The organism is Luteimonas panaciterrae (genome assembly GCF_020511115.1).
In the GTDB taxonomy this organism is placed as follows: Bacteria; Pseudomonadota; Gammaproteobacteria; order Xanthomonadales; family Xanthomonadaceae; genus Luteimonas; species Luteimonas panaciterrae.
Map to the genome: position 1 here is coordinate 1 of NZ_JAJAVH010000001.1, position 56342 is coordinate 56342.

Sequence of the window (56342 nt, forward strand, 5' to 3'; positions counted from 1 at the left end):
GTTCGTTTCTTTTGACGCTTATCAAAAGAAATGAACTCGGCCGCGAAGCGGACGAAACGCCTTTGCTCTCCACAACAGCAAAAGCAGAGGCAAAAGCCAAATGGATCCCAGCCTCCGCTGGGACGACGAGCAAAAGCAACGACAAAAACCTGCCCCTCGTCATTTTCACGCAACGTACACCCCCCAAAGTACGCCCGCCGATCCCCCGGAGCCCTGTTCATGCGCCTTTTCCAGTCCCCCGCTGGCACAGCCCTGTGCTGCGCCCTCACCACCGCACTCATCGCCACACCCCTGCTGGCCGCAGGCCCGCAAAAAACCACTGTCCGCAAGGAAACCCCGCAACGCTGGTACGACGAAGGCGCGCAAGCCGCCCGCGACGGTGCCGCGCAGCGTCCTAGCCCGTTCAAGGCCAAGAACGTGATCCTGTTCGTCGGCGATGGCATGGGCTTGTCCACCATCGCCGCCGCGCGCATCCGCGAAGGCCAGCTCAAGGGCGCCAACGGTGAAGAGAACGCGTTGTCGTTCGAACGCCTGCCCTACGTCAGCCTGTCGAAGACCTATTCCGTCGACGGCCAAACGCCCGACTCCGCGCCGACCATGACCGCGATGGTCACCGGCATCAAGACCAATCAGGGCGTGCTCAGCGTCACCCAGCGCGCGCAATACAACAATTGCGCTTCGGCGCGTGGCCAGAACGTGGCGACGATGTTGGAACTGTCGGAAGCGCTCGGCCTGGCCACCGGCATCGTCAGCACGGCGCGCATCACCCACGCCACGCCGGCCGCGACTTACGCGCACACGCCCAACCGCGATTGGGAAAGCGACGCCGAACTCACCGACGAAGCCAAGACCAACGGCTGCAAGGACATCGCCCGTCAGCTGATCGAATTCCCCTACGGCGACGGCCTGGAAGTCGCCCTCGGCGGCGGCCGTAGCTACTTCCTGCCCAACACCGTCGCCGACCCGGAAGACGCCGGCAGCAAGGGCCGCCGCAAGGATGGCCGCAACCTGCCGCAGGAATGGACCGGGCGCCGCGGCGCCGCTTATGTCTGGAACAAGGCGCAGTTCGACGCGATCAATCCGCGCAGCACGCGGCATCTGCTCGGCCTGTTCGAACGCTCGCACATGGAATATGAAGCCGATCGCGCCAAGGACGCCGGCAAGGAGCCGAGCCTGGCGGAGATGACGGCCAAGGCCATCGACGTGCTGGAAGCCAACAACCACAAGGGCTACTTCCTCATGGTGGAAGGCGGCCGCATCGATCACGCCCATCACGCGGGTAACGCCAGCCGCGCGCTCACCGACACCATCGCGCTGTCCGATGCGGTGCGAACCGCGCTGCGCAAGACCGATCCGCGCGACACGCTGATCATCACCACCGCCGATCACAGCCACACCTTCACCGTCGCCGGTTATCCCGATCGCGGCAACGACATCCTCGGCAAGGTGATCACCGACGGCCAACTGGCGCTCGACAGCAATGGCAAACCCTACACCACGCTCGGCTACATCAACGGCCCCGGCTATCGCGGCCCGGTCGCGCGACCGGATCTCACCGGCGTGAACACCGCGCAGGTGGATTTCCTGCAGGAATCCGCGGTGCCGCTGGAGTCGGAAACCCATGCCGCCGAGGACGTCGGCATCTACGCGCGCGGTCCCGGCGCGCATGCGTTCCAGGGCGTGGTCGAGCAGAACACGATCTTCCACGTGATGGCACAATCGCAGAAGGACGTCAGCAGCTTCCTCTGCCAGCTGTTCGGCGGCTGCGGCCCGCGCAACAACGCGCGTGCGCCGTTGCTCGGACCGCTGCTGGAAGACGATCTGCGCGCCGGCATGGCACGCAATCGCAGCAACGCGACCAAGCAATGACCGGCAGCGGCTTGCTCCGCGGCCTTGTGTTGTCGCTCCTGGCGCTCGCCGGCCCGCTTCGGGCCGGTGACGCGTCCGTCGAGGCCAAAGCCCTCGAATCCAACCCGCCGCAAGCACTCGTGGCCGAATACACGGTACGGGACGCACGCGGCGAACGCACGCTGGTGCTGGTGCGCGATGCCGAACGTGTCGAATACCGCATCCAGGACGAGCCGATCCAGCTGTGGCGGCAAACCGCCGACGGCATCGCGCATCTGGAACTGTTCCCGCAGGAGCGACGCAGCATCGCCTATGCCCCGGGCGATCTGCGCACGCTCGACCGGGTGCCGCAGTGGACGCGGCTGACCGGCCTGATCGATCCCGCGCTGCTTATGCGCCTGCGGCGCACCGGCAGCGGGCATGCCTTCGACGAAGTCGTCGCGCACCATCGCGGCGACGATGCCAAGGGCGACAAGGTGGCGCTGGACTGGCTCGAAACCGACGCCCTGCCGGCGTACTTCCGCAGCGGCGCGGGCGACACGGCGTATGTGCTGCGCCTGCATAAACTGCAACGCATCCGCGCCGATGCGGCGTTCACGTCCACAGCCGACTATCGCGAACTGGACTACGCCGACCTCGGCGACATGGAACTCGATCCGTTCGTCGCTGGCTACCTGCGGCGGCACGGGCACGCGGAGCACTGATTCCACCGGTGTCATCCGCATCTTCGGCAAGCCGCAACCGACTGAAATCAAAAAAGATTCAGCGAAAATGTTCGTGATCAAGCCGCGCGAAACCGTTTCAGCAGGTCGGATTCAATGGGTCAGAAAATTCTGACGCGACAAAGCGGGATAGGACGATGCCGTATTTACGACCGCCCGCATCCGGCGTCTGTTAGGCTATTTCCGTCACACGTTCTTCACGCGTGTTTGGGGAGTTCATTATGGCGTCCGTCACATCCATGCCATCGCGCCGCCTGTTGTCGGCCGCGCTCATCACCTTGCTGTCCGCCAATGCGGCGATCGCCGCCGAGCCGATGATCAACACCGGCGGCCTGCACGCGAAAGGAAGCTACGACCGCTTCATCGTGAAGTACCGCGACGGCAGCACTGAACGCCGCAACCTCGCCGCCGCCCAGCGCACGCTGTCCGGCGTGTCCAAGCGCTCGGCCGCCTCGGCGAAGTCGCCCGGACTGGCCGTTTCGGTCCAGCACCAGCGCCGCCTCGCCATTGGCGCCGACGTCGTGCGCGCCTCGCGCAAGCTCAACCGCAGCGAAGCGCTGGCGCTGATGGATCAGATCGCCGCGAACCCCGACGTGGAATACGTCGAGGTCGACAGCCGCCGCCGGGCGTATTTCGTCCCCAACGACGAGTTCTACAACCTGCAGTGGCATTACTCCGAAGCCACCGGCGGCATCGGATTGCCATCGGCCTGGGACATCTCGAAGGGCGCCGGCACGGTCGTGGCCGTCGTCGATTCCGGCATCACCACGCACAGCGATCTGGGCGCGAACGTCCTCACGGGCTACGACTTCATCTCCGACCCCGAGATCTCGCGCGACGGCAACGGACGCGACAGCAACCCGAAGGACGAGGGCGACTGGACGGCGACCGCCGGTGAATGCTACGAGGGCTCCGAGGCTTCCGATTCGAGCTGGCACGGTACGCACGTCGCCGGCACCATCGCCGCGGTCACCAATAACGGCGTCGGCGTGGCCGGCGTCGCCTACCAGGCCAAGATCGTGCCGGCGCGCGTGCTCGGCAAATGCGGCGGCTACACCTCCGACATCGCCGACGCCATCGTGTGGGCATCCGGCGGCACCGTCTCCGGCGTGCCCGCCAACGCCAATCCCGCCGAAGTGATCAACGTCAGCCTCGGCGGCCTGGACGAACCTTGCAGCGCCACCGAGCAATCGGCAATCAACGGCGCCGTCTCGCGCGGCTCGATCGTGGTCGTCGCCGCCGGCAACGACGGCGTCAGCGTGCATCGCTCCGCGCCGGCCAGCTGCAACAACGTGATCGCCGTGGGCGCCAGCGGCCGCACCGGCGCGCGTTCCAGCTATTCCAACTACGGCGTGCGCGTGGACATCACCGCGCCCGGTGGCGACGGCGAAGACGGCATCGCCTCCACGCTCAACGAAGGCACCACCACGCAAGGCGCCGAAGCGTATGCCTACTACCAGGGCACCTCGATGGCGACGCCGCACGTCGCCGGCGTGATCGCGCTGGTGCAGGCCGTCGCCACGAGGCCGCTCACCAGCGCGCAGATGGAACGCCTGCTCAAGAACACCGCCCGGCCCATGCCCGTGGCCTGCGGCATCGGCTGCGGCGCGGGAATCCTCAACGCCTATCAGGCCGTCCGCGAGGCCAATACGTTCCAGACCAACGAATATTCGGTCTACGCGATCGGCAAGCAGACCGACACCGGCAGGACGCAGGTGCATGTGCTCAACGGGCATGACAGCTTCCAGACCTATCTCGCCAGCTTGAACACCGCCACCGGCAACACCGGCGTCGACAACACCTGGGAATTCAAGGTCGCCGACTTCAACCGCGACGGCACGCCGGACCTGTGGGGCATCAACAAGATGGCCGGCTCCGGCAAGACCGAAGTGCACATCCTCGACGGCGCGACGAACTACTCCACCTACCTGCTGCACAAGGCAACGCCGCTCGGCAGGACCGGCAGCAACAGCGCCTGGGTGTTCCTGGTCGGCGACTACAACCGCGACGGCAGGAACGACCTGTACGCCATCGCCAAGACGCCCAGTTCCGGCAAGACCGAAGTGCATATCCTCAACGGCGCCGACAACTTCTCGACGTTCCTGCTGCACAAGGCAACGCCGCTGGGCGTCACCGGCAACCACGACGGCTGGGTGTTCGGTCTTGGCGACTACAACGCCGATGGCATCGCCGACCTGTACGGCATCTACAAGACGGCCAGCAGCGGCCGCACCGAAGCGCACATCCTCAATGGCGCGAACGCGTTCTCCACCTTCCTGGTTCACGTGGCGACCGCGCAGGGCGTGACCGGAATCGACAACGCCTGGGTGTTCCAGATCGCCGACTACAACGGCGACGGTCGCGCCGACATCTACGGATTCAAGAAGAATGCGTCGGGCGCAACCGAAGTGCACATCCTGAATGCCAAGAGCAACTTCCAGGATTACCTGCTGCACAAGCGGATGAATCTCGCCGCGCTCGGCACCAATCTGTCGTGGAATCTGGGGCTCAGCGTGTTCTGAGTGTCGTGCCGCGAGCCGATCATCGTCATCGGCTCACGGCGAGCTTGCCCATTGCGGTACTCGCCGGCATCCGCATGAGTGCGCCGACGCGCTCATGCCATTGCGGCCGCTATCGAATCAGTTCCGGCAAACTGCACGCAGCGTAATAGACACGACAGTCGTCATCCACTTCGCGACATCGCCGCAAGCCGATGTCGGTGGCTTCCTCGACCGTGGCCGCGCCTTGCGACAGATGCGTCTTCCCTCCGACCACGGTGACGGCGCACTGGTTCGAATACGTCAAGTCGACCTTGCAGCTTTGACCACCGGTTTGCTTGCATGAAGCAAACGCGGCCTTTTTCGCCTTTCGCTTACTACTCATGCCTTCGGCGGCGCCGAATGCGCCAGCCGGCCCATCGGTCGCGATCGCGCCCCATCGTGTGGCCCAATAGGGTTGCACTGGCTCCGGCGCCTGTTCTCGTATTGGGCCACACACGGCAACACCAGAACCATCGTTATCGCTGCCCGTACGATAAGGCTTCATTCCTCGGGGACAGTTCGTCTGAGCCTGCGATACAAGCGGCATCGCCAACAATCCCGCCAACAGAAAGATGGTGGCGACCAGCGGCGCTTTTCCAAGCCTCAGTATCATCTCCTCGCCCTTTTGATCGTGTCGGATTGGCGCGCCGACGATGCAGCCGCAAGTCCACTCCCCAGAACGCTCGCTTCGACTGGAGCCTGAGGCTGATTCGTGTGGACAGGGATAGCGGGCAGACGCTGAGGTTCCGCCATCGTGCCGGGCGTGCCTGGCATCGAGCCACCACCAAACGCGGAGTCGTACAAGATGCCTCCCATCGTGCCTTGGAAGAACATCGCTGCCATCGGTGGAGTCGTGAGAATCAGCATCGTTAGAATCAGCCCGATGCCACCCTGCTGCATCGCCTGCGCCGACAGCCCCTCCACGTCATTGCCCAGAATGCCGTTCACCGCCTTCGTGACCCACAACGCGATGGCGACCTTCGCCTCGAACTTCATCGCCATTGCCGTGACGACGCTGAGCATCGCCATCGAGAACAGCGTGCCGATGCCGTAGAGCAGCCACTTCCGGAACAATTCCTTCGTCTGTTCGAAGATCAGGCACAGGATGAACAACGGGCCGAGGCCAATGAACATCGCCAGCGTGAACTGATACAGCAGCAACATCGTGCCCGCCGTCATCGGCGGACTCGCGGTGCCGAACCCGGCCAGCAACAACGCCCGCGCCTTGCGCTCGCGTGCCTCATCGTCGCCCTCCACCACCTGCACCGCGTCGATGGCGCCGAGTGCCAGCTGCATGTAGGCGAGGTTCTCGTCGATGCTGTCCGCGGCCGTCCGGTTCTCGTGGCCCGTGAACAGTGCATGGATTTCCTTGCCGAGATCCCGCGTCAGGAATGTGTGCAGATCGCTGCCCAGGAACGACATCGTCGTGGCCAGCCCCACGATCAAGGCGATGCGCGCGCCATGCTCGACCGTCGCCGTCATCGACTCGCGCATCCGTCCGGTCACCATGCGATAACCGACCACGAGCACCCAGAGCGTGACCATCGCCAGGGCGATGCCGGTCGCCCAGGCCATCATGCGTTCCATCAGGGCAAGTGCGAATTCGTCGATCTCGCGTGAGAAATAATCGTAGATCAGCCGGAAGAAGACGAAATCGCCGATGCCCGTCGCGCCACGCGGGCCAATCCCATCACCTAGCGCCTGCAGCACGCCCTCCACCCCCGTCATTGCCTTCATGTCGTTCCTTGTCGACAGCGGGGCGGTACACCCCGCGCTTCCTATGTGCCGTCAGCGCGACAACGCCGTCTTCAGCGCCGCCGCCTGTACCAGCTGCCCCACGATCGGATTGGCCGTGTCGCGGTTTCCGCCCAATGCGCGCCGGGACAGCCGCGCACGATCCTTTTCGAGCGAGGCGATATAGGCCTCGTAGGCCTGCATGCGCGTCCGCCAGTAGTCGATCTCCATGTCGGTGCGCGCGGCGAAACGCTCGACCTCGTTGTCGTTGGCCGCCAGCGCGCCCTGACTCGATCCGACCGCGGCGCGCTGCGCTTCGACGCCGGCCAGGAAATCCTGCTGATGCCGGATCATCCGCTTCAACATGCGCACGGTTTCGTTGTAGCGATGGTTTTCCGCGGCGACGATCCGCTGGCACAGCTTGCGCTGCTCGTCGATGACGTTGCCCGACATCGCCGGCGGCGTCTGCCCGAACGCTTCGCCGATCTCCGACAGCACGCCGCCACGTCCGGGGCAGGAATCCTCCATGCCGTAGGTCACCGCGCGCTCGGGGAAGCTGTCGACGAATGACGTGTTGGGGAACTGCAGGCGCTGCAACGGAATCCGCTCCTGCAGATAGTGCTCCCACTGCGCTTTCCAGCGCTTCGCGGTTTCGGTGTACTCGTGCGCCATCGTCATGATGGCGGCCGGATCCTTGACGATCCATTGCGCCGACGCATCGCCGGCCAGCAAGCTGCTTGCAAGCAAAAGCCCCAGGGCGATACCACGCCCACGCGTGAGAGAAGAACAAAAACGTCGAAACATGACCGGCCCCTGTTGAACGATCGACTGACTGCTTGCACTTTTCGACACGGCGGAACGGTCACCCGTCCGCCATACCGGTTACGAAAGCACCGTGTATTCCTTACCGCGGCGAAGCCTGTCCTCGCGCTCCCGCGAGCCGTCGCCCTGCGTCGACTCCAGCAACAGCGCGTTGATGCAGGCCAGGTGATCGCTGGCCACCTCGCGGCACAGCCGCGCCCAGGCACGCTGTCGCGACGAGGGCTGCCGCATGCCGGCCAGATCGGCGGCGTGTGCCTCGATCTCATCGGCGAGCAGCAACAGGGCGTGGCCGTTCTGGTCCTCGCGCGCGGCCAGACGCATGCGGATGCGCGCCTGCAGCGCGCGGCGCACGCGCGCGACCACGAACAGTGTCGACAAGGCCGACAGGCATCCGATGGCCAGCGCGATCACCGGGGCGAGTCCTTCCGTGGCGTAGACGGTGTTCATCCCGGCCACCCTCGGCGCAAAGAACCCCGACCCGCCCGGCCCAAGGGGAAGTCGGCGGGCACGGACGGGCGGGGAGTGGAGGCGATACGACATGGAATCCTTTTCACATGGCTTCTCCGTGATCATGCGAATCGCAAATTGCCATCACAAATTGGCATTGTCAACAACTTGAAGTTGCATTTACCGGTTAGGGCTTACGCAACAATGGGTTGCGTTTGCAACGCGGTCGTTTTCCGCAGTGTTTTCAGCGGCGGAATTTCGCGGCGCAGCGCATTCATCCAGAACCGCCCCGACCCGATGCCGCAACCGCCCCACGCCGAATTCGCCCGCCGGCTGCACCGCGCCCTGGATGCCAGCGGCTTCGCGGCCGGCCGCCGGCGCACGGGCGCGTTGTCCGAGTACTACGGCGTGAGCCGCGAGACCGCGCGCAAATGGCTCGGCGGCCTGGCCTTGCCCGAATTGGACCGGATGATCGAGATCGCCATCCACCACCACGTCAGCTTCGAATGGCTCGCGACCGGACGCGGCGTGCTCAAGGACAGCAAACTGGCCGTGCGCGACACGCCCGGCAAATACGGCGACCCGGTGGAAGCACGCCTGCTCGGCGTGCTGCGCAAGCTCTCGCGCAAACAGCAGCGTGCGTTGATCGATTTGCTCGATACGCCCTGACAACCGGCTTTCTGACCGGAAATTCTCGACACTGGCTCGTCATTCCCGCGAAGGCGGGAATCCATGGACTTTCGTCAAAACCAAGATGATCGGGCCGAACGTCCTTGGATTCCCGCCTTCGCGGGAATGACGAGCAGAAGCGATCAGGCGCGCTACTCGGCCTCTTCCGGCGGCAGCGCCACCGAACTCGGATCGAGCGCCAGCCGCCCCGCGATGAGCACCGCCTGCGTGCGATTGCTAGCACCGAGCTTGCGCAGGATCGCCGTCATGTGCGCCTTCACCGTCGCCTCGGATACCCCGAGTTCGTAACCGATCTGCTTGTTGAGCAGCCCGGCGCTGAGCATCTGCAGCACCCGGAACTGCTGCGGCGTGAGATCGCGCAACCGCTGCGCCGCATCGTGCTCTTCCGATCCCGCCGCTGGCGCGGCCTGCGCACTGGCCGGCGCCCAGCGATCACCGTCGAGCACGCGGGTGATCGCCTCCCCGAGCGTGGCCGCATCGGCGGACTTTGGGATGAACCCCATCGCGCCATGATCGAGCGCACGCCGCATCACCGCAGGCTCCTCGCGCGCGGAAACCATCACGATGGGAAGTTGGGGATAGAGCGCGCGCAGATGCACGAGGGCGCTAAAGCCCTGTGCGCCCGGCATGTTGAGATCGAGCAACAACAAATCCGCATCGGGCTCGGCCTCGACCATCGCATAAAGCGACTCGGCATCATCGGCTTCGCGCAAGAGCGCCTGCGGCAACACGCGTTGCACCGCGCCACGCAGTGCTTCGCGAAACAGCGGATGATCGTCGGCGATGAGAAGAGTAGGCATGCTTGGTTTTTCTTTTCGCTTCTAAAAATCTCGACGTAACACAATCAACAGGAGACCCGGAGGTGTCGAGGACCATTGGTCTGAGGGCACAGGGATGTGCGCCGTTTTTCGACCGAGCCAGGAGGGCGAGTCGAAAAATCCCGATAGCAACGGAACACTGGGGCTGCTTCGTCGGGAAAAGCGTTTTTCTTCGGTTCGTTTCTTTGATTCGCGCCATCCATGGCGCTCACCCCTTCGGGGCCGGCTTCGCCGTTCGCACGCGCTCCTGCGCGTGCAGTGACGCTTATCAAAAGAAATGAACTCGGCCGCGTAGCGGACGAAACGCCTTTGATTTTGCTCTCGCAAGCAAGGTCAAAATGGATCCCCACTTCCATTGGGATGGCGAGCAGAGGCAACGTCCATGGATTCCCGCCTACGCGGGAATGACGACATAAGGAATTTAGCGTCTCAACCAGCACAATCATTCGTTCGGCACACGCCGATTCTTGACCAGCGCATCCACAACCGCAGGATCCGCCAACGTCGTGGTATCACCAAGCTGATCCGGCGCATTCTCCGCAATCTTCCGCAAGATCCGCCGCATGATCTTCCCCGACCGCGTCTTCGGGAGCCCCGGCGCCCACTGCAGATGATCGGGCGAGGCAATCGGCCCGATCTCCTTGCGCACATGCGCGATCAATTCCTTCACCAGCGCATCGCCGCCTTCCTCGCCCGCCACCAGCGTGACGTAGGCATAGATGCCCTGACCCTTGATGTCGTGCGGGAAACCGACCACGGCCGCCTCGGCCACTTTCGGATGCGAGACCAGCGCGCTTTCCACTTCCGCGGTGCCGATGCGATGGCCGCTGACGTTGATCACGTCATCCACGCGCCCGGTGATCCAGTAATAGCCATCGGCATCGCGCCGGCAGCCGTCACCGGTGAAGTAGGTGCCGGGATAGGTCTTGAAATAAGTGTCGATGAAACGCTGATGATCGCCGTAGACGGTGCGCATCTGCCCCGGCCACGAATCCAGCAGCACCAGATTGCCCTCGGCCTCGCCTTCCAGCTGCTTGCCGTTGGCATCGACGATGGCCGGGCGGATGCCAAAGAACGGCTTGGTCGCCGAACCCGGCTTGGCGTCGATCGCGCCCGCCAGCGGCGTGATCAGGATCCCGCCGGTCTCGGTCTGCCACCAGGTGTCGACGATCGGGCAGCGGCCGTCGCCGACCACGTCGTAATACCAGCGCCAGGCTTCGGGATTGATCGGCTCGCCCACCGTGCCGAGCAGGCGCAGCGATTTGCGCGAGGTCTTCTTCACCGGCGCTTCGCCCTCGCGCATCAGCGCGCGGATCGCGGTCGGCGCGGTGTAGAACAAGGTGACCTGGTGCTTGTCGATCACCTGCCAGAAGCGCGAGGCATCCGGATAGTTCGGCACGCCCTCGAACATCAGCGCGGTGGCGCCGTTGGCGAGCGGGCCGTAGACGATGTAGCTGTGGCCGGTGACCCAGCCGACGTCGGCCGTGCACCAGTAGATGTCGTCTTCCTTCAGATCGAACACGCTGGCATGCGTGTAGCTGGCGTAGACGAGATAGCCGCCGCTGGTGTGCAGCACGCCCTTCGGCTTGCCGGTGCTGCCGGAGGTGTAGAGGATGAAGAGCGGGTCCTCGGCGTTCATGCGCTCGGGCGGGCATTCGGCCGGCTGCGGATCGACCACGGCATCGAACCAGCGGTCGCGCGGCATCTGCATGTCGACGGCGCCACCGGTGTGGCGCACGACCAGCACGGTTTCGACGGAGTTGGTGCCGGGCAGCTTGAGCGCGGCGTCGACGTTGGCCTTCAGCGGAATCTTCTTGCCGCCGCGCACGCCTTCGTCGGCGGTGATGATCAGCTTGGACTGGCAGTCGGCGACGCGATCGGCGATGGAATTCGGCGAGAACCCGCCGAACACGACCGAGTGGACGGCGCCGATGCGCGCGCAGGCCAGCATGGCGACCGCGGCGTCGACGATCATCGGCAGATAGATGGTGATGCGATCACCTTTCTGGACGCCGAGATTGCGCAGCGCGTTGCCGAGCCGACACACGCGCGCATGCAGTTCGCGGTAGGTAATGTGCTGCGAGGGCGCGTTGGGATCGTCCGACTCCCACAGCAGCGCGGTCTTGTCGCCACGCTGGTCGAGATGGCGGTCGAGGCAGTTGACGCTGACGTTGAGCTCGCCGTCGGCGTACCAGCGGATGTGGAAGTCGGCCAGGTCGTAGCTGACGTCGCGGATCTGCGTGGGCTTGCGTTCCCACTGCAGGCGTTCGGCGATCTTGCCCCAGAACGCGTTGGGATCCTTGACGGATTCGGCGTAGTCGCGCTCGTAGTCGGCGCGCTTGATGCCGGCCTGGGCGGCGAAGTCATCGGGAACAGGGTAGACGGCGGGGATGTCGGTCATCGGTGGCGGCGGGTGAGGACGGTGCTGGCGTCAGTGTGCCGCAAGCTTGGGTAGGAAGGGTTAGACCTTCGTCTAGTGCTCCGCTTTTTGGGCGGCCACGATTCGACCAATGGCGAATCGACGCCATCTTCACACGCGCGCAACCTTCGGTACGACGGGCCCGACGCGAGGCCCACCGGAGGGAATTCCATGACGATGCCGACTGCTGTTGGCAGGCGCCTGCCTGTCGTCGTACCGACTCGCCGCGTCCCCGCGGCATCTGTGCTCGCCCTATCCATGTCGATCGCATTGCTGGCGCCGGGGATGGCGCTGGCGCAAACCGCCAAGGAGCGCGAACTCGAAGCACGCGTAGCGCAGCTGGAAAAGATGGTGCAGCAATTGATGTCACAACAGCAGCAGACACAAGCCACCGTGGCCGACACGCAGACGCAGCTGACCGAGGTGAAAACCGCGCAAGCGCAGGCACCCGCGGCCGCACCCGCGACACCGGCCGGCAAGCAGCCGATCCAGGGCGAGCCTATTCAAAGCCGCACGATCATGGCCAGCGCCAATCCGGGCACCACCTTCAGCTACGGCGGCTTCATCAAGCTCGACGCGTCGGTGACCAGTACCAACGACGGCGACATCGCCGACGGCACCGTCGGCCGCCTGTTCTACGTGCCCAAGGCAATTCCGGTCGGCGGCGGACACACCAAGGAAGGCGGCGCCGACACCGACATGGGCGCCTACTTCTCGCGCTTCTGGTTCGGTGCCGATACCCAGCTCGACAGCGGCGACAAGCTGAAGGCCTATCTCGAATTCGATCTGTTCGGCGGCGGCACCACCAGCTTCACCGGCAACGAAGTCGCCACCAACACCTACGCGCTCACGCTGCGCCACGCCTACGTGACCTGGAACAAGTGGCTGGCCGGTCAAACCTGGTCCAACTTCCAGGACACCAACGCACTGCCCGACACCGTCGACTTCCTCGGCCCGACGGAAGGCACGGTGTTCGTGCGCCAGGCACAGCTGCGCTACACCAGCGGGCCGTGGTCGTTCTCGATCGAGAATCCCGAAACCGTGTACACGCCCTATCAGGGCAACATGGCGCAGATCCAGGGCGACGACGGCGCGATGCCCGACGTGACCGCGCGTTACACGATGAAGGGCGACTGGGGACATTTCAGCGTCGGCGCGTTGGCGCGACAGCTGAAATATCAGACACCCGGTGTCCCGGGCGCACATGACAGCACCACCGGTTATGGCCTGAGCCTGTCGGGCAAGTGGAACGTCGGCGCCAGCGACGACATCCGCTACATGATCACCGGCGGCACCGGCATCGGCCGCTACATCGGCCTGGCGTTGAACAACGATGCCGTGCTCGATGCCGACGGCGATCTGGAGAACATCGACGTCATCGCCGGCTTCGTCGGCTGGCGCCACGTCTTCAGTCCGAAGCTGCGCGGCAACATCTTCTATTCGCGCGCCGAGTACGACAACGAAACCTCGCTCACCGGTGTCGGCATCACCAAGGCGGCGCAATCGGCGCACATCAACCTGATCTACACGCCACTGCCGAAGCTCGATGTCGGCGCCGAGCTGATCTGGGGCCAGCGCGAAATCGAAAGCGGCGACCGCGGCGATCTGAATCGCCTGCAGACGCACGTCAAATACAACTTCTAAGGGTGAGGGAACGCGCTTAGCGGACGCCATCAAGGCGTCTGCTGCGTTCCCGAACGCCCGGCCAAGGATGGCCGGGCCGGCGCTTTCGAAAGCCGATCCCCTTGCGCCATGGATGGCAAACGATACCCATCCCAGTGGGTGGCCCAAGCGATATCACCAAAGATTCAAGCTCTTCACTCATGGAGCCTCATCTATGTCCACCATCACCGCAAACGCACCGGGCACGCCGCTGACCAAGGGCCACAAGAAGGTCATCTTCGCCTCCAGCCTCGGCACCGTGTTCGAGTGGTACGACTTCTATCTGTATGGATCGCTGGCCGCGATCATCGGCAAGCAGTTCTTCGGCGGCCTCAACGAGACCAGTCAGTTCATCTTCGCCCTGCTCGCCTTCGCTGTCGGCTTCGCAGTGCGGCCGTTCGGCGCGCTGGTGTTCGGGCGCCTGGGCGATCTGGTCGGGCGCAAGTACACCTTCCTCGTCACCATCGTGATCATGGGCCTGTCGACCTTCCTCGTCGGCATCCTGCCCAGCTACGCCACGCTCGGCTTCGCCGCGCCCGTCATCCTGATCTTGCTGCGTCTGCTGCAGGGTCTCGCACTCGGCGGCGAATACGGCGGCGCGGCTACCTACGTCGCCGAGCATGCGCCCCACGGCAAGCGCGGCTTCTACACCAGTTTCATCCAGACCACGGCCACGCTCGGCCTGTTCCTGTCGCTGCTGGTGATCTGGGCCTGCCGCAACTACTTCGGCAAGGAAACCTTCGAGGCGTGGGCGTGGCGGCTTCCGTTCATCGTCTCCGTGGTCCTGCTCGGCATCTCGGTGTGGATCCGTCTGCAGCTGTCCGAATCGCCGCTGTTCCAGCAGATGAAGGCCGAGGGCAAGGGCTCGAAGGCGCCGATCACCGAAAGCTTCTTCAGCAGCAACGGCAAGCTGGTGCTGCTGGCCCTGCTCGGCGCCACCGCGGGCCAGGGCGTGGTCTGGTACGGCGGACAGTTCTATTCGCTGTTCTTCCTCACCAAGACGCTGGGCGTGGAGGCCAACACCGCCGACATCCTGATCGCCATCGCGCTGGCGATCGCCACCGGCGGCTTCATCTTCTTCGGCTGGCTGTCGGACAAGATCGGCCGCAAGAAGATCATCATGGCCGGCTGCCTGCTGGCGGCGATCACTTACATCCCGACGTTCAAGGCGCTCACGCACAGCGTCAACCCGGCGCTGGAAGCGGCGGTGGCGGCCTCGCCGGTGGCGGTGAATGCCGATCCCGAACGCTGCGCGTTCCAGTTCGATCCGGTCGGCAAGAAGACCTTCAAGCAGTCCTGCGACATCATCAAGGCGGCACTGGCGAAGAAGGGCATTCCCTACACCAACACCGCCGCGCCGGCCGGCAGCCTCGCCACCGTCTCCATCGGCGGCACCACGCTGACGAGCTTCGAGGGCGAAACGCTCGACAGCGCCGCGTTCAAGACGCAGTCCGAGGCCTTCGGCAAGCAGCTCGGCGACGCGCTGAAGGCCGCCGGCTATCCGGAGAAGGCCGATCCGGCGCAGATCAACAAGCCGGTGGTGGTCGCGCTGCTGACCTATCTCGTGCTGCTGGTGACGATGGTGTACGGCCCGATCGCGGCCTGGCTGGTGGAGCTGTTCCCCACCCGCATCCGCTACACCTCGATGAGCCTGCCCTATCACATCGGCAACGGCTGGTTCGGCGGCTTCCTGCCCGTCACCGCGTTCGCGATCGTGGCGGCCACCGGCAACATCTACTCCGGTCTGTGGTATCCGATCGTGTTCGCGCTGATGACCTTCGTGATCGGCTCGCTGTTCCTGCGCGAGACGAAGGACGTCGACATCACCAAGTAATCCCGTTTTTCAGACGCAGCCTCTCCCACGGCCCCCTCTCCCGCAAACGGGAGAGGGGGCTTTTTTTGGGCTCAGTACGAGTAGGTCAGCTTCAGCCAGCCGGTGCGTCCCGGCTCATGGATGCGCACCGGGTCGGCCGGATAGCCGAAATCGGCGCTGCCGGAAAGATTCAGATGCTCGCTGTAATCGCGGTCGAACAGGTTGTCGATGCCGGCGGTCAGCAGCAGGCGTTCGTCGAAGCGATAACCGCCGTTGATCGCCATCGTGACGAAACCCGCGCTCTTGCCGAGATCACGGCCGACCACGTTGCCTTGGCCGATCGAAACCCGATCCTGTTCGGTGACGCCGCGCAGCAAGGCGCCGAACGACCAGGTGCGGGTGTCGTAGGCCACCGACAGGCGCGCGTCCAATGGCGGCATTTGCGGTAGCGGCGTATCCGCATCCCGGTTTTCACCCCAGGCGTAGGCGAGCGTGCCTTCGAGTTTCCAGTTCGCCGCCGGCCTGAATTCAATGCCGGCCTCACCGCCGCGAATGGCCGCATCGACGTTGGCGACACTGCTCATTGCCCCCATCATGCCGCCTTCGTGATAGGTGAACAGGATGTAGTCGCGAATGCGGCCGGCATAGGCCGAGACCCACGCCGACACGCGCGTGCCGCGATACTGCAGACCGAGATCGAGCTGCGTGGTTTTTTCCGGCGCGACGCCGGCGAACGCGTTGACCGCATCGGCCGGCCCCATGTTGGGCGAGAACAGTTCCCAGTAATCCGGCATGCGTTCGGCATGACCGATACCGGCGTACCAGGTCAGCGACGGATCGGAGAGCGTCTGTTCGAAACGCAGGAACCCGCTGTGCAATGTGTCGCGCCGCGTTTCGCCCGTGGTCGGATTCGGCATTCCCATCATCCCGACGCTCTCACGCTCGTCGCGCACGCGCGCACGGTCCACGCGCGCGCCCGCGACCAGACGCTGCTGCGAGGTGATGCGCCAGGTCGCCTCCGAGAACATACCGAAGTTGGAGAAATTGGCATCCGTCTGCCACGGTAGCTTGCGCACGCTGTCGCGGCCCATTGCATTGCGTTCGCGATGGCGGCTGCGCTGCGTGTCCAGGCCGGTCACGATGTCCCATTGCCCCAGCTTCCACGTGGCGGCCGCGCGGCCACCTGTGGTGTGGCGATCGACGTTGGAGGCCATCGCCATCGGCATCGGTCCCATCGGGTTGGGATCGCGCAGGGTGTAGTTGTCCATCACGTGATCGGCGTTGTTGGAATACGCATTGGCCTCGATCGCATCGAGCACGCCGCCGAGGTTCTTCTTCTCGAACCGCAACGCGTAGCTGCTGCGCCGGAACTGCACGCCGTCCATGCCGCGACCGGCATAACGCGCTTCGCCGTCGCCCGCGCCGACGCTGGCTTCCAGTAGCGTGTCGCGATCCGGCGTCCAGCCGAAGCTCGCGTCCGCGCTCCATTTCTTCCAAAGAGACGGGACGATGTCACCATTGCCGTCGCGGTAGTCGTCGGCCTGCGAACGGTTGGCGCCGATCCGCGCATAGACAGTGGGTGTGCCGGCGGTGGCGTCGAGAGTCTGATCGTTGCGCCCGTTCGCGCCCGCGAGCAGGCTGCCGCGTAGGCGCATGCCCGGCGCGTCGAACACCTCGGGTTCACGCGTGAAGCGCACCGTGCCCGCGGAAGCGCCCGGGCCCCACTGCACCGTCTGCGGCCCCTTGATCACGATCAGACGATCGTAGGTTTCCGGCGCCACGTAGGACATCGGATTGTCCATGCGCGCCGGACACGCGCCGGGCATCGCGCCGTCGTTGCTGAGCAGGTTCAAGCGCGAACCGAACATGCCGCGCAGCACCGGATCGCCGTTGCTGCCGCCGTTGCGGATCGCGGTGAAGCCGGGAATGGTTTTCAGATAATCGGCACCGTCGCTGGCCGGAACGGGCTGTCGCGGCAGGCGTGGATCGGTTTCGAATACCAGCGGCGCCGTTGGCGCGGCGGCCGTCACCACGACGGCATCGAGCATGCGCGGATCGCGGGTATTCGAGTTGGACGTGTTTGAGTCTGGCGTATTTGAATCGGACAAGGTCTCTTGCGCCAGCACCGGCATCGAAAGCATGCAGGCGATCGCACCGGCAAGCGCAAGACGACCGGCGATATGCGCCGGCAGCGGCGAACGCGTCGCCGCATCGAAGGAAGTCGACATGGAATCTCCAAAATCACAAGACGCACGGCATGCGATGCCGCGCGGAGTCAGAAACGGGCTTGTGTTTCAGAGAACGAGCGGCGGGCCTCGTGAACCGAGGCCGTAAGGCAGAAACCATTGCGGCACGCATGCGCGCCACTGCGACGGCAACGCTCGCGTGGCCGCGAGCAATCCCACCAGCGCCAACCACAGCACCGCCACGACCAGCGAGGCCAGCAGCGGGCAGTAGTCGCAGTCGAAGCCGTCGTGCCCATGCGCCGACCGGTCGTGCGCATCACCATGCTGCGGGTTTGTCGCGCCAAACAGCGCCAGATCGACGTACTTCAATCCCGCCGTTGTGCAGATCGCGCCCAAGCCGCTTGGCATGTCTTGCGCCACCGGCTGCAACAACCGGCCCGCCGTCGGCAACAATGCCAACAGCAGCATGGCCAACAAGGCCAGGCGTTGCATGGGGGCGTGGAGGGCGCGGGATCGAAGCACCCGCGCATTCTAGAGGGGAATGCGACGTCATGCGCTGGAGGCGCATGAGATATTTCGTCATGTCGTCTTGATGGGGCCGCGAGGATTTATCGAACTTCGTAACCCGCGTTCTTCCAACTTTTGAAACCACCTTCCAGATTGACCGCCTGCGGATAGCCGGCCTTGTTCAAAAGATCCGTGCCTTTGGGACCGATGGTGACGCCGTCTCCGCAATACACGACCACGGCCTTGGTCTTGGCATCCGCCAGCGATCGCGGAATCGCGGTTTCCAATGCGGAAAGCGGAACGGAAATCGCACCCGGGATGTGGCTTTCGCCATAGGTCTTTGGACCACGCACGTCCACGACCACGGCGCCCTGGTCGATCAGCTGTTTCGCGCGCGCCGCCGGAATCGATGTGACGTCGAAGGTTTCCGAAACACCCGCGCGCAACACGAAGAAGGCGATGATCAGAAGCGCAACCAGAGTCATCCAGAGCTGATGGTCTTTGCGTACTGCCACAGGTCTGTTCATGCCGCCTCCTGGCGTGAGACCCATCCCCTGATACAGCCCGTGAGACAAGGCCGCTGTCGATTCGATGATCCGCTCGATTCCCCGCACTGAAATAGTAGACGATCCCCGCGCACCCGCAAAGACTGCCGCGAATGCCCGAAATTCGCTAAAAACACCAGCCATTCTCGAGGTGATGACCATGCGTCCAGCCGAAGCGCTTCCCGTGTTCAAGAGCGATGAGACCCGGCAGCGGTACTTGGCGGCCTACGATGCGGTGCTCCAGGATTGGCCGGTTCCCTACGAGGAATTCGATGTTCCGACACGATGGGGATCCACACACGTCATCGTCAGCGGTTCGCCAGGTGCGCCGCCGCTTGTGCTGCTGCCGAGTTTCGCCGCCACGGCGACTGTGTGGCGTCTGAATATCGAGGAGCTGAGCCGTCGCTATCGCACGTATGCGGTCGATGTGATCGGTCAACCCGGCAAAGGATGGGCCAATCGCCGCCTGCGCAATCGACATGAATACGCGCAATGGCTCAACGAATTGTTTGACGGCCTCGACATCCGGCGCGCGTCGATCGTGGGTTGTTCCTTCGGCGGCTTCCTGGCATTGAATCAGGCCTCGCTGACGCCGGAGCGCATCGATCGCGTGGTGCTCATCAGTCCGGTCGGCACGTTCGCCTCGCAGTTCTGGAAGCTGATCTATTCGGCGCGGATCAAGCGTCCGCTCGTGAATCTGCTGCGTCGCCTGACGCGCAGCAAGAAGACGGCGAGCATGGCGGACCTAGGCATCCGGCCGCGCGACATGAAGTGGGCCGCCTTGATGGGCGTGACGATGTCCGGCGCGTTCTCACAGGTGAGTGTCATCAAGCCGGCGGTGCTCGGTCGCGGCGAACTGCGTGCGATCCGCGCACCCACGTTGCTGCTGATCGGCGATGCGGAGCGGCTGTACGTGCCTCAAGAGATGCTGGAGCGGGCACGCAAGCGGATGCCGGGCCTGGAAGGCGCGGTGGTGCCGGGCGCCGACCACATCGCGGCGATGGCGCAGCCGGAGGACATCAATGGCTGGATCCTGCGGTTCTTGCAGAAGGGCGGCGGCTAGGCCATCGATAAGCCGCTCAAAAAGATGTCGATTTCCGGCACGTTGCTTCGTCGTGGAAGAAGCCCACCAGGAAATCCTCATTCATGAATACGCCAACGGCCGGTTCTGCCCCCTCCCTGGATCGCAATTGGGCCCTGGTCGCGGCCGGCGCGCTGATCGGATGCGTGTTCGTCGGGGTGGTGTTCTCGCTGGCGGTGCTGCTGCAACCGATGAGCACCGCCACCGGCTGGTCGCGCGCCGGCCTGTCCAGCGCGATGACCTTGGCCTTCCTCAGCATGGGTTTCGCCGGCCCCGGCTGGGGCGCGCTGAGCGATCGCTTCGGGCCGAGAGTGGTCGTGCTGGCTGGTTCGCTGCTGCTGGGGCTGGCCTGCATGCTGGCGAGCCACGCGGGCAGCCTGTTGCAGTTCCAATTGACCTACGGCGTGCTGCTGGGCGTGGCCGCGGCCAGTTTCTTCGCGCCCGTGATCGCCGCCACCGCGGCGTCCTTCGAGCGACGCCGCAATCTGGCCATCTCGCTGGTGTCGGCCGGTGTGGGCATGGCACCGATGACGCTCTCGCCGCTGGTGGCCTGGCTGGTCAGCCACTACGACTGGCGCGTGACCTTGCAGATCGTCGGCGGGTTGGCCTGGGCGCTGACCTTGCCGGTGATCTGGTTCCTGCGCACCGTGCCCGCACACGCGATCGACGCCACGAACGGAGGCGCCGCGCCGGCGATGACCGTCGGTCAGGCGCTGCGCTCCAAGGCCTTCATCGTCTTGGGTGCGGCTTTCTTCGCCTGCTGCGCCGCGCACTCAGGACCGATCTTCCACACCGTGAGTTACGCGGTTGGTTGCGGCCTGTCCGTGACCGCGGCCGTCACCATCTACAGCATGGAAGGCGCGGCGGGACTCGGCGGACGCTTGCTGTTCGGCGTGCTCGCCGACCGGCTCGGCGCGAAACCGGTGCTGGTCGCCGGATTGCTGATCCAGGCCTTCGCGGCGGCGACCTATCTGAGCGTGAACCAGCTCGACGGTTTCTACGCGGTGGCGATCGTCTTCGGCATGGCCTATGGCGGCACCATGCCGCTGTACGCCTCGCTGGCGCGCGATGCGTTCAACCCTCTCATCCTCGGAACCGTGCTGGGCGCGGCCACGCTGCTCTCCAGCCTCGGCATGGCATTCGGACCGCTGATCGGCGGCTGGCTGTACGACCGCTACGGAAGCTACACGTGGCTGTACATCGGCTCGATGGCGGTGGGTCTCGCGGCGGCGGCGATCGCGTTGTTCTTTCCGTCGACACCACGCGCGAAGGGTGGCGGCGAACTCAGGCCTGCTTTGCAGGAGTGAGCGCCGTTCGCGCCGCCGGAGGAGATTCAGGACTCCTGGCCTGAATCTCCCGACGAAAACCGCCGGTATGCGCGAGTCTTCGGTTATGGCAACTGAGCGGACGAATTTCCCACGCTCAGGCTCGTGCAGGTATCCACCTTCTCGCCCATCGTCACGGTGATGAAAGAGGCGGGCGTGATCGAACGGACCGTCGCGATGATGTCCGGGTCCGTGGACGAACAATACATTCCGTAGAACTCGCTTTCCTGCGCGTGGCAATAGGCCGTCACCGTCTTGGTGGGAACCGTTTTGACGCTGATCCAGCAGCCGATGTACTGATGCGTACCGGGCGCATTGCGCGCACCGGTCAGCGTGCCCGTCGCGGTATAGGAATTAAATTGATAGGTGATGGACACGGGCCACGGATTCGTATTGCCCGCATGCGCGGCCGTGCTTAGAAACATGAGTCCACTCAGGACCAATGCGGGGATCTTGAAGCCATTCATTGTTGTCTCCCTGGGTTGTGTTGAACACGCAAGGACGTGACCTGCCGGTCACTTCCGAGCCGAGGCGATCAAGCACTCTCCCGCCATACTCGGAATCAACGCCGAAACAGGATCAATCCGCTCGCGTGCGGGCGAAGGAATCCGGGATCACCCGGGTACGGGCAAGCGAATATCGCTCTTAGAGGCTGCGAAACACGGCGAGCGTGTCGGCGCTCGACACGTCGAGCCTCTCGAGCCATGGCTCACGCGCCACGATTTCGGTACATGGCCCAAGCGTGCAGATGCGGATCTCGCGGGCAGGGGCCTCCCACTTGAGGACAGCTAGCATCTCACTCAGCATCGCCCCCTTGAACGGCGTGTACAGATAGAACACCGTTCCCGTCGACAGATCGGCTTCGCGCGCATCCTGCTGGATGAACGTCACACCGGGCAGATTCAGCTCGTTCGCGCAACGCCGCGCGCAATCGACGTAAGCCGCTTCCCACTCGATGCCGATACAGCGGGCGCCCGTGCAAATGGCGACGAGAAGCGGAACATGCCCCAGGCCGGATCCCAGATCGATCAGCACATCCCGCTCGGAAATCCCGGCGCGGCGAATCAATTCAAAAATGTAGCGCGCCGGAGTCGGTTGATAGAACACCATCTCCTCGTGCGGTTCCGCGACATCGGAAGCGGGAGCCTCCAGTTGCAGAACACCGGCGAGCAGCGCATCGAGATGGTCATAACGCTCGCCATCGACTCGAAGCTCCTCAAGCGCATCGGAGTCGATCGCGCGCGCCCATTCGAGCAACGTCTCCGCACCCTTGCCGCGCTGTATCTCTTGGCGCATTGACTGGTAGAGCCGCTGGTTGGCCTCTTCAAGCTCAGCGGAAAGGATTTTTATCCGTTCCTGATATTCCCACGGCGCGCCCACGAGATAGTTCTCCAGGCGATCCAGCACATCCAGGCGCTGGCGCAGCTTATCCGGCTCGAACAAGGAGCGATCGCGCTCCAGTTCGCTCATCCAGGCATGCAGTGTTTCGGTCACCCTTCGGCAATCCTCGCGGTCTCGCAAAACTGCTTCAGCATCATGAGCGTGACGTCCCAATAGAAATTGAGATGGCCGTACACCGCCTGGTCAGCCAGATTGCCGAGCACGAGCACCAATCGCGTACCGTCCGCCAACGGCGCCAGGGAAAACGAGAAGATGGCGTGATTCCCGGGAACATCCGGAAGCACTCGCCGCGAGAGCGTACTCCAATGAGTGTATCGAAGCATGCGTTCTGGCTTGAATGCCTGCACGACGCCTCGATTCTCAAACCGCAATCTGCCATGCAGAATGCCGCGCAGCACGATCGGGCCGCCGATCTCCCAATGCGTCTCCACCTCCAGCGGCTCGTCGGACATCCATGCCGGCATGACATGCGGATCGGTGAGCGCGCGCCAGACGAGCGATGGCGGCGCGTCGATGTCGATGGTCTTGGTGTTCGTGTCCGTAAGCTTGGGGTCGGTTGTCATCATGAAATATCGAGTGTCTGCGGCACGCACTGATGAGCTTGGTCGTGATGAATCCATGCAGCGGCAACCGCAAACCAGCACCGACGCCTATCCACCGCTAAATGGTTGCGCCACCACGGTCACGAAGCACATTGACAACCCAAACAGTCGAAAAACAATGGCGGAGTCTTGTAGGCATCGAATACGAGCCCGCCTGGACAATCAGCATCCAAGCGCGTCGCGCTGCCAGATCGCGATCAGGCAGCGCCTGCCTCGCAAGGCATCAGAGCGACTGCATCTCCTTGTTGCCTTCCTCGCGCTTGTCCTCCGGCACGATTTCGGGCTGGGGCTGCACCTTCGGTTCCGCGGCAGGAGTCGGTTGTAGACCGGCACCCGGCCCCTCGGGCACTTCGATGAAAGGCAGCTGCAGTGTCTGGCTGGTCATCCGCCGGATGCGGTTGGTCAGCACCGCGCTCTTGTTGAGCTCCTGACCATAGCTGGGGACGATGTCGGTGATGCGCGTCCGCCAAGGCCCTTCCATCTGTGTGGGGAAGGCTTGCGCCAACAGCTTGAGCATGATCGGCGGCGAAGTCGATGCGCCGGGCGATGCGCCGAGCAGGGCCGAAATCGTGTGGTCCTTGTCGGTGACGATTTCCGTGCCGAACTCCAGCGTGGTCTTCCCCGTCTCGGGATTGCGCTTGATGATCTGCACGCGTTGGCCCGCGGTGATCAACTGCCAGTCCGCGCGCTTGGCCTTGGGGAAATACTTGACCAGTTCGGCCTGCCGATCATCGTCGTCCAGCGCGGCTTGCTGCATCAGGTACTTGACCAGATCCAGGTTCTCCTCGCCGACACGCATCATGCCGCCCACGTTGTCGTGGTTGACCGAGGAGTACAAATCGAACCAGGACCCTTCCTTGAGGAACTTGGTGCTGTAGAGCGCGAACGGGCCGAACAGCACCACCGGCTTGCCGTCGAGCTTGCGCGCATCGATATGCGGCACGGACATCGGCGGCGATCCGGTTTCGGCCATGCCATACACCTTCACCTGGTGGCGATTGGTGATGGCCGGATCGCGGAACGCGAGAAACTGTCCGCCCACCGGGAAGCCGGCGTAGTTCTTCGATTCCGGGATGCCGGACATCTGCAGCAGCTTCAACGCGGCACCGCCGGCGCCAATGAAGACGAAGCGGGATTTGATCGTCTGCTCGCGCCCGCTCTGCAAATCCTTGACGGTCACATCCCAGGTCTTGTCGTCATTCTGGGACAACCCGCGCACCTCGTGCCGCACATGCAGCTGGAAGTTGGGACTCTTGCGCAGGGCGTCGGCCAGTTGATGGGTGATCACGCCGAAGTTCACGTCCGTGCCGAGCGGCATGTAGGTCGCCGCGACCTTCTGCTTGGGATCGCGCCCTTCCATCACCAGCGGCGCCCAGCGCTGGATCTGCGCCGGATCGGTGGAAAACTGCATGCCGTAGAACAACGGATTCTTGATCAGCGCGGCGTGGCGCTTGCGCAGATACTCGATACGATCCTCGCCCCAGACGAAACTCATGTGCGGCGTCGGATTGATGAAATCCGTAGGCTTCCCCAAGCGCCCGTCGCGCACCTGATACGACCAGAACTGCCGCGAGACCTCGAACTGCTCGGCGATGCCCACCGCCCGCTTGGTCTCGATCAATCCATCCGGCAGCTCGGGCGTGTAGTTGAGTTCCGCGAAGGCCGAGTGGCCGGTGCCCGCATTGTTCCAGCCGTTGGAACTCTCCAGCGCCACATCGTCGAGCCGTTCGTACAAGTGGATTTTCCAGCCTGGCTCCAGCTCCTGCAGGAACGTCGCCAGCGTGACGCTCATGATGCCGCCGCCGACCAGCACCACGTCCACCGGACGTTCGTTCTCCGCCTCCGGCGAGGCCGGCTTGTAGAGCGGCCAATAGAGGAACAGCACCGCGCCCAGGACCAGAACGACCACGACGCCGACGAACCACTTGAGAAACCGTTTCATGATGCTTGCACTCCGCTCATCGGCCACATCCCGGCTGGGCCAAGACCCGATCCACGACGCATGTTCGCACATGCGACGCGGCAGGACCGGGGGCGATTGCGGCCACGCACCGGACTCACCGTATCGCCTGTTTCAAGGCCGCGACGATGCTGGTCCCCTGGCTGTTTCGCGAGAGTGAATGTTGCGGCGATGCGGCCAACACACGTGTATCGAGCACGCCATCACGATTGCGATCCTGACGATGGAGGATTCCGGTGTCTCACACGGTGCTCCGGTTCACTGGACTGCTTCAGCGTCAGAAGTCCCAGAACACTGGAACCCATCGGAAGGTGTCGCCATCGGCGGCCACACGACCCACGGACGGGAACGGCAGGTGGGTCGCCACCAGCATCTCGCCGGTGCGGGCCAGATCCTTCAACAGTGCAATGCGCACGCGCGCCGCCTCTTCCGGATCATGCTCGAAACCGTTGTACCAATTCGGCTGCTCGAAACCGACCGCGAACACCGCATCACCGGCGAAGGTCAGCGCTTCGCCACCGGAAGCCAGACGCACCACGCTGTGACCCGGCGTATGACCGCCGGTGCGGCGAATGATCACGCCTGGCGCCACTTCGCGTTCGTCCTCGAAGGTGTGCACGCGATCGCTGTACTCGGCCCAGAAGTGCTTGGCGGTCGCGCGCAGCGCGTCCGGGAAACCTTGTGGCATGTTGGTGTGGGTGAAGTCCGGCGACTTCCAGAACTCCACTTCGGACGCGGCGATGTGGATGCGCAGATCCGGACGCAGACGCTCCTTCACGCCATCCACCAGCAGGCCGCCGACGTGATCCATGTGCATGTGCGTGATCACCACGTCGGTGACCTCGGCCAGATCGATGCCGGCCGCACCCAGCCGATGGATCAGTTGACCAGCGCGCGGCAGATGCAGGTCCGGGTCCATGCCCAGGCCGGCATCGACCAGAATGGTGCGGTCGCCGCTATGCACCACCATCGCGTTCAACGCCCAGTCGAACGCATCCTGCGGCAGATACATCTTGTCGAGCCACGCCGCGCGTTCGGACGACTGGACGTTGTGACCAAGCATCTGGGTAGGCAGCGGCAGCACGCCATCGCTGACCACCAGCACCTCGATATCGCCCACCTTCAACGCGTAACGTGAGGGAACGAGTTCGTCGAGCGTCGACGTGGCGGGAGTTGCGGTGTTTTCCAGACTGAACATGTTGGGATCTCCACAAGGGTTGGCTGGCGGGCAGCAATACGGGCTGGCGCTGTGCAGGTCGGATGATTTGCTGACCGACTCGAACAGTTCTGATGCTCGCCTTCGCGCGACGCAGGGCACATCGTGGAAGCCCGGCCGGGACAGTGCGATGGTTCGGTTGAAGGCGAGGTCCTCCGCCGGGAGCGTTGGACTCAGACCACGGCAGGGCGCCGTGTGGGATCAGCGTAGGTAACGCGAGGGAAAGACAGTAGACCCGTGCGGGGGCTCACGGTGTTGCCTTGTGGGCAGCAATAGGGACGGAGGCTGGCGAAGGGCTGGACCCGCTGAATGTCATGCGCGGCTCTTGAATACGGAAGCGAGCATGCGAACATCAGCTAACGAATAAATCATGCCACGCAGTAAGACCAGCACTGGCTTAATCAAGCGCTAGGGAGAAATCTCGGTTGACCTTGAATGAATCGAGCTTGGATATATGACCTTGGTTCTGATGATAAGTCAGAATCTTGAACAACTTAGAGATCTGTAACCTAGAGCCCGACAATAGCCAACGGACATCTCTCGATCTTGTCGAAACCCAAATTGTGATGTCACTTGCTATTTGCGAGCTGTCTATAGGGCACGAGAGATCCAGGAGATCCGAGAGCGCATCTGGGCTGATGATCTTGGCTGTTACCACTACAAGCAAATCCGAGCCTGAGAGTCGCTGGCTCCCTTGCTTGTAGCACCAAGTGGGAGCGTCTGGATACTTGGCTTCAACTTGATTTTTAACCTGTAGAGCGGCATTGTTGATCAATCCAAGTGCTGCAAGGAAGTAGCCCTCATCTATTGGCGCGAGCTCGTCGACTTTGAAGCCAGAAGTTGGGTATTTATGCACATACTGCTCATCAACATGTCCAGCGCGATGAACGTATAGATGCCTTCTATCGTGTATCTCTTCCAATAACTTCGAAGATGTATTGGCTTGAGCGACTTCAACGCCAAGCTTTGATCTATAAAATTTCTTGATTTCGCGAAATCCAGCACTCGTAAGCTGTCTTAATGTCTTCTGCATCAAGAATGATTTAAGAGACTGTTTTTGGTCAATGGCTAGCAACTGCCTCTGCGTGATTTCAACTACTTTGTCGCCATCAATCGTATCATCTGATCGCTCTGAGACTTCTTCTAAGGTGTCGATCAAAAAGGCTTCGAACATTGCAACTAATCTTATGAGCAACGTGGATCTGAGTAGTTGCGGATAAACATCCTTGGAATGGAAAGTGAGTACTTTGAGAGGGCGTTTGACTGTCTGCTTTGTGAGTGCGATCTCTACTAGAGCATCCCTCTGAGCTGGGTCGCGAAGACGACGACGCCCATCTTCATACATGAGATTGTAGGAGTGGGCAGTTACGTCGTAGAGCAACCGCATGCGACGTGCAGATCGATAAAATATTCTGTACGACTCGAGTCTCATGAGTAGATGTTGTGTGTCTTAGTTCAGTGAAACGGCGAAGCGGCCCGATCTGAAGCAGCCGTTAGTGCCTATGCAGACTCATCTGCAATGCGCATGATAACGCCGGCGATAGACTTTAGCGGGGCCTTGTCCCGGCAGAGACTTTCCTTGAAATTCCGGGTCATAATGTAGTTGTGATAGCGCATGGCGAACTCAAAAGAAGTTGGCGAGATGTGCTCTCATCGCACGCCTTTGTTTGAGTTCCCCGCTCAAATTTACCGCGACTTGTTCGGGGTTCCTGCGGCTTGCTGCTTCGGGTTAGGCCTCCGGGACGACGCCATCCTAGGCACCCTGCTCCAAGTTAAAGCGGATTTCGCTCCAATCACGGGTAACGACTGCATTGCGTTGTCGGCGGAATTGCTTCGGTAGTCAAACCTACCAAACGTCCGCTCTGGGTCGAAAGCGGCCATGGACGGTAAAGCTGCGTCCTACTTCGGATTTCGTGTAACGAAATCCATCCAGGAAGGCGGCAATCCTTCATCCTTGACGATGCCGTCGCTCGCTGGACGAAACAGCGCATTCAAGATCAAAGCTCTTTCACCATCCTCAGTCAACTGAGCACCCTCAATCAGAGACAAATAGGTCTTCAACATCACCACACGCTCCGAGGCGTCACCTGCCAGGTGTACGTGGCTTAGAAAAATACGAACTACCAAACGCACGGCCCATACCGCGAAAACTGCGACTAAAGCCAGCACAGCGACTCTCCAATGATCAGGGCTCTGCCCGGGGTGGGTAACTGCCAAGAGAGTCTTAATTTCTGCAGCCAGAAACCACGCGCAGCCACCAATGGATAAGAAGGCCAATACACCAGAACCGGTTGCAATGCAGCGATGCGCGAAACGCTTCTTGGTCCAGTACTCAGCTGGAGCCCTCAACGCCATACCTTCCTGAAACGCGCGACGAATACCCTCCATGTCTCGCTTATGGCTTTTCGCCTGTTCTGAGAATGAGTCATTCCGCCCCGCTTGCGAAACTTCAAACACCTCCTTCTGGGTAGCCACGAGATCTTCCAACTCAGCTGTCAATGACTGGTAATTTCGATGGAGATCGTCAAGGACTACACTTCGTTCACCAATGACACCTTCAAGCCTCGCGCGAAGCTCTTCAATAGATTCCTCGACCGCCTTTATCTTGCTCTTGGACGGACCCAGTGGACCATATTTGTCAACGATAGCTTCGAGCAGACCTCTCCAGGCAGAAAGCTGTCGCGGTTCGTAAGTTACTCCATGCTGATCCAGAATCGCGCTGACATAGAAGCTTGCTGCCAAGTCACCATGATCAGCCCGGATCGCTTCGATGCGCTTGAACCGGGGCGTACTCGTGTGAGGAAAGGCTAGATCGATGTAGATCCGCCGAATCAAATCCTGAGTCGCTTGGAGCTGGTTCTTCGAGTGGGCAGCGTTACTTTCCCGGTGCTGCATTGCTTCGTGAGCGCGGTGCATAGCGCTCGAGATTTCACTTATAGCATTACGAATGACACCATCGTGACTGCCGAAACTTTGGGCGTTCACCCACTGCCAAGCGCTACCCTCTTTTTGAAGCCAAGTAATAAGACTCTCTATCGTCGAAGGCGCTAGCTTCCCGCCATTCGCACCGAGGTCTATCTCAAAGATCGGCTCATCATTTGCTGGACTGTACTCAGTAGACATCCTCATTCCTTGGTAGGCCACTGATTCATAATTACTCTACTCAATTTTGAGTGCGAAAGCGCTGGAATTGACGGAGCCAGAAGTGGGGCACCAGATACGTCCACTTATTGGTCGCGAATGAATACCACACGCATCGAGCCAAGCTTGCCTGCCTTCACCCGTCTCAGTCATTCTCGAGACTTTCGATGTAGGCGCAAAACATGTCGGACAAGGCATCGGCATAGGCCTTGATCTCCGCGGGAGTCCTCGGGCTTTCCGAGAAACTCGCGCCCACCGCACTTAGCGTCGTCGTGATCAGGTCGCCGACGAGGGCGCGGGTCGCTTCCGAGGCGGATGGCAACGCCTCCTGCATGAAGGCCTGGAAAGCGCGGTCTCCGGATGCTCTCGCTTCCCGTGCTTCGGGCGCATCGCGATAGAGCGGAGCCGCATCGTTGAGTGCGATGCGCATCTTTGCTTCATCGCATTCCGAACGGATGAAGGCATGGACCAAAGTGCGCAATCGTTCGAGCGGCGGCTTGCTGGTGTCTTCGAGAATGCCGATCCACAACTCGGCCGTCTGTCGCCATTCGTCGCTCTGGAGTCGAAAGAGGATCGCCGCCTTGTTCGGGAAGTACTGGTACAGCGATCCCACGCTGACGCCGGCCTTCTCGGCGACACGCGCAGTGGTGAAGCGCTGTGCGCCTTCCTTCTCCAAAACCTGAACTGCCGCTTCCAGGATGATGGAAACCAGCTCGTTCGAGCGAGCCTGTTTGGGCTGTTTTCGCAGGGAAATCTTGTGTTTTCGGCGAGTGGTCATGACGGCGTTGATAATGCGAATAGCGAATCTGACGAATTAGTCGCATTCTAATTCGACGCGGATATTCGCGCATTTCATACCGGAAACCGACATGTCACTCCTGACATCAGCTCCGCTTGCTCCCTTGCTGGATCGTTTATTCGAAGAGGCCGCCCGGGCATCGCCGGCGACGAGCTCTGTGGTGGCCGCGCTCTCCCGCGAGGAGCGGGAACGCTGGATGCAAAGCAAGACCGAATACCTCGACTACTACAGCCGCATGAAGGATTTACCGCTTCCCGTCTCCAGGGAAACGGGCACGCTGCTCTACATGCTGGCGCGTGGCTGCGGCGCGCGCACGATCGTCGAGTTCGGCACTTCGTTCGGCATCTCCACGCTGCATCTGGCCGCGGCCCTGCGCGACAACGGCGGCGGTCGCCTGATCACCACCGAGTTCGAGCCGTCAAAAGTGGTGCGTGCCCGGGAGAATCTAACGGCCGGCGGCCTCATCGATCTGGTGGAGATCCGCGAAGGAGATGCGCTGCAGACGCTGAGCGCCGATCTTCCGGAAACGATCGATCTGTTGCTGCTCGACGGCGCCAAGGGACTCTATCCCGAGATCCTGAACCTGGTGGAGAGCCGTCTCAGGCCGGGTGCGTTCATCGTCGCCGACAACGCCGACTACAGCCCCGATTATCTGGCGCACGTGCGCTCGCCCGCGAATGGTTATCTGTCCACGCCATTCGGCGAGGACGTCGAGTTGTCGATGCGCATTGGTTGAAGCGGCGTGAGTGGCCGCGACCGGGTTCGGAGACGAGATCAAGGAAAGTCCGCCGATCGAACGCTCCAGGCAAACTCGGGTGCCCGTCGGTTATCTGTTCCGCTTCTGAAGGCGCGCAGGCCGCGCACGCGCAACCGTCACTGTGGCGGCGCGGCCAGCTCGCGTGAATCCAGCGCCCCGTCATGATTGCGATCCTGGCGGGAGAAGGTGTCGGCGATGCGCGCGCGATGATCCTCGCGCGACACCGGCTTGCCCTTGCCGCCCGGAAGCTCGGCGCCACTGAGCTGGCCGTCGTGGTCGCGATCCATGGCGTCGAAGGCGTAGCTCATCCAATCCTGATATTCGGCCAGCGAGACGCGGCCATCGCGATCGGTGTCCATGCGCGAGAGATAGTCGCCGGTGGCTTTCACCTGCGCGTGCGCGGTGCTCGTCAACAACAAGAACATCAGCAAAGGCACGCCCACGAAAAAGCCCGGCCAATGGCCGGGCTTCGTGCGTGCGTCGCGTGCGCGCATGCTTACGCGCGAGCGGTCAGCGAGTAGCCCTTCAAACGCGCCGAATATTCCTGCAGGGCGCGGATGCCGCTGGCCTCGGCCTCGCGGCACCAGGCCTGCAGGTTGTGCAGGGATTCGGAGGCGTTGTGGGTACGCGCTTCGAGCAAGGCCGACAGGCGGGCACGATATTCGACCAGGGTGCGGATGCGCGGACGCTGGGCCACCCAGGTGCGCAGCTGTTCGCGCGCGTCGGGCTTCAGCCAGCGGCCGTCGTCGACCATGCCCTTGCGCAGCTTGCGCGGCAGCAGCGCGCGCAGCTTGGCGCCGGCGGCACGGGCTTCCTCGCGCAGGGCCGGCGTCAGCACGTTGCGCTGGTAGTCGGTCATGGCCTGGAAGCGGTGGGCGAGCAGCGCCTTCATGGTGTCGCCATCCGGCACGTGGATGTTGGGACGCACATCGAGCGAGGGCGCCACGCGCAGCACCTTGGCCAGCTTCACCTTCTCGAGCAGCTTGATCGCGGCCCAGCCGATGTCGAACTCCCACTTGCGCAGGGCGAACTTGGCCGAGCTGGGGAAGGCGTGGTGGTTGTTGTGTAGTTCCTCGCCGCCGATCCACACGCCCCAGGGGGTGAGGTTGGTGGCGGTGTCGGTGGTCTCGAAGTTGCGGTAGCCCCACCAGTGGCCGAGGCCGTTGACGACGCCGGCGGCCCAGAACGGAATCCAGGCCATCTGGATCGCCCAGATCGCCACGCCCTTGAAGCCGAACAGGGCGAAGCTGACGAACAGCAGGAACGTCGGCCCCATAGTGGCGAACGGGGTGTAGAGGTGGCGCTCGATCCAGTCGTTGGGCGCGCCCTTGCCGTACTGCTCGATGTCGGCGCGCTGGGCGCGCGCTTCGCGGTACAGCTCGACGCCGCGCCAGAAGACGGTCTTGATGCCCTTGTACATCGGGCTGTGCGGATCGTCCTCGGTCTCGCACTTGGCGTGGTGCTTGCGATGGATGGCCACCCACTCCTTGGTGATCATCGAGGTGGTCAGCCACGTCCAGAAGCGGAAGAAGTGGTTGAGCACGGGATGGAAGTCGACGCCGCGGTGCGCCTGGCTGCGATGCAGGTACAGGGTCACGGAGAAGATCGTCAGCTGGGTGGCGATCAGGAAGTAGATCACCAGGGTCCAGGGTCCGGCCTGCGTGAGGCCGCCGGCGAGGAAGTCGAGCAGAGAGGTGGGCATTACAGCTCCAGGAGCACGGTCAAATGACGACAGCGGATGGACAGACCTATAGGGCCGCCGAGTGTCGCATGGACATCATGCCATCGACGTGACGCTTTTCAATCTGTGCGTCGGGGTACGGTGGTAACGGGATTCAGTCCCGTTTTCGGCGATCCCGCGTAGCGGGGATCGGCGCCGGTTCGACCGCGCGCTCGATGGCGGCGATGCGGCGCTGCTGCTTGGCCAGGGCGACCTTGGCGTAGTGGCGCAGGGCGGCGCGGTCGGCCTTTTCGAGCGGCAGGCCGCCCTTGGCCTGGTCGAGCAGGAGCCGCAGGTCCTGCGCGACGCCGAGCTGTTCGGCCAGGGATTTGTCGAAGGCGCGCGGGGCGGGAAAGGCCAGGCCCGCGGCCTTGGCGGCGCGCAGCTGCTGCGACAGGCGGCGCATGCGGCGGCGCCAGCGATGCCAGTCTTCCTCGTCCCCGCTGGCATGTACGCGCGCGTGCGCCCGGTCGGCGCGGGCGGCGCTGTCGGTCAGGGCGCGCTGCAGACGGGCGGGCTGGAGGGCGGCCCAGGGCAGGGCGTCCAGGCCGGCCCGCAGCACTTGCAGGGCTTGGCGGCGGGCGGCCAGGGCGGGGTCGGCGTCGAGTTCGGCGCGCAGCCGATCCGCCCGCCGCTGCGCCGCGACATGGCGGACGCGGCGCAGCAGGGGGCGCGTCTCCGCGTCCGGATGCTTGGCGATGCGGCGGTCGAGGGTTTCGATCAGGGCATGGGCGTCGCGCAGGGCAGAGAGACCACGATTCACGCGGGCGAGTTCGCGAACCAGCAGACGGGCGCCGTCCCCGAGGTCCTCGCCGCCGAGGAGCAGCACCGCCCGGGTGCGCCGCAACCCCTTGCGGGCATGGTGCACGCCCGTATGCAGGCGATGACCGTGCCGCGCCAGACCGGCGATGGCGGCATCGAGCTCGGCGGCGGCATAGGCGCGCAGGGCCGGACCCGGAGACTGGCCGGAGGGCGGAGGGGACGCAGCGGTGGCCGGTTTGTTTCGCATGGAAGCGATGCCCGTCGATGGCGACTGGCGATCCGAAGTCTAATAGGGATGTTGGGATTCCCCATCCGCGCCTTCATCTCCCAGCCATGCCCGCCGATGCCACGCACCTCCCCGCTCCACCGCTGATCGAACTGGATCACGCCAGCGTGATGCGCGGCGCCCGTCTCGCGCTGCGGGATGTGTCGCTGCGGATTCCGCTCGGCCGGCACACCGCGATCCTGGGGCCGAACGGCTGCGGCAAATCGACGCTGATCAAGTTGATCACGCGCGAGCTGTATCCGCTGGCGCACGACGACGGACGCCACGCGGTGCGCATCCTCGGCATGCATTTGTGGGACGTGCGCGAGATCCGGACGCAGCTTGGCATCGTCACCGGCGCGATCCATGACGATCTGGCGTCGCTGCCTGGCTTGCGTGTGGAAGATGTTGTCCTTGGCGCCTTCGAAGCCCGACTGGCGGCGCCGGAACCGCAGACAGTCACCGCCTCGATGCGCGATCGCGCACGCGAGGCGCTCGCGCGCGTGGACGCGCTGCCTCTGGCCGAGCGCGAATACGCGACGCTGTCGACCGGCGAAGCGCGACGCGTGCTGGTCGCGCGCGCGCTGGTGCATGCGCCGCGCGCCCTGTTGCTGGACGAACCGACGACCGGGCTGGACTTGGTCGCCCGCCATCGCCTTCTGCAGACATTGCGCGCGCTCGCCCGGGACGGCATCACGCTGGTTCTGGTGACGCACCATCTCGAGGAACTCATCCCCGAGATCAACCACATCGTGCTGCTGAGCGAAGGCCAGGTGCTGGACGACGGACCGCGCGAACATGCGCTGACGGCCGAGCGCTTGTCGCAAGCCTTCGGCGCCATACTCGACTACGACGATCGCGAATATGCCAGCGCCGTCGTGATCGATGCTGTCACGAGACCTGTCGATGCCTGAGTTGCCCGAAGTCGAAACCACCCGTCGCGGTCTGGCGCCGCACGTCGAAGGGCGACGCGTGCGCGAAGTCGTGCTGCGTCGGCCGGATCTGCGCTGGCCGATTCCGCGCGAGGTGTCCGAATTGCTGCCGGGCCAGCGCATCACCGCGGTGCGGCGACGCGCCAAATATCTATTGCTCGATACCGAAGTGGGCAGCGCGCTGCTGCATCTGGGCATGTCCGGCAGCCTGCGCGTGTTGCCGCCGAGCACGGCGGTGACGACGCACGATCACGTCGACGTCGCGCTGGATGCCGCGAGCGGATCACCTCGTCGCGTGCTGCGCTTCAACGACCCACGCCGCTTCGGCTGCCTGCTCTGGCAGCCGCCGGGAACGACACACGAACTGCTGCGCGATCTCGGCCCCGAGCCGTTGTCCGACGCCTTCGACGGCGAATATCTGTTCGCGCTCAGCCGCGGCCGCAAGGCGCCGGTGAAAGTCTTCCTGATGGACCAGCGCGTGGTCGTCGGCGTGGGCAACATCTATGTCGCCGAGGCCCTGTTCGCGGCCGGCGTGTCGCCGCTGCGCGCGGCCGGGCGCGTTTCGCGCGAGAGTTATCTGCGCATCGCCGAGAGCATCCGCCGCATCCTGCAATACGCGATCACACGCGGCGGCACGACGCTGCGCGATTTCCTCAGCCCGGATGGCGCGCCGGGTTATTTCGAACAGGAATTGTCGGTGTATGGACGCGAAGGCGAGCCATGCAAGACCTGCGGACGCGCGCTGACGCTGACCACCATCGGCCAGCGCGCGACGGTGTGGTGTCGACACTGCCAGCGCTGATGCGTCGACGTTTCGTCACCGTTTCGACAACAAGCTGTCATCTCGCTTTCTCATGAGAACGGCACGCTGCGGGCTCTGACCAAGTCCGCAGAGGTTGCTCGTGAACTCAGCCGCAAGATTGCTTTCGATCCTCGGACTCTGGCTCGCCGCGCATTCAGCGCAGGCCATCACCTGCGACAGCAGCACGAACGACGAGTACCTCGACGGCCGGCAGCCGGTGCTGCTCAACTCGGACATGAACTCGGGAACGCTGACGCTGTGCAAGCAGGAATACAACCTGTACGCCTCGAAGGTCACCGGCACCAATCTGTGGTCGGCGCAACACTTGACCGAGGCGCGCGTGCTCGGTGCGGAGTCGATCACCCGCATCGACATGAACTTCACCAGCGAGGCCGGCTTCCCGACCACGCATTCGAGCTACACCAACAGCGGCTACGACCGCGGCCACATGATGCCGGCCGGTGATGCCTCCACCAATACCGCGCAGAAGGAAACCTTCTCGATCGCGAACGTCGTGCCTCAGACACCAACGTTGAACCGCAACAAATGGCGCGTGATCGAGGAGACCGTGCGCGTGGTCGCCAAGAGCTATGGCGAGGCCTACATCGTCACCGGCCCGGACTTCGCCACCATGTCCACCACCATCAACAGCGGCAAGGTGGTGGTGCCGACGCAGACCTGGAAGGCGGTCTACGTGCCCGAAGCGCAGGTGGCGGGCGCCTACTGGTGCGAGAACACGGGCACGCCGACCTGCAAGCTGATCTCGATCAACCAGCTGAAGAGCGATGCCTTCGTCGATGCGTTTCCGACGCTGCCGTCATCGCTGCGCGATCAGACGTCCGCCGATTGGGAAGACATCCTGGTATTGCCCTAGGACATTTTTCGATTCGAGGGATGACAACCCTGTCATCCCGGCGAAAGCTGGGATGACGAAAGCAAGCACCAAGAGTCATTCGGACTGGTTCGAGGCGCGCAGGCTTTCCACCGCTTCGGGCGACGCCCACAGCAACGTGTTCAAGTAGGTCTCGATCCTGCTGACCAGCGCCTCGCGCGGCCCTTGTCGCCATGCCTCCGAACCATAGAAGCGGCCTTGCTCCGCGTCCAAAGCCTCGCGGCTGTCGTAGGCGCGGATCAGGAAATAGCTTTCTTCCTCGTGATCCGAACGGCCGTAGGCCACCACGTCCATGCCCGCGCTTCGCAGCATCGGCACGGCGCTGCCGTGCATGGCCGCGTGGAAGTCGGCGATCGTGCCCGGCTTCAGACGGTATGTGCGGATTTCGAGCAGACGGTTCATGCGTCGGGGATCAAAGCGGCAGCGGTTGCTGCAACGGCTCGATGCGCCCTTCGCCGCGCACGATCTTCTTGAACTCGGCGCGGCTCACGGAGACGTAACGCTCGTTGCCACCGATCTCCACCTGCGGCCCGTCCTGCACGGCGTAGCCGTTGTCGTCCACGCGCACGGTCATGGTCGCCTTCTTGCCGGTGTGGCAGATGGTCTTGATCTCGGACAGTTCGTCGGCCCAGGCCAATAGATATTGGCTGCCCTCGAACAGCTCGCCGCGAAAATCCGTGCGCAGGCCGTAGCACAGCACCGGGATGCGCAGATTGTCGACCACCTCGCTCAGCTGCCACACCTGCGCCTTGCTCAGGAACTGCGCCTCGTCCACCAGCACGCAGTGCAGGTCGCCATGCGCTGCGATGTCGTCCTGGATGCATCGCTGCAGATCGTCATCGCGATCGAACGACACGCCCTGCGCCTGCAGACCGATGCGCGAGGCGACGGTGCCGCTGCCGGCGCGATGGTCCAGGCGCGGCGTCAGGATCATCACCCGCATGCCGCGCTCGCGGTAGTTGTGCGCGGATTGCAGCAGCGTGGTGGTCTTCCCGGCGTTCATCGCCGAGTAGTAGAAGTAGAGCTTGGCCATGAGGCGGATTCTAACGTCCGCCGGTCATCGCTCGCTCGGGGTTTCCGGTTCCGGCGCGTCGGCCTGGGGCGCGGTGTCCGGCACGCGCGACTTGAGCGGCGGCGTGTCTTCCTTCACCGTTTCCACCTCGCCGACACTGACCCGGCCGATGCGCGGCTTCGCCCAGATGGCGTCGTGCCATTCCTGATACAGCTTCGGGTCCCAGTAGCGCTTGTCGTAGAACTTGGAGCCACTGATGACCGTGCCGCCGCCCGGGCTCGGCACGAAGATCTCCAGATTGCCGGTGAAGCCGGTGCGGCTTCCCGTCATCCGCAGCCGCTCGCGGCGCAACGCGGTGGCGATGCGGGGTTTGGCGGCGGCGTCGCCGTATTTGGCGTAGAGCTCCTGTCCGACGTCGATGGCGCGCTTGCGCTCCGCCTCGGTCAGTTCACCCCAATAGCGTTCGCGCAGGCCGAGGAACCCTTCGTAGCCCCGCTCGGCGGCGAGATCCATCCAGGCATAGGCCAGCGCGTGATCCTGCGGCGCGCCCTGCCCGTTCCACAGCATTTCCGCGACCATGCCCTGCGAAGGCTTGTCGGCGTAGTAGGCGGCGCGCTGGAAGAACTTCAGCGCATCCTCGAGCTTTTCCTGCTTGCGCTTTTCCAGCCCGAGCAGCCGGTAGCGCAGATCGGGATGACCGCTGAGAAAGCCGGCCGTGAGCATCACCGGGTCCTGAAGCGGATCGGGGGGTAATGCCTTCTTCTTGTCGGCAGCCGTCGCGGCGCTCGTGAACAGCAACGCGCTCAACATGAAAATGGCGACTCTCCCCCGCATTCCTTGTCCTTGACTTTTTCCGGCGACCGCATCGTAGGCGGCCGGTGCCGCGCATGTCTGTAGACTGATGGCATAGATCGGAAGTTCCCAATGCACGGCCTCAACCCTCAACAATCCGCTGCGGTCGCGCATTGCGACGGCCCGATGCTGGTGCTCGCAGGCGCCGGCAGCGGCAAGACGCGCGTGATCGTCGAAAAGATCGCGCACCTGATCCAATCCAGCCGCTATCCCGCCAAGCGCATCGCCGCGATCACCTTCACCAACAAGGCGGCGAAGGAAATGCGCGAGCGCGTCGGCCGCCGCATCAAGGGCGACGCGGCGGAAGGGCTGACCATCTGCACCTTCCACGCGCTTGGCTTGAAGTTGCTGCAGATCGAGCATGCGAAGGCCGGGCTCAAGCGCGGCTTCTCGATCTTCGACACCGACGACACCATGACGCAGCTGAAGGATCTGATGCCCGGCGCGAAACCCGACGTGGTGCAAGCCATGCAGGGATTGATCTCGCGCGCCAAGAACGCCGGCCTGTCGCCGGAAGAAGCGCTCGCGAGCGCGCAAAGCACGCGCGAGCACGAGGCCGCGGCGCTGTATGGCAAATATCAGGCGCGGCTGTCGGCCTTCAACGCGGTCGATTTCGACGATCTCATCCGCCTGCCCGTGCAGCTGCTGGAGAACGACGAGGAGTGCGCCCTGGCGTGGCGCGAGCGTATCGGCTATCTGCTCGTCGACGAATGCCAGGACACCAACGACGCGCAATACCGGCTGCTGAAGGCACTGGCCGGCAACAAGGGCAATTTCACCTGCGTGGGCGACGACGATCAGAGCATCTACGCCTGGCGCGGCGCCAATCCGGAGAATCTGTCGCAGCTGGCGCGCGACTATCCGGCGCTGAAGGTGGTCAAGCTCGAACAGAACTACCGCTGCAGCAACCGCGTGCTACGCGCGGCCAACGCCTTGATCGCGAACAATCCGCACGAGCATCCGAAGACACTGTGGAGCGCGCAAGCCGATGGCGAACGCATCCGCATCTGGGAATGCCGCGATTCCGCGCACGAGGCCGAGCGCATCGCTGGCGAAATCCATTTCCTGCACACCGCGCGCGGTGCGGCATGGAACGAGTTCTGCATCCTGTTCCGCGGCAATCATCAATCGCGCGCGCTGGAAAAGGCGCTGCAATTGCTGCGCGTGCCCTATCACCTGTCCGGCGGCACGGCCTTCCTCGATCGCGGCGAGGTGAAGGATGCGCTGTCGTGGCTGCGGCTGGTGGCCAATCCCGATGATGACGCGGCCTTCCTGCGCGCGGTGCAGTCACCCAAGCGCGAGGTCGGCGCGACCACGCTGGCGAAGCTGGCCGAACTCGCGCAGCACGCGCACATGCCGCTCTTGCGCGCAGCCGAGTCGGTGGGCCTGCTGAAACAATTGCAACCACGCGCCGCGAACGCGCTCAGCGGCTTCGTCGACATCGTGCGCGGCCTGCGCGGCGATGCCGCGCACTTGTCGCCTTCCGATCTGGTGCGCAAGCTCAACGAACGCTCCGGCCTGCTCGACGCGCTGCGCGCGCAGTGCAAGACCGAACAGCTGTTCCAGATTCGTCGCGGCAATCTCGACGAGCTGGCCGAATGGTTCGAGGGTGCTCGCGGCACCAGCGCCGGCGAACTCGCCGCCTCGCTCGCCCTGCTCACGCACGCCGACAAGAACGACGCCGGCAACCAGGTGCGGCTGATGAGTCTGCACGCGGCGAAGGGACTGGAATTCCGCTACGTCTTCATCGCAGGCGTCGAGGACGGCACACTGCCGCACGAAGCCAGCATCGACGAAGGCCGCCTCGACGAGGAGCGACGCCTGCTCTACGTCGGCATCACCCGCGCCAAGGAACAGCTGTGGCTTTCGCACTCGCGCGAGGCGCAGCGCTGGGGCAGCAAGCTGCGCCTGTCGCCCAGCCGCTTCTTCGACGAACTGCCGGCCGCCGAGCTGCAGCGAGACGGCGCGGACCCGGTGGCCGATGCGGAGCGCAAGAAGGAACGCGCCGACGTCGGCTTCGCCGCGATCAGGGCCATGCTGGACGCGGGTTGACGTAGTTCCTGATTCACCGATCGAATCCGCCTCGACAACGCAATCGCAGCGCCGTGCCGGTTACAACCGATGCGCTTTGTTGTAAAAACAGCGCCTTGGACATCCATTGGCATAAGGATTTGCGATATGGCCGATCCCCGGCGCATCACCTTCAGCGACGCTGATCTCTACGACAGGAACGACCCGCGGCCACGCGCACGCGATATCAGCCAGGACGCGGTCGGCGACTGTTATCTGATGGCCCCGATGGGATCGCTCGCCGAGCTGCAGCCGGACCGGATCCGTCAGGCGATCCGCTACGACCAGGCGACCGGAAATTTCCAGGTCACGCTCTACCGCAACGCCGGCGGCGTGCCGACGCCCGAGACGATCACCGTCACGCAGGACGCACTGCGCGACAACCTGCGCAGGAACGGCGGCAGCGGCGCCGACAACGCCTTGCAGACGATGGACGATCTCGTGCGCCAGGGCGGCGGTGCCGTCACGAACGATCGCTACGGCGTGCGCGACAACCCGATCTGGCCGGCGGTGATCGAAACCGCCGCCGCCATCCAGGCGCGCCAGCGCGGTGGCCGGGATGGGCTGGATGAAGGCTATCGATGGCTGCAGGGCAATGTCGACGCGCAAGGCAACCCGTTCGGCGCGGTCCCGAGTCTCGGCTCGTTCACCCTGACCGGCGACTATGGTCATTTTCAACCGGCCCCACCGCCCGCACAGGCCAATGAGATGGCACGCGATATCGAAGGTGCTCTTGCCCGGGGACAGCCGGTGACGCTCGCCACCATGCAGGGGCGAGAGCAGGACGGCCTGGCGGATGGGCACGCCTACATGGTCGAAGGCGTCACGCGTAATCGCAATGGCGAAGCCATCCTGCAGTTGCGCAATCCGTGGGGACACAACAACGTCGGCGAATCGCGCGACTCGAACAGCCCCACGCTCTCGATCAATCTGCGCGAAGCGCTCGATCAGGGCGGCATCCAGGGTTATCACACCGGCCCGGGACGCCAGCAACCGGACCTCGCGCGCGATACGCCATCCACGCCGACGAACGCACCATCCAGAACCGGCAATCCCCACGTCAACGGTTTGCTGGATGCGGTGGGCGATCCCGCGGCGATGCGGCACGCGATGACAGCGCTGGCGCAATCGCCGGACGGACAGGCGTTCCGCGCCGAAGGCCAGGCGCTCTGGCAGGCCCAGCAGTCGCCCGCTCAGACGCCTCGCAGCCATGAGCCGATCGCATTGCCGTCGCCGAACGAGGAACCGGCGCCGCGCGTGATGCGCATGCAGTAAGCACCGCGGACGCAAGAGAGCGGACATCATCACGCCTTGGGGGGCGATCCATGCTTGGCAAGCTGTTCGGCAAGAAGAAGGCCACGCCCGATGTCATCGTGGCAACGCTCAACGCACGCATCCAGCCGATGCACCGGCACGAACGCTATGAAGACCCGCTCGACGTGGTGCTGAAGAAGTACAACGTCGGCGAAATCTCGGGCGGCGGCACGATGCAGGGCACCGACGGCGAGATCGAATTCTGCGACGTGGAAATCCAGGTGACCAACACCTCCACGGAAACGATCACGCTCATCTCGCAGACGCTGGAATGGCTCGGCGCCCCGAAAGGTTCGCGATTGTCGGTCTCGGGCGTGGAACAACCGGTTCCGTTCGGCGTCAACGAAGGCCTCGCGCTCTATCTCAACGGCACCGACCTGCCCGACGAGGTCTACGAGAAGTGCGATTCGAACGTGGTCTACAACGAACTCGAGGACGCGCTCGGCGAGGCAGGCGGCATCCACAGCTGGTGGCAGGGCCCGCGCGAGACCGCGTTCTATCTGTACGGGCCGTCCTTCGACACGATGAAGCAGCGGATCCTGCCATTCGTCGACAGCTATCCGCTCTGCCAGCAGGCGAGGATCGAAAAGATCGCCTGAGCCGCGGCGAGCATGCCGGCATACCCGACCTGACCAAGCCGAACGCACCGGCGCGCCATCACGTTGGCAGCCGCGCACAATAGCCGCCATGCCGGCCCTTCCGTCCGGCGTGGACAGGGTCATGGCGATTTCCGATCACGATGTGACACGTGCCGCCGAGCGCTGGCTCGGCAAGGCCGCCAACAAACTTTCCGACTCCGAAAAACGCGTCCTGCGCCATGCGCTCGAACGCACGCCGATCTCGCGCAAATCGCGCAAGCCCGACGAAATGCCGTTCGGCGAATGGCTGGCGGACAAGGTCGCCACGTTCGGGGGTTCCTGGACGTTCCTCCTGTTGTTCGCCGGCTTCCTGGCGGTATGGACCGGCGCCAATGTCTGGCTGCTGAGCCGGCCGTTCGATCCCTACCCCTTCATCTTCCTCAATCTGATGCTGTCGATGCTGGCGGCCGCGCAGGCGCCGATCATCATGATGAGCCAGAACCGCCAGGCGACGAAGGACCGCATCGCCGCCGAGCACGATTACGAGATCAACCTGAAGGCGGAGATCGAGATCATGGCGCTGCACGAGAAATTCGATCAGATGCGCAACGAACAGATGCAGTCGCTGCTGGCCGATCAGCAGCGACAGATCGACATGCTCACCCGCTTGATCAGCGAACGGTCGCGCGACTGACGTCGCCGCCAAGGATTCGGCGCCCGGCGATGCTCGGCAGGGCGCCTCCTTGCCTGATCGTCAGCGGGAGAAGCCCTGCACCTGCGATTCGGTCTGTTGAGGCGGAAGCGGTCCGGCCTGCGCTCCCGCCTTCAACTGCTGCAGACTCTGTTCCAGAGGCTGCGCGGCGGCCTGCGTCTTCTCCTGATAGACACGATTCGTGTCCAGCGGATTGTCGGGATTCGTCCACGCCGCGATCAGCCCCTTGCCATCGGTGCTCGCCACGACCGCCGTGATCGAAGGCAGATGGCTCGACTGCGCCTGCGCCGCCAATGCGCCCGCCACGCGTTCCATCTCCTGCGGGTTGCGGTAGCCGCCGGCCTGCGGCCCCAGCGCCTGCACGTGCTGCAGGGCCTGCGCGTACAGCGGATGCGCTTGCGATCCCGCCTCCGCCGACACCGGCAGGCGCTGCGGCGCACTGCCCGGAAGCCCGCCCGGGAGTCCACCCGGAATCGGCGACACGGGAATCGCCTTGGGCGGCACCAGGGAATGCGGCTTGTCGGTTTCCAGCTTGATCTTGGTGCCGTCGCTGTTGTCGTAGAAGGTGCGCGGCTTGCCGTCGGCGAATTTCAGAGAGGGCTGAATCGCGTTGTAGTCGACGCCCATCTGCTTGAGGTTGATCGTGACTTCCTTGGCCTTGTCGACATCGAGAATGGTCCGCACCAGCTCGGTGGCGACCTGCTGCTTGTAGGTCTCGCGATTGTTCGGCCCGAATTGCGGACGTTCGAAGAACGTCTTCTGCAGAACCTTGATGTTGTCGTCGGTCTGCGGCAGCAGCCCGCTGCCGGGCGGGGAGATGGTGAGCCCCGCATGCAGCTTGCCCTTGTCGACGTCGAAGAAGTCCTTTTTGCGATCGTCCGGGATCGCGGCGAAGATCTTCGCCTCGGTGCGGTCCTTCTTGTCCAGCGACAGCACGATACTGTTGTAGTAGTCCAGATGCGCCCGTGATTCGGACGCGCTGCGCTCGGCCACCTTGTCGCCGATGACCTTGGTGAAGTCGTGGGCCTGCTTGCCGTCGTTGAGGATATTCTCGGCCCCGGTGATGAAGGCCTTGTCGGCGGCGCGTCCCTTGTCGCGTTCCTGCGAATGGTCGAGCTCGTGGCCGATGATGCCGATCAACTCGTTGCGAGTAGGGCCTTTCTTCGATGCCGTCAATGCGATCGCCGGATTGATGTACATCAGATCGTTCTTGCCGTCGTAGGCGCCGCCCGCGCCCATGTCCTTGGAGCCGATCTCGATCTTCTTGATGTGGCCGTCGCCGATCTCCTTGATGAAGTCGGCCTTCAGCTCCGGCGAAGACTTGATCGCTTCCTCGGTGGACTTGCGCACGGTGGCCGCATTGGCCTTGCGCGTGGCTTCGTCGGTGCCAAGGAAGACGCGATCCTTCGCCGCCGTTCCGAGCTGGTCGTAGGCGTCCTTCCGGTAGAGGTTGATTTGATCGACGAGCTTGCTGTCGGCCCCCATGCGGGCTTCCCAGTCGTCGAGCATTTTTTTCAGATCCTGATCCGTGGCCATGGCGACTCTCCTATGTCCTGACGGAGATGGTGCTGACGCAGGCGTGCTCCGGCTTCGTCGCGCTCTCGCCGATGGTCTGGATGCGCACGGTGACCTGGTCGCGCGTGAACTCCCAGAAACGCGTGCTGCCGCGCTCGCCGGGCACCGGCATCGGCGAGAAGCCGCTGGCCTGGAGCGCCGACTTGTAGGCGTCGAAATCCGGCTGGCAGACCGCCGCCCGGTCGGCACCGTCGCCATCGGCGTTGTTGATCGAGAACAGCAGGCTGTCGGCGCCGTCCTCGCCGCTCGCCAGCGTGCCGAGGCGGAAGCTCCAATCCTGGGTGATCTGTCCGCGCGTCCCGTGGAGATAGACGGTGCCCGATTCGGGGGACAGTGTCAGTCCCGTCACTTCCTCGATGCGCGTGGGCGCGAGGTCCTGCCTGTCGTGGATGCTGTCGATCAGCCGCAGCAGCTTGGCGCCGATGGCTTCGGAACTGATCACCGCGGTCGAAGTTTCGCTGGTGGTTTGCATGCTCTTGTCCTCCACATGGCTCGCGCAGGAAGCGGTCAATGCGCACAGCAGGATCGTCGCGAGCTTGCTCGTCACAAGCTTGCTCATCGCTAGCCTGCGACCCGGAACACCCGTGGCATCTGCTTTGCGCATATCGGCCAGTCACCCCGTTGCGGCCATGCTAAATCCAAATCCTTGGAACGGCGCAATGCGGGACTGGACCGCGTCGCACCGGACATCCGGGGCGTCATTCCCCATCCTGGGATACGAACGGCAAAACCGGCCCCCGACTGACACGCCCCGGCCTCCCGGCTCCGCTAAACTCGCGCGATTTTCCCGATTGGAGCTCGCGATGCGCCCCACCCTGGCGACCGTTTCCCTGCTGGCCCTGGCCTTGGCCGCCTGCAAGCCGGCCTCGTACACCGCGCCGCAGGGCGCCGCCGCCGCTGCGGAAACCAAGCCCGCCGCGACCGCCGCCAAGACCGATGCCGCCTCGGCCGACGACAACCTCAACGCGGTGCTGTGGATGCAGCGCTCGGAGGAATACCGGGCCAGCGCCGAGACCATTTACCGCGCCGCCGCCGACAAGCTCGACGTCGCCCTGAAGGAAAAGAACTGGGACGCCCTGGTGCCGGAGGAGCGCGACAACGCCGGCAAGACCGCCGATCTCAAGCCAGCCGTGATCATGGACATCGACGAGACCGTGCTCGACAACTCGCCCTATCAGGCGCGGCTGGTGGCCGGCGGCAAGGAATACGACGAGGTGACCTGGGACCAGTGGGTCGCCGAGAAGAAGGCCAAGCCCGTCCCGGGCGTGGTCGATTTCGCCAAGGCCGCGCAGGCGCGCGGTGTGACCATCCTGTACCTGTCCAACCGCGCCGTGCACCTGAAGGACGCGACCCTCGCCAATCTGAAGGCGGTCGGCATGCCGGTGGCGAGCGAGGACGTGTTCCTGGGCCTGGGCACCTTCGTGAAGGATTGCGAGCAGAACGGCAGCGAGAAGAACTGCCGCCGCCGTCTGGCCGGACAGAACTACCGCGTGCTGATGCAGTTCGGCGATCAGCTCGGCGACTTCGTGCAGATCCTCGCCAACACCCCGGCCGATCGCACCAAGCTGCTCGACCAGTACCACGACTGGTTCGGCGAGCGCTGGTGGATGCTGCCCAACCCCAGCTACGGCGGCTGGGAGCCGGCCTTGTTCAACAACGCCTGGGACCAGCCCCGGGCCGCCCGCCGCGAGGCCAAGCGACAAGCACTCGACTTGAGAAATTAATTAATTCAATAAGTTGAGTGATTTTATTTCAGGTATTGCATTAACTCTGGCGGCGCGTTAGTCTGCTCGCGCCCGGTTCGTCCGGGGCCATGCCACAACCGAAAGTCCTCCGGCGAGAGCCGGACATTTTTAGGGAGACCCTCCGGGTCTCCCTTTCTTTTGTCCGCCGCGAGGGGCCGATGCGGGCACCGCCCGAACGGCACGTGAGCATGGGAGGCCTTCTAGGGTTTTCCCTAGGTGAATCGCACCAACGATAGGACTAGGCTGACGTGGCGTGCATCCGCCCTGCGCACGCCTTGGAGGTGCGACATGTCAGGCCCCGATGGCGTCGGCCCCCCGCAAATTCCCCCGGGATTGTTGAACAACCTGCCCAACGATCGCGGCGGTCCGCATCGCGTCGACTCGCCCAATCCGAATTCGCCAAACTCGCCAAATTCGCCGTATGACGTCGACGACGGCCTGGTCCAAACCCCGCGCAACGGCGATCCCGACTTCAATCCCTCGAACCCTGATACTTCTCGTGGGAACCACCTGAGCGATGCCGGACGCAACAGCTTCGAATCGCAGGCGCAGAATCTCTACGCCGCGTTCTCGCGCGAATCGCAGACCTCCGCCCCGCTGGGCACCACCGACGCGCGACTGCTCGCGCCGAGCCAGAGCGGACAGGTGACGACGGCGAGCGCGCCGAACCTGTCGACGCCCGCCAACGCTCCCACCATCCCGACGGCACCCGGCGCCACCACCGCGACCGCTTCCACGGTCGCCACGGTCACCTCGCAACCGGTCCAGGGGCCGGCAACACCGATGCTGGTCCAGACCGCGACTTCCGCGCACCTCATCGCGCCCGGCACCGCCGCTGGCGTCGAGCAACTGGCCGCCTCGTTGCGTCCGGATGCGCTGCCCACGAACCCGGCGGCGAACCTGCCGCCGACCCTGGCACTTCCCGGCGTCGCCGCCGGCGCGACGATGGCCGTCTCTCCCGCCGTCGATCCGCGCGGCGTGACATTGCCGGCCAACGATCGCGTCCCCGGCGTGCGCGGCGAACTGCAGGCGCAAGGCAACACGATCGTCACCGGATGGCGCCGGCGCGCGCGTAACAAGTCCGGCCCCTTCTCGGAGCATTCGCGCGCGCGTTCGCTGTTCAATCGCGATTCCGACGCCGACAACGGCACGCAGGCCTGGCAATGGCTGTTCTGGATCCTGGGCATCGTCGCCTACGCCAGCATCGCCCTGGCGATCGTCGTGCTCATGCCGGGCGGCGGCGGCATCTTCAGCGACAGCAGCAGTCGCGGCACGTCCGGCGGGCTGATCGCGCTCGGTTGCGTGTGCTTCGCGGTCGCCTGGTGGGTGGCGCGGAGAATGCGTCGCCGCTGAGCAACGCGGCTTTTCTTCCTTTGGAATACCGGCGCCTCGCGTTCGCGCGTGCATCGTGCGCGCATGCGCGCGAAGCGCGTCCGCATCATGCAAAGCATTCGCGGCGACACAAAAAAGAAGGGCGGCCCGGAGGCCGCCCTTCGTGCAACTCGGCAGTGGATTACTGCTTGCTGGCAGCCTTGGTGTTGGCTTCGCCGATGGTCTTCACGACCGTCTGCGCGGTGTTCATCAGCAGGCTGAATTCCTGCGACTTGACCTGGAAGTTGGTCATGGTGGCCGGATCATCCTTGGTCACCGCGTTGGAAGCGGCGGTCATGTCCTTCCACGACTCGGTGATCATCTTGTTCAGGCCTTCCACCAGCGCGGCGAGCCAGGACTTGGAACCCTTGGCGACGCTGTTGGCGCTGCTGCTCTCGCGCGACTTCTCGTTGCCCGACATGGCGATGTGGTTGAGCAGGGAGGCATAGGCGCGGTCGGCATTGTTCTCGATCATTTTCGTTTCTCCTAGAGATGTGTATTTGAGTTGATTGCGAATCCGGGATTGCGTGAACCCTCGCGTGCGCGATGGGCTGGTGCGATCAGACCGGAGGTCCACGCGAGGTGCGTGTCCGCCTCAAATTCGGTTTTCTAGGTTGAACGCGTGCATCCTGAAGTCCGGCAGACGTGGCCTGCTTGGACTGCGCGGCGGCATCGCGCTGCGCCTCCAGCCATGCCAGCGCCTTTTCTTCGCCGTCCTGTTCGCAGCGTCTGGCGAACTCGGCGGCCAGTTTCACTTCCGGCCTGTCGAGCGGCTGCATCGCCTCGTCGAACTGGCGAATCAGCGCGGCGACATCGTCGTCCTCGGCGAAGCCCGACTCACGCAGGCCTTCGAGCATCTGGATCCACTGGCCACGATCGGGCTTGGCGACCAGCGTCGGCTCGATCGGCGCGCTTTCCACCGCGTGCAGCAGGTGGTCGAGCAGGAAATCGCGGCCCTGCTCGTCGAGATCGGGGTTGTCCTGCAGCGTGGCTTCGATCTTGCGGCGCAGGGCGTCGCGCAGCTGCTGCTCTTGATCGTTCTGCGGAGCGTCTTCCGCCACGTTGGCGGCTTCGGCGACACCACCCTGCCGGGCGCGCTCGAGCAAGCCTGCCCGCGAGGCGGGGCGCTTGCGAGGCACTGGGCGGCGGTTGGTGGGTGCCATCAGGACTCAGCTCCGGGAAGGGCCGGGGACGCCTGGATGGCGAATCCCCCCGGACCGTGTTGAGGCAAGTTAAGCAGAGAAGTTCGTGCTTTGGTACCTAGGGTGAGCCCTAGGGATGAGCCGGCGGATGTTGGGGCGGTGAATGTTTTGCGCTGCAGCATTTCCGTTCCCGTGAACATGCCTGCGAATCAGCTGTGGAAATGCGGATCGACGATCAATTCGCCCAGCTCGCTGTCGGCGAACCGCTTGGCCAGCTCCGGCGCGGCGCGGCGGATCGCGTCGTAGCTGTCGCGGGAGCGCGAATCCGCGCGCAGCACCCAGCCGGTGGCGGTCTTGCTGAGCAGCAGATCGGTGCCCGGCAGGGTGGCGTCGGACATGCGCAGCAGCACCTGGCCATCGTTGTGCTTGTCGGCGCTGTCGCTGGCGGCCATCTGGCGGACGTGTCTCTGGATCAGTTCGGCGAAGACCTGCGTGTTCACGGGCGTGGGCGCGGTCGGCGGTGGCCCCGCATCGCCGCGCAGGGCCATCTGGGCCTGCCACAGGCTGGCGACGTCGGTGGAGGAGTCCGATTGCGAGGACGCGTCCCGTCCGCCGCCCTTGCGGTGGATCTCGTGGTCGTCCATCCGCTGCGAGACGGCCGCCTGCCGCTCGGCGCTTTCGTTCTCCTGGCCCTGGGCGGCCAGCCGCTCGGCGAGCTTGCTCTGTTCGGTCTTCGTATTCGTCAGGCCTTGCTGCTCCTGGCGCACCGCGTTCTGCCGGTGGGTGGCACTGGTTTCGGATTGCTGTCCCGTGCGCGGCGCCTTCGGCGGCGGCGGCTCGGCCTGGCGTTGCAGGGCGGCGCGGAAGCGGTCGACGCTTTCGGCGCTGACCTGCTGCGCGCGGTGCTGCTCGTTGCCAACGCGCTCGGCCCGGTCGAGTGCCTGCTGGTGACGGACGCGAGCGGCTTCACTGCGCCGGTCGTCGCTGCGATCGATGCTCATCGATGGTCTCCTCCTTCACTCAACTGCAGATGCCGGGCGCTGGCCAGCAGATCCTCGGCAACGGCTTCTTCCACCCGCGCTTCCAGCGCGCGCTGTTCGCCGCGCCAGCTGTCCCGGCGTTTTTCCAGCGCTTCCTGCCGCGCCTTGGCGCGGAAGAAGGCGGTGCGGGCGTCGGCGAGCACCTGCTCGGCCTCGCGCAGTTTCTGCTGTGCCTGGGCCAGACGCTGCTGCGCGCGGACGATGTGATTGGCGAGCAGTTCGATATGCGCCTCGCGCTGCTCCAGCGCGATCGGCCAGGCGACGCCGGGCGGCGGCGGATCGAGCAGGCGGCGGCGCTGGTCGTTGCGCGTAGCCTGCAGGTTGCGGATCTCGCCCTCGATCGCCGTGCAGGCCTCGCGACAGGCCGCGACCACGCGCTGGCATTCCAGCACGTACAGGCGCGCGGTCTCGGTGCGGTGTTCGCGCAGGCGGAGCAAGGTCGCGAGCGGGTAGCGCTTGTTCATGGCACGCGCCCCTCCACTTCGTCATTCCCGCGCAGGCGGGAATCCATGGACTTTCGTTCCGCTGTCAGGACGCCAAAGCAAAGTCCATGGATTCCCGCCTGCGCGGGAATGACGAGCAAAAGCGAGTCCCGGCTCTTCATGCGAACAACCTGCGCAGCGCTTCGGAGGATTGCGCGAACGGCACCAGCTCGGTGGCCGGTTGCTGCAGCAGCTTGCGGATCGGACCGATCTTGTCGATGGCGATGTCGGCATCGGGATCGGTGCCGCGCTTGTATTCGCCCAGCTGCAGCAGCAGTTCGATGTCGTTGAACTTGGCGAGGTACTTGCGCAACTGGCCGGCGGCGCGCAGATGCGCTTGGTCGACCACGCGCGGCATGGTGCGGCTCAAGGACGTGAGCACGTCGATGGCCGGGTAGTGATACGCGGCGGCGAGCTTGCGCGAGAGCACGATGTGGCCGTCGAGGATCGAACGCACTTCCTCGACGATCGGGTCACCGCCGTCCTCGTCCTCGGCCAGCACGGTGTAGAAGGCGGTGATCGAGCCCTTGTCGTTGTTGCCGGCGCGCTCGAACAGGCGCGGCATCGCGGAAAATACCGAGGGCGGAAAACCGCGACGCGCCGGCGGTTCGCCGATGGCGAGGCCGACGTCGCGCAGCGCGCGCGCGAAGCGCGTCACCGAGTCCATCAGCAGCAGCACGCGGCTGCCCTTGTCGCGGAAATATTCGGCGATCGCGGTGCCGACCCAGGCGGCGCGGCTGCGCTCCAGCGCGGGACGATCGGAGGTGGCAACGACGATCACCGACTTCGCCAGACCGGCGGCGCCGAGATTGTCGTGGATGAATTCGTTGACCTCGCGGCCGCGCTCGCCGACCAGCACGATCACGTTGACGTCGGCGTTGCCGCCGCGCGCGAGCATGCCGAGCAGGGTGCTCTTGCCGCCACCGGCGACGGCGAAGATGCCGATGCGCTGGCCTTCGCCGGCGGTCATCGTCGCGTCGATGGCGCGCACGCCGGTGGAGAAGGGGCGTTCGATCAGATTGCGCGCCAGCGGATTGGGCGAGGCCGCGTAGATGGGCACCGGCACCGACGGGCCGATCGTGCCCTTGCCGTCGATCGGTTCGCCGTGCGCGTCGAGGATGCGGCCGAGCAGGCCCGGACCTGCGCGCACCGCCGCCTGCTGGCCGCTGGCGACGACTTCAGTGGTCGCGGCGATGCCGTCGAGCGGACCGAGCGGCGTGAGCAGCGTGAGTTGCTTGGACACGCCGACCACTTCGGCGGCGAGCCGGAAATTGGGATCGCCCGCGCCGGGCGGGTTGCGCAAATGGCACAGTTCGCCGATCGAGGCCTTCAGGCCGGTGGCGCGAATCAGTGTGCCGTAGGCCTCGGCGACGCGGCCGACGCGCTCGATCGAGAGCGAATGCGCCTTGGCCAGCGCGCCGAACAGCGGATCGTCAGCGTCGAAACCGGGAAGGTCTCCCAATGCGGTGATGGCCTTGTCGGCGCTCTTGTCGGTATTCGTCGTCATACCGGCCTCTATCCGGCGGATCCGGTGTGATGACCGCCTGCCGCATTGGCGAGCGCGGTACGGATGGCTTCGATCTGCTGCGCCACGCCGGCCCGCACTTCACCGGCTTCCGATACGACGACGCAGCTGAGCGGATCGAGGCTGAGATCGTCGACCAGTTCGATCACGCCGACCGCCGGATGCGCCTGACGCACCGCGCCGAGACCGGCGGCGACACTCTCGCGCACCGACGGATGCACGCGGATCAGCAGGAACTGTTCGGCCTGCGCCGCTTCCACCGCGCGCATCACCATCGGCGGCACCACGGTCTTGGCGTCGAAGCCGGGCGCGATGCGCGCGACGATCGCGCAGGCGAGATCGACCACGCGACCGCTGGCTTCGGCCAGCACGCGCGCGCGGCGTTCGTTGAGCGCGGCCAGTTGTTCGGTCATCTGCTGCTCGACGCGCTTCAGGCCTTCGGCGAAGCCGGCGGCGTGGCCCTGCTCGCGCGCCTGCGCGACTTCCGCGGCGGCCTGGTCGTAGAGTTCGTTGACGCGGGCCAGCAGCGTGTCGAGTTCGTCCAGATGCGCCCAGTCCGCGGCCGGCACGACGTTGCCGGTGAGCGTGCGCTCGTACTGCTTGCGCTCGAACACGACGGCCGTGGAGCGCGATGTGGCGGATGTTGCGTAAGCAGCCGCAGCGGTGGTGTTGGAGTCGGACGACATGGTTGTTACTGGGGTTCCGTGCGTTTTTCGTGATGGCCGGTGAGGAAGATCACCTGCTTCTCCGGCAGATGGGCGGGCGCCACGTCCTCGCGCGGCCATTGCAGCATCACCCAATCGGCGAAGGCGGGATCGCGCGCCATCGCCCAGGCGCGCAACTCGCCGCGGCCCTGGGCGTCGAGCAGCGCGTGCAGCGCGTCGTCGTCCTGTGCGGACACCGCCAGCGTGGCGTGCAGTTCGGAACGCAGCCGTGTCGCGACGGCCTTGTCGACGTGGCCGTCCCAGACCGCCTTGTCGAGAGCGAGGAGATAGCTGTTGCCGAGCGCGCGCTTGAGGATGCGCACCGGTTCGCGTCCCACCTCGGAGCGGATCGCCGGCGCGTAGGCGAGCACGCCCAGATCGCGGATCAGCACGGCCAGGCGTTCGCGCGGCCACAACGCCGCGAGCTTGGAGATGCCGCCGTCGGCGCGCGGCGCGAACAGGTACGGCGCGGGGCCGGTCACCAGCCAGCGCGCCAGCAGGCGTTGGCCGAGATCGCTTTCGTGTGCGCGTTGCAGGAGTTTCGGGTCGAGGTCGTCGGCGGTACCCGCTCCGGCACCGGTGTATCGATACCATTCGGCATCGACGCCTTCGAGAAGTGCCTGGAGGGTCATCGGGGGTTACCTGTGCCGTTCTTTGTGTCGCTGTGCGTCGTGATGCGGCTTGCGGGGCCGTGCGATCCCATCATCAAGCGAGGCTTCGAGAACATAACGGACGCTTCGAGGGCGTCCGTCGCTTCTTCCAGATTTCTGTCGCCGTCCATGGCGGCACATTCCGGCTTCGGGTCGTCCGGCCCGTCCATCCATGGCCGGGCGTTCGGAACCGCAGCAGACGCCCTGAAGGCGTCCGCTAGCGCGCGGTTCCTCACCCCTTCCACACCGGTGCCGTTTCCGGCTGTTTCGGCTGCGCCTTGCCGCCGCGCAGGCGCGCGATCAGGGCGATGCCGATGGCGAGCAGCAGCACGACGCCGGCGGTAATGCCGATCGCCAGCGGGCTGATCGAGGACAGCGCCGCCGGCATCGCGCCACTGCGGGCGATCTTCTGCGAGGCCTGCTTCTGTCCCACCGGGAAGAACTTGATCGTGACCTTGTTGACGTCCTTCAGGCCGGCGATGCCGTCCTTGATGTAGACCTTCAGGTCGGTCTCGCGATCGCTCAGGTTGACGTCGGGACGATGGAAGATCATCACCGAGGCCGAGGAGTCGGGCGTTTCGCCGCTGAGCGGCTCGCGGTCCGGCAGGGCGATCGACACTTCCGCGTCGACCACGCCGTTGACCTTGAGCAGCTTCTGCCGCATGCCCTCTTCGAGGCCGTAGATGTAGCGCGCCTTCTCCTCGAGCGCCGAGGACGCGAAGCTCTCCTTCTTGAAGAGCTCGCCCATCGACTCCGAGCGGCGCCGCGGCAGGCCGTTGGCGTTGAGCACCTGCATCGCGCTGGGGAAATCGCTCTGCGAGATGCTGACTTCCCAACGCTCCTTGCTGCTGAGCGAGGGCTCCTTCGAGGCGTCGATGCCGGCGCCGAGCAGCGCCGCCATCACCTGATTGGCCTGCTGCTCGTCGAGATCGCTATACAGCGCCGACTTGCTGCAGGCCGCCAACAGCAGGCATGCGCACAGTGCCACGACCCTCGCTTGCGGCCGCAGCATCCGCGACAACAGTCGCCATGACGACGATTTCATGCCCGTCCCCATGGCTTCTTACGACTGCTGACGGAACAGCTGCTGGATGCCGTCCGAGGTGCGGTTGGCGACGCTGGAGGTCAGCTGCGCCTTGAGCATGAACTCCTGGCACGCCACCGTCATCTCGATCATGGCGCTGGGCGTGGCCGCGAACTCGGGGCTCTTCATCTTCTCGGCCAGGGCGCCGATGTCGTTGGCGCCGCTGTTGAGATTCTCGGCGAACGAGACCAGCGAGCGCATGCCTTCCGACGGCCCCTGCACGGCACCGACGTTCGACGTCGCCGTCTGGTTTCCGACCGACGCGGCATTGCGCGCGGCGTACGCATCCGAGAACTGGTGCACCTCGAACGCGGTCGCCTGCGGCTGTGCGGCCGGCGCGGTGGCCTGGGTGGCTTTGACAGCTTCCGCTGCGACTGCCTGGATTGCTTCTGTCATTTCAATTTCCTCAACCAAGTGAGAAAAACGCGCAGATGAAACGAGCCGGATCGGAACGCTGACAACCACGTGCCGGTGCCGGTCTCCTCCCTCATGCTGTGGCTTACATCAAGCCGATTACCTGCTTTCGGCGACCTTCTTCATCGCTTCACTGGCGCTGGTGAGCTGGGTGTTCACGCTCGTGGACTTGAACTGCATTTCCATGGCGGCCGTGGTGACGTTGATGACGTCGGAAGGCTTGTCGGCACCGGCGGACAGGGCGTCCGACAGGCTGGTGATCTTGTTGGCCTGGGCATCGAGGGTGCTCTTGGCGCTTTCGGCCAGCGCGCGCAGCCAACCGCTGCTGCCACCACCGCCGCTGCCGCTACCGGCGGAAACGCCACCGACGGTGGCCTTGCCTACGAAACCGAGCAATTGGCTCTGATCAATCGTGTTCATCTTGCATGTCTCCTCGTGGATAACGGTCGGTAGACCGGATTACAACGATGTAGTGATAAAGGTGATGAATCAGTGTTAAGACGGTGTGAAATCTTGCGACGGACGACGCTTGGGACAACCTTACATCTTTTTCGACTTGTCACCGGCAGGGGTGGCGCCTGCCGACGGGGATTTGGAGCCGCTTGTCGCCGGCTTGGTATTTGCAGCAGGTTGAGGCGCCGGACTCGCGGTGGACGCAGGCGTGGCGGCGGGCGTGCCACCGGCGGCCTTGGCCTCATCCGCCAATTTCTGATCGGCGGCCGCGGCCAGTTCCTGGGCGGTGACCGGCTGCACGACGACCCGATGCGGCGCGCCGTCGTTGCCCAGCACCTGGGCGGTCTCGCCGATCGACAGCAGCTTGCCCAGGCCCGGGATGTCGGCGCCGACCGCATAGGTCTGGCCGTCCATGCCCACCAGATGCGCATCCTTCCCGCGCACGATGGAAATGATCCGGGTCGGCGGAGGCGGCGCGCTGGCCGCGGGCGGCGGCGCGTTGGTCGGGCCCTGGCCGATGGCCAGTGCCGTCTGGTTCTTCGGCACGATGCGGGTCAGGCCGCGCACGTCGCGCATGGCCCGCGACTGCGCCACGCGCTGCAGGGCGACCATGTCCGGGAAGTAGCCCGCGACCTCGACATTGCCCTCGCCCAGATAGCGGGTCTTGATGTCCACGCCGGGCAGGGTGGTGCGCAGCACCTCGCCCACGTCGGCGGCGATCTGCTCGCCGGTGCGCAGGTTCAGCGCCACCGGCAGATCCTTCTCCTGGATGCGGCGCTGGATCAGGTCGGTGGTGGCGCGGTCGGGGACGATGCCCGACAGGGTCTGGCCGGTGCCGTCGTTGGACAGCGCGCCCTTGTAGATATGGAAATCATGCACGAGCGCCTTGGCTTCGGCGTCGGTATCCACCTTCTGCTTCTGCGAAGGCATCACCGCGGCGAACACCGCCAGCGCCGCCAAGGACAGCACCGCGATCGCGGCGATCATCGGCAGCCGGCGCATGCCGGCGCTGCTCACGCGCGCGGCGGCGGCGCTGAAACCGGTGTTGCCCGGTTGCAGGGTGGCCCAGCCCGGATCGTCCTCCGTGCCGTAGGCGATCGCGGCCTCGCCGATCTGGATGCGCTGCAACGGGCGCAGCTCGACCGGATCGCCGGGATTCAGCGGCTGGCCGTCGATGCGCAGCGGCGCGTCGAGCGCGCGCAATGAGGACA

The 56342-nt window shown here is 64.3% G+C and carries 55 protein-coding genes (1 of these 55 running past the window's edge); 18 read left to right on the forward strand and 37 right to left on the reverse strand.

Translation table 11 applies throughout. The features are described from left to right. On the reverse strand, positions 1-221 hold a 221-nt coding region (locus LG367_RS00005; protein ID WP_226467166.1), incomplete at its 3' end, for a hypothetical protein. Here LG367_RS00005 and LG367_RS00010 point away from each other — a divergent pair. From LG367_RS00010 to LG367_RS00020, 3 genes are all read left to right on the forward strand, one after another. Further along, positions 220-1869: an alkaline phosphatase family protein gene (locus LG367_RS00010; RefSeq protein ID WP_226467167.1), complete on the forward strand. Its 1650-nt coding sequence runs from the start codon at positions 220-222 to the stop codon at positions 1867-1869. The genes LG367_RS00005 and LG367_RS00010 overlap by 2 nt on opposite strands. Then, positions 1866-2552, forward strand: a complete 687-nt coding sequence (locus tag LG367_RS00015) for a hypothetical protein (protein WP_226467168.1) — start codon at positions 1866-1868, stop codon at positions 2550-2552. Before LG367_RS00010 ends, LG367_RS00015 begins: the two co-directional genes overlap by 4 nt. Positions 2553-2791: 239 nt before the next feature. Then, the gene (locus tag LG367_RS00020; protein WP_226467169.1) at positions 2792-5092 is read left to right on the forward strand and encodes a S8 family serine peptidase; all 2301 of its coding nucleotides are present in this window, start codon (positions 2792-2794) and stop codon (positions 5090-5092) included. Between the two features lie 109 nt (positions 5093-5201). Here the strand turns inward: LG367_RS00020 and LG367_RS00025 are convergent, their stop codons facing one another. The 4 genes from LG367_RS00025 to LG367_RS00040 form a co-directional block, all read right to left on the reverse strand. Further along, positions 5202-5723 (reverse strand): DUF4189 domain-containing protein, encoded by a 522-nt coding sequence (locus LG367_RS00025; RefSeq protein ID WP_226467170.1) that lies wholly within the window; start codon positions 5721-5723, stop codon positions 5202-5204. Beyond that, complete coding sequence (locus LG367_RS00030; protein ID WP_226467171.1) at positions 5720-6847, reverse strand: TrbL/VirB6 family protein; 1128 nt, start codon at positions 6845-6847, stop codon at positions 5720-5722. Before LG367_RS00030 ends, LG367_RS00025 begins: the two co-directional genes overlap by 4 nt. 51 nt (positions 6848-6898) lie before the next feature. After that, entirely contained in the window at positions 6899-7648 is a 750-nt protein-coding gene (locus LG367_RS00035) for a hypothetical protein (RefSeq protein WP_226467172.1), read from the reverse strand. 78 nt (positions 7649-7726) lie between these two features. Next, positions 7727-8113 (reverse strand): hypothetical protein, encoded by a 387-nt coding sequence (locus tag LG367_RS00040; RefSeq protein WP_226467173.1) that lies wholly within the window; start codon positions 8111-8113, stop codon positions 7727-7729. Between the two features lie 297 nt (positions 8114-8410). Here LG367_RS00040 and LG367_RS00045 point away from each other — a divergent pair, with 297 nt between their 5' ends. Continuing rightward, positions 8411-8782: a helix-turn-helix domain-containing protein gene (locus LG367_RS00045; protein WP_226467174.1), complete on the forward strand. Its 372-nt coding sequence runs from the start codon at positions 8411-8413 to the stop codon at positions 8780-8782. Between the two features lie 152 nt (positions 8783-8934). On the opposite strand, the gene LG367_RS00050 is transcribed toward LG367_RS00045, so the two are convergent. Together LG367_RS00050 and acs are read right to left on the reverse strand one after the other, a co-directional pair. Continuing rightward, positions 8935-9603 carry a response regulator transcription factor gene (locus LG367_RS00050; protein WP_226467175.1) on the reverse strand — a complete coding sequence of 223 codons (669 nt, stop codon included), beginning with the start codon at positions 9601-9603 and terminating at the stop codon, positions 8935-8937. A 460-nt stretch (positions 9604-10063) separates the two neighbouring features. Further along, on the reverse strand, positions 10064-12022 hold the full coding sequence (gene acs, locus LG367_RS00055; protein WP_226467176.1) for an acetate--CoA ligase: 1959 nt from the start codon (positions 12020-12022) through the stop codon (positions 10064-10066). A gap of 276 nt (positions 12023-12298) precedes the next feature. On the opposite strand from acs, the gene LG367_RS00060 reads away from it, so the two are divergent. Next, positions 12299-13684: a DcaP family trimeric outer membrane transporter gene (locus tag LG367_RS00060; RefSeq protein ID WP_226467177.1), complete on the forward strand. Its 1386-nt coding sequence runs from the start codon at positions 12299-12301 to the stop codon at positions 13682-13684. Positions 13685-13877: 193 nt separating this feature from the next. Continuing rightward, positions 13878-15536 (forward strand): MFS transporter, encoded by a 1659-nt coding sequence (locus tag LG367_RS00065; protein WP_226467178.1) that lies wholly within the window; start codon positions 13878-13880, stop codon positions 15534-15536. Positions 15537-15607: 71 nt separating this feature from the next. On the opposite strand, the gene LG367_RS00070 is transcribed toward LG367_RS00065, so the two are convergent. From LG367_RS00070 to LG367_RS00080, 3 genes are all read right to left on the reverse strand, one after another. Beyond that, a complete protein-coding gene (locus tag LG367_RS00070) occupies positions 15608-17563 on the reverse strand; it encodes a TonB-dependent copper receptor (protein WP_226467938.1) in 1956 nt (651 codons plus the stop codon). 246 nt (positions 17564-17809) lie between these two features. Next, a complete protein-coding gene (locus LG367_RS00075) occupies positions 17810-18193 on the reverse strand; it encodes a DUF2946 family protein (protein ID WP_226467179.1) in 384 nt (127 codons plus the stop codon). Positions 18194-18309: 116 nt separating this feature from the next. Continuing rightward, a complete protein-coding gene (locus LG367_RS00080) occupies positions 18310-18915 on the reverse strand; it encodes a rhodanese-like domain-containing protein (RefSeq protein ID WP_226467180.1) in 606 nt (201 codons plus the stop codon). Here LG367_RS00080 and LG367_RS00085 point away from each other — a divergent pair. Beyond that, positions 18914-19816: an alpha/beta fold hydrolase gene (locus LG367_RS00085; protein WP_226467181.1), complete on the forward strand. Its 903-nt coding sequence runs from the start codon at positions 18914-18916 to the stop codon at positions 19814-19816. The two genes, LG367_RS00080 and LG367_RS00085, sit on opposite strands and share 2 nt — an antisense overlap. A gap of 83 nt (positions 19817-19899) precedes the next feature. Then, positions 19900-21141: an MFS transporter gene (locus tag LG367_RS00090; RefSeq protein WP_226467182.1), complete on the forward strand. Its 1242-nt coding sequence runs from the start codon at positions 19900-19902 to the stop codon at positions 21139-21141. 83 nt (positions 21142-21224) lie between these two features. Here the strand turns inward: LG367_RS00090 and LG367_RS00095 are convergent, their stop codons facing one another. The 8 genes from LG367_RS00095 to LG367_RS00130 all read right to left on the reverse strand — a co-directional run bounded on the left by LG367_RS00095 (position 21225) and on the right by LG367_RS00130 (position 30257). After that, positions 21225-21626, reverse strand: a complete 402-nt coding sequence (locus LG367_RS00095; protein WP_226467183.1) for a hypothetical protein — start codon at positions 21624-21626, stop codon at positions 21225-21227. 178 nt (positions 21627-21804) lie between these two features. Next, on the reverse strand, positions 21805-22653 hold the full coding sequence (locus LG367_RS00100) for a class I SAM-dependent methyltransferase (protein WP_226467184.1): 849 nt from the start codon (positions 22651-22653) through the stop codon (positions 21805-21807). Beyond that, entirely contained in the window at positions 22650-23153 is a 504-nt protein-coding gene (locus LG367_RS00105) for an SRPBCC family protein (RefSeq protein ID WP_226467185.1), read from the reverse strand. The genes LG367_RS00100 and LG367_RS00105 overlap by 4 nt, the downstream gene beginning before the upstream one ends. 232 nt (positions 23154-23385) lie before the next feature. Then, positions 23386-25104: a malate dehydrogenase (quinone) gene (gene mqo / locus LG367_RS00110; RefSeq protein ID WP_264179735.1), complete on the reverse strand. Its 1719-nt coding sequence runs from the start codon at positions 25102-25104 to the stop codon at positions 23386-23388. A gap of 295 nt (positions 25105-25399) precedes the next feature. Further along, the gene (locus LG367_RS00115; RefSeq protein ID WP_226467186.1) at positions 25400-26320 is read right to left on the reverse strand and encodes an MBL fold metallo-hydrolase; all 921 of its coding nucleotides are present in this window, start codon (positions 26318-26320) and stop codon (positions 25400-25402) included. A 415-nt stretch (positions 26321-26735) separates the two neighbouring features. Further along, the gene (locus tag LG367_RS00120; protein WP_226467187.1) at positions 26736-27725 is read right to left on the reverse strand and encodes a hypothetical protein; all 990 of its coding nucleotides are present in this window, start codon (positions 27723-27725) and stop codon (positions 26736-26738) included. Positions 27726-28237: 512 nt separating this feature from the next. After that, positions 28238-29461 carry a DUF6161 domain-containing protein gene (locus tag LG367_RS00125; RefSeq protein WP_226467188.1) on the reverse strand — a complete coding sequence of 408 codons (1224 nt, stop codon included), beginning with the start codon at positions 29459-29461 and terminating at the stop codon, positions 28238-28240. 163 nt (positions 29462-29624) lie between these two features. Further along, positions 29625-30257: a TetR/AcrR family transcriptional regulator gene (locus LG367_RS00130; RefSeq protein ID WP_226467189.1), complete on the reverse strand. Its 633-nt coding sequence runs from the start codon at positions 30255-30257 to the stop codon at positions 29625-29627. 217 nt (positions 30258-30474) lie between these two features. Between LG367_RS00130 and LG367_RS00135 the strand changes: the two genes are divergently transcribed. Continuing rightward, the gene (locus LG367_RS00135) at positions 30475-31014 is read left to right on the forward strand and encodes an O-methyltransferase (protein WP_226467190.1); all 540 of its coding nucleotides are present in this window, start codon (positions 30475-30477) and stop codon (positions 31012-31014) included. A 137-nt stretch (positions 31015-31151) separates the two neighbouring features. Here the strand turns inward: LG367_RS00135 and LG367_RS00140 are convergent, their stop codons facing one another. From LG367_RS00140 to LG367_RS00150, 3 genes are all read right to left on the reverse strand, one after another. Then, positions 31152-31460, reverse strand: coding sequence for an EF-hand domain-containing protein (locus tag LG367_RS00140; RefSeq protein ID WP_226467939.1), 309 nt, complete (start codon positions 31458-31460; stop codon positions 31152-31154). Between the two features lie 71 nt (positions 31461-31531). Further along, positions 31532-32737 carry a DesA family fatty acid desaturase gene (locus LG367_RS00145; RefSeq protein WP_226467191.1) on the reverse strand — a complete coding sequence of 402 codons (1206 nt, stop codon included), beginning with the start codon at positions 32735-32737 and terminating at the stop codon, positions 31532-31534. A gap of 133 nt (positions 32738-32870) precedes the next feature. Next, on the reverse strand, positions 32871-33764 hold the full coding sequence (locus tag LG367_RS00150; protein ID WP_226467192.1) for a CHAD domain-containing protein: 894 nt from the start codon (positions 33762-33764) through the stop codon (positions 32871-32873). A gap of 86 nt (positions 33765-33850) precedes the next feature. Between LG367_RS00150 and LG367_RS00155 the strand changes: the two genes are divergently transcribed. The 3 genes from LG367_RS00155 (at position 33851) to LG367_RS00165 (ending at position 36390) form a co-directional block, all read left to right on the forward strand. After that, entirely contained in the window at positions 33851-34696 is an 846-nt protein-coding gene (locus LG367_RS00155; RefSeq protein ID WP_226467193.1) for an ABC transporter ATP-binding protein, read from the forward strand. Next, positions 34689-35516, forward strand: coding sequence for a bifunctional DNA-formamidopyrimidine glycosylase/DNA-(apurinic or apyrimidinic site) lyase (gene mutM, locus LG367_RS00160; RefSeq protein WP_226467194.1), 828 nt, complete (start codon positions 34689-34691; stop codon positions 35514-35516). Before LG367_RS00155 ends, mutM begins: the two co-directional genes overlap by 8 nt. A gap of 100 nt (positions 35517-35616) precedes the next feature. Further along, complete coding sequence (locus LG367_RS00165) at positions 35617-36390, forward strand: DNA/RNA non-specific endonuclease (RefSeq protein ID WP_226467195.1); 774 nt, start codon at positions 35617-35619, stop codon at positions 36388-36390. A gap of 75 nt (positions 36391-36465) precedes the next feature. On the opposite strand, the gene LG367_RS00170 is transcribed toward LG367_RS00165, so the two are convergent. Genes LG367_RS00170 through LG367_RS00180 form a run of 3 tightly spaced genes read right to left on the reverse strand, consistent with a single transcriptional unit; the run spans position 36466 to position 38230 of the window. Beyond that, the gene (locus LG367_RS00170; protein WP_226467196.1) at positions 36466-36810 is read right to left on the reverse strand and encodes an NIPSNAP family protein; all 345 of its coding nucleotides are present in this window, start codon (positions 36808-36810) and stop codon (positions 36466-36468) included. A gap of 10 nt (positions 36811-36820) precedes the next feature. Further along, entirely contained in the window at positions 36821-37441 is a 621-nt protein-coding gene (locus LG367_RS00175) for a thymidine kinase (protein WP_226467197.1), read from the reverse strand. A gap of 24 nt (positions 37442-37465) precedes the next feature. Beyond that, positions 37466-38230, reverse strand: a complete 765-nt coding sequence (locus LG367_RS00180; protein ID WP_226467198.1) for an SEL1-like repeat protein — start codon at positions 38228-38230, stop codon at positions 37466-37468. A gap of 114 nt (positions 38231-38344) precedes the next feature. On the opposite strand from LG367_RS00180, the gene LG367_RS00185 reads away from it, so the two are divergent. The 4 genes from LG367_RS00185 (at position 38345) to LG367_RS00200 (ending at position 42928) form a co-directional block, all read left to right on the forward strand. Next, a complete protein-coding gene (locus tag LG367_RS00185; RefSeq protein WP_226467199.1) occupies positions 38345-40324 on the forward strand; it encodes a UvrD-helicase domain-containing protein in 1980 nt (659 codons plus the stop codon). 126 nt (positions 40325-40450) lie between these two features. After that, positions 40451-41617 (forward strand): C2 family cysteine protease, encoded by a 1167-nt coding sequence (locus LG367_RS00190; RefSeq protein ID WP_226467200.1) that lies wholly within the window; start codon positions 40451-40453, stop codon positions 41615-41617. A gap of 50 nt (positions 41618-41667) precedes the next feature. After that, positions 41668-42255, forward strand: coding sequence for a hypothetical protein (locus tag LG367_RS00195; RefSeq protein ID WP_226467201.1), 588 nt, complete (start codon positions 41668-41670; stop codon positions 42253-42255). Between the two features lie 121 nt (positions 42256-42376). After that, positions 42377-42928, forward strand: coding sequence for a DUF1003 domain-containing protein (locus LG367_RS00200; RefSeq protein ID WP_226467202.1), 552 nt, complete (start codon positions 42377-42379; stop codon positions 42926-42928). 60 nt (positions 42929-42988) lie between these two features. Here LG367_RS00200 and LG367_RS00205 read toward each other — a convergent pair whose 3' ends face one another. Both LG367_RS00205 and LG367_RS00210 read right to left on the reverse strand, forming a co-directional pair. Next, entirely contained in the window at positions 42989-44482 is a 1494-nt protein-coding gene (locus tag LG367_RS00205; RefSeq protein ID WP_226467203.1) for an XVIPCD domain-containing protein, read from the reverse strand. A 10-nt stretch (positions 44483-44492) separates the two neighbouring features. Beyond that, the gene (locus tag LG367_RS00210; protein ID WP_226467204.1) at positions 44493-45080 is read right to left on the reverse strand and encodes a hypothetical protein; all 588 of its coding nucleotides are present in this window, start codon (positions 45078-45080) and stop codon (positions 44493-44495) included. 244 nt (positions 45081-45324) lie between these two features. On the opposite strand from LG367_RS00210, the gene LG367_RS00215 reads away from it, so the two are divergent. Then, on the forward strand, positions 45325-46245 hold the full coding sequence (locus LG367_RS00215; protein WP_226467205.1) for a 5'-nucleotidase, lipoprotein e(P4) family: 921 nt from the start codon (positions 45325-45327) through the stop codon (positions 46243-46245). A 309-nt stretch (positions 46246-46554) separates the two neighbouring features. Beyond that, positions 46555-47619: a hypothetical protein gene (locus LG367_RS00220; RefSeq protein ID WP_226467206.1), complete on the forward strand. Its 1065-nt coding sequence runs from the start codon at positions 46555-46557 to the stop codon at positions 47617-47619. A 160-nt stretch (positions 47620-47779) separates the two neighbouring features. On the opposite strand, the gene LG367_RS00225 is transcribed toward LG367_RS00220, so the two are convergent. From LG367_RS00225 to LG367_RS00275, 11 genes are all read right to left on the reverse strand, one after another. Beyond that, positions 47780-48112, reverse strand: a complete 333-nt coding sequence (locus tag LG367_RS00225; protein WP_226467207.1) for an EscF/YscF/HrpA family type III secretion system needle major subunit — start codon at positions 48110-48112, stop codon at positions 47780-47782. 85 nt (positions 48113-48197) lie between these two features. Then, entirely contained in the window at positions 48198-48800 is a 603-nt protein-coding gene (locus LG367_RS00230) for a hypothetical protein (protein WP_226467208.1), read from the reverse strand. Positions 48801-48988: 188 nt separating this feature from the next. Further along, positions 48989-49780: a hypothetical protein gene (locus LG367_RS00235; protein WP_226467209.1), complete on the reverse strand. Its 792-nt coding sequence runs from the start codon at positions 49778-49780 to the stop codon at positions 48989-48991. Continuing rightward, the gene (locus LG367_RS00240) at positions 49777-50283 is read right to left on the reverse strand and encodes a YscO family type III secretion system apparatus protein (RefSeq protein ID WP_226467210.1); all 507 of its coding nucleotides are present in this window, start codon (positions 50281-50283) and stop codon (positions 49777-49779) included. The genes LG367_RS00235 and LG367_RS00240 overlap by 4 nt, the downstream gene beginning before the upstream one ends. 136 nt (positions 50284-50419) lie before the next feature. Next, positions 50420-51808 carry a FliI/YscN family ATPase gene (locus LG367_RS00245; protein WP_226467211.1) on the reverse strand — a complete coding sequence of 463 codons (1389 nt, stop codon included), beginning with the start codon at positions 51806-51808 and terminating at the stop codon, positions 50420-50422. Between the two features lie 8 nt (positions 51809-51816). Further along, entirely contained in the window at positions 51817-52512 is a 696-nt protein-coding gene (locus LG367_RS00250; protein WP_226467212.1) for a FliH/SctL family protein, read from the reverse strand. Positions 52513-52517: 5 nt separating this feature from the next. Beyond that, the gene (locus LG367_RS00255; protein WP_226467213.1) at positions 52518-53162 is read right to left on the reverse strand and encodes a hypothetical protein; all 645 of its coding nucleotides are present in this window, start codon (positions 53160-53162) and stop codon (positions 52518-52520) included. Positions 53163-53412: 250 nt separating this feature from the next. After that, the gene (gene sctJ / locus LG367_RS00260) at positions 53413-54225 is read right to left on the reverse strand and encodes a type III secretion system inner membrane ring lipoprotein SctJ (protein ID WP_226467214.1); all 813 of its coding nucleotides are present in this window, start codon (positions 54223-54225) and stop codon (positions 53413-53415) included. An 18-nt stretch (positions 54226-54243) separates the two neighbouring features. After that, positions 54244-54660 carry a hypothetical protein gene (locus LG367_RS00265; protein ID WP_226467215.1) on the reverse strand — a complete coding sequence of 139 codons (417 nt, stop codon included), beginning with the start codon at positions 54658-54660 and terminating at the stop codon, positions 54244-54246. Positions 54661-54777: 117 nt separating this feature from the next. Continuing rightward, positions 54778-55098, reverse strand: a complete 321-nt coding sequence (locus LG367_RS00270) for a hypothetical protein (RefSeq protein ID WP_226467216.1) — start codon at positions 55096-55098, stop codon at positions 54778-54780. Between the two features lie 120 nt (positions 55099-55218). Then, positions 55219-56342, reverse strand: partial view of an FHA domain-containing protein gene (locus tag LG367_RS00275; RefSeq protein ID WP_226467217.1) — the 3' portion only. The gene runs 211 nt beyond the window's last position; the window shows 1124 of its 1335 coding nt (coding positions 212-1335); the start codon falls outside the window, past its right edge; the stop codon is at positions 55219-55221.

Coding starts and splice junctions, on each gene's coding strand:
- LG367_RS00010 (WP_226467167.1), top strand. CDS start 220: ATGCGCCTTTTCCAGTCCCCCGCTGGCACAGCCCTGTGCTGCGCCCTC.
- LG367_RS00015 (WP_226467168.1), top strand. CDS start 1,866: ATGACCGGCAGCGGCTTGCTCCGCGGCCTTGTGTTGTCGCTCCTGGCG.
- LG367_RS00020 (WP_226467169.1), top strand. CDS start 2,792: ATGGCGTCCGTCACATCCATGCCATCGCGCCGCCTGTTGTCGGCCGCG.
- LG367_RS00025 (WP_226467170.1), bottom strand. CDS start 5,723: ATGATACTGAGGCTTGGAAAAGCGCCGCTGGTCGCCACCATCTTTCTG.
- LG367_RS00030 (WP_226467171.1), bottom strand. CDS start 6,847: ATGAAGGCAATGACGGGGGTGGAGGGCGTGCTGCAGGCGCTAGGTGAT.
- LG367_RS00035 (WP_226467172.1), bottom strand. CDS start 7,648: ATGTTTCGACGTTTTTGTTCTTCTCTCACGCGTGGGCGTGGTATCGCC.
- LG367_RS00040 (WP_226467173.1), bottom strand. CDS start 8,113: ATGAACACCGTCTACGCCACGGAAGGACTCGCCCCGGTGATCGCGCTG.
- LG367_RS00045 (WP_226467174.1), top strand. CDS start 8,411: ATGCCGCAACCGCCCCACGCCGAATTCGCCCGCCGGCTGCACCGCGCC.
- LG367_RS00050 (WP_226467175.1), bottom strand. CDS start 9,603: ATGCCTACTCTTCTCATCGCCGACGATCATCCGCTGTTTCGCGAAGCA.
- acs (WP_226467176.1), bottom strand. CDS start 12,022: ATGACCGACATCCCCGCCGTCTACCCTGTTCCCGATGACTTCGCCGCC.
- LG367_RS00060 (WP_226467177.1), top strand. CDS start 12,299: ATGTCGATCGCATTGCTGGCGCCGGGGATGGCGCTGGCGCAAACCGCC.
- LG367_RS00065 (WP_226467178.1), top strand. CDS start 13,878: ATGTCCACCATCACCGCAAACGCACCGGGCACGCCGCTGACCAAGGGC.
- LG367_RS00070 (WP_226467938.1), bottom strand. CDS start 17,563: ATGCTCGATGCCGTCGTGGTGACGGCCGCCGCGCCAACGGCGCCGCTG.
- LG367_RS00075 (WP_226467179.1), bottom strand. CDS start 18,193: ATGCAACGCCTGGCCTTGTTGGCCATGCTGCTGTTGGCATTGTTGCCG.
- LG367_RS00085 (WP_226467181.1), top strand. CDS start 18,914: ATGCGTCCAGCCGAAGCGCTTCCCGTGTTCAAGAGCGATGAGACCCGG.
- LG367_RS00080 (WP_226467180.1), bottom strand. CDS start 18,915: ATGGTCATCACCTCGAGAATGGCTGGTGTTTTTAGCGAATTTCGGGCA.
- LG367_RS00090 (WP_226467182.1), top strand. CDS start 19,900: ATGAATACGCCAACGGCCGGTTCTGCCCCCTCCCTGGATCGCAATTGG.
- LG367_RS00095 (WP_226467183.1), bottom strand. CDS start 21,626: ATGAATGGCTTCAAGATCCCCGCATTGGTCCTGAGTGGACTCATGTTT.
- mqo (WP_264179735.1), bottom strand. CDS start 25,104: ATGAAACGGTTTCTCAAGTGGTTCGTCGGCGTCGTGGTCGTTCTGGTC.
- LG367_RS00115 (WP_226467186.1), bottom strand. CDS start 26,320: ATGTTCAGTCTGGAAAACACCGCAACTCCCGCCACGTCGACGCTCGAC.
- LG367_RS00120 (WP_226467187.1), bottom strand. CDS start 27,725: ATGCGGTTGCTCTACGACGTAACTGCCCACTCCTACAATCTCATGTAT.
- LG367_RS00125 (WP_226467188.1), bottom strand. CDS start 29,461: ATGTCTACTGAGTACAGTCCAGCAAATGATGAGCCGATCTTTGAGATA.
- LG367_RS00130 (WP_226467189.1), bottom strand. CDS start 30,257: ATGACCACTCGCCGAAAACACAAGATTTCCCTGCGAAAACAGCCCAAA.
- LG367_RS00135 (WP_226467190.1), top strand. CDS start 30,475: ATGCAAAGCAAGACCGAATACCTCGACTACTACAGCCGCATGAAGGAT.
- LG367_RS00140 (WP_226467939.1), bottom strand. CDS start 31,460: ATGTTCTTGTTGTTGACGAGCACCGCGCACGCGCAGGTGAAAGCCACC.
- LG367_RS00145 (WP_226467191.1), bottom strand. CDS start 32,737: ATGCCCACCTCTCTGCTCGACTTCCTCGCCGGCGGCCTCACGCAGGCC.
- LG367_RS00150 (WP_226467192.1), bottom strand. CDS start 33,764: ATGCGAAACAAACCGGCCACCGCTGCGTCCCCTCCGCCCTCCGGCCAG.
- LG367_RS00155 (WP_226467193.1), top strand. CDS start 33,851: ATGCCCGCCGATGCCACGCACCTCCCCGCTCCACCGCTGATCGAACTG.
- mutM (WP_226467194.1), top strand. CDS start 34,689: ATGCCTGAGTTGCCCGAAGTCGAAACCACCCGTCGCGGTCTGGCGCCG.
- LG367_RS00170 (WP_226467196.1), bottom strand. CDS start 36,810: ATGAACCGTCTGCTCGAAATCCGCACATACCGTCTGAAGCCGGGCACG.
- LG367_RS00175 (WP_226467197.1), bottom strand. CDS start 37,441: ATGGCCAAGCTCTACTTCTACTACTCGGCGATGAACGCCGGGAAGACC.
- LG367_RS00180 (WP_226467198.1), bottom strand. CDS start 38,230: ATGTTGAGCGCGTTGCTGTTCACGAGCGCCGCGACGGCTGCCGACAAG.
- LG367_RS00185 (WP_226467199.1), top strand. CDS start 38,345: ATGCACGGCCTCAACCCTCAACAATCCGCTGCGGTCGCGCATTGCGAC.
- LG367_RS00190 (WP_226467200.1), top strand. CDS start 40,451: ATGGCCGATCCCCGGCGCATCACCTTCAGCGACGCTGATCTCTACGAC.
- LG367_RS00195 (WP_226467201.1), top strand. CDS start 41,668: ATGCTTGGCAAGCTGTTCGGCAAGAAGAAGGCCACGCCCGATGTCATC.
- LG367_RS00200 (WP_226467202.1), top strand. CDS start 42,377: ATGGCGATTTCCGATCACGATGTGACACGTGCCGCCGAGCGCTGGCTC.
- LG367_RS00205 (WP_226467203.1), bottom strand. CDS start 44,482: ATGGCCACGGATCAGGATCTGAAAAAAATGCTCGACGACTGGGAAGCC.
- LG367_RS00210 (WP_226467204.1), bottom strand. CDS start 45,080: ATGAGCAAGCTTGTGACGAGCAAGCTCGCGACGATCCTGCTGTGCGCA.
- LG367_RS00215 (WP_226467205.1), top strand. CDS start 45,325: ATGCGCCCCACCCTGGCGACCGTTTCCCTGCTGGCCCTGGCCTTGGCC.
- LG367_RS00220 (WP_226467206.1), top strand. CDS start 46,555: ATGTCAGGCCCCGATGGCGTCGGCCCCCCGCAAATTCCCCCGGGATTG.
- LG367_RS00225 (WP_226467207.1), bottom strand. CDS start 48,112: ATGATCGAGAACAATGCCGACCGCGCCTATGCCTCCCTGCTCAACCAC.
- LG367_RS00230 (WP_226467208.1), bottom strand. CDS start 48,800: ATGGCACCCACCAACCGCCGCCCAGTGCCTCGCAAGCGCCCCGCCTCG.
- LG367_RS00235 (WP_226467209.1), bottom strand. CDS start 49,780: ATGAGCATCGATCGCAGCGACGACCGGCGCAGTGAAGCCGCTCGCGTC.
- LG367_RS00240 (WP_226467210.1), bottom strand. CDS start 50,283: ATGAACAAGCGCTACCCGCTCGCGACCTTGCTCCGCCTGCGCGAACAC.
- LG367_RS00245 (WP_226467211.1), bottom strand. CDS start 51,808: ATGACGACGAATACCGACAAGAGCGCCGACAAGGCCATCACCGCATTG.
- LG367_RS00250 (WP_226467212.1), bottom strand. CDS start 52,512: ATGTCGTCCGACTCCAACACCACCGCTGCGGCTGCTTACGCAACATCC.
- LG367_RS00255 (WP_226467213.1), bottom strand. CDS start 53,162: ATGACCCTCCAGGCACTTCTCGAAGGCGTCGATGCCGAATGGTATCGA.
- sctJ (WP_226467214.1), bottom strand. CDS start 54,225: ATGAAATCGTCGTCATGGCGACTGTTGTCGCGGATGCTGCGGCCGCAA.
- LG367_RS00265 (WP_226467215.1), bottom strand. CDS start 54,660: ATGACAGAAGCAATCCAGGCAGTCGCAGCGGAAGCTGTCAAAGCCACC.
- LG367_RS00270 (WP_226467216.1), bottom strand. CDS start 55,098: ATGAACACGATTGATCAGAGCCAATTGCTCGGTTTCGTAGGCAAGGCC.